Source organism: Amycolatopsis sp. lyj-346 (genome assembly GCF_046548975.1).
GTDB lineage: Bacteria > Actinomycetota > Actinomycetes > Mycobacteriales > Pseudonocardiaceae > Amycolatopsis.
Genome location: NZ_JAJPWT010000028.1, coordinates 1 through 56,016 on the forward strand (window position 1 = coordinate 1; position 56,016 = coordinate 56,016).

A 56,016-nucleotide genomic window follows, 5' to 3' on the forward strand; every position below is an offset into this window, starting at 1 on the left:
CATCGCCATCGACAACGCATCCAACGCCGTCCCGACAGCACCGAGCGCCACCGACGCCCAATCCCCGCTCTCGATCGCCGACTTCAGATCATTCGCCGACTCCAGCAGCGAAATCCCCGAATACGCCGTGGTGGAGTCCTTAGTCTCCGCGACCAGCGGATTCACCACGGATTGTTGTCCTCATCCTCGGCAGCGGCGGGCCGCCGCTGCGGCTGCGGCGTTCCGGGGGCGGGCGGGGCCGCCGCGCCACCCGAGGGGGCAGGCGGCACCGGCCCGGGCGGAGCGGGTGGCTGCTCATCCGGTTCGTCCGGGTCGGGGAACCGGCCGCGCAGGGAGTCGAGCAGTGCGCCGCGGGTGTCGGGGTCTTCGTCGCCGAGCTGCTCGGCCATCACCCCGGCGACGCGGTCGGCGATGCCGGACTGGGCCCGGCGCATCGTCGTCAGGATCTGCCGCGACAGCTCCTCCAGGGGGAACGACTTGACCTTGTTCGAGAACGTCAGGTCGGTGACGGTGCCGTCCGCACCGACGGTCACGCTGACCGCGCCGTCGGAGCTGGTCGCGGTCAGCCGCAGCCGCTCGGTCTGCTCCTGCGCCGCCTGGTAGCGCTGCGCCTTCGCCGCGAACCCGGCCGCCCAGTCGTCCATCCGGCGGATCGTCTCGTCGGGGTCCCGCATCAGGTCCCCCAGCCCGTTGGGCCCGGTCATGACCGCACCTTCGCTTCCCCCGAGCGCGACGAGGCCGCGAGCTGACGCTCGAACGGCTGCGCGTTGCCTTCTTCGCCTTCCCGGTAGGACTTCGCGGCCGACGTGACGTTGTCCGCCAGCCCGCGCACCCCTTCCGCGGACGCCGTCAGCGCGTCCTTCGCCTGCTCGTTCGTCGGCCGGATGATCGGCGGGAGGAAGGCGCACAGCAGCCCGTAGGCGTGGTCCGACATCGCCGTTTCGGCCGCGGAGCTCGCCGTGTTGAGCCGGTCCACCAGGCTCTCGACGTGACTCGCGTGCGCGACCAGGTCATCCGGTTCGACCTCGAAGCCGGGGGCCGTCATGCCGTCACTTCCAATCCTGGTTCTTCCAGTCACCGATCACCGGAGGCGCGACGGCCTCCTCGCCCGCGAAGAAGTTCGGGTCGTCGCTTTCGAGGTAGTCGGCTGCCTTGTGTTCCTTGTCGTCTTCGCCCTGGCCACCGCGGGCGCCGGCACCCATCCCGCCCATGCCCGGGGTGCCCGCCGCGCCGGCCGCACCGCGGCCCGACGTCGCGTTGCGCGCCGCCGCCGCTTCGGCTTCCGCGGCCGCGCCGAAGGCGGCACCACCGCTGAGGTTGCCCCCACCGCGCAGGCCCGCGCCGCCGGCACCGGCCGCCCCACCGGCACCGATCCCACCGGCCCCGGCCCCACCGGCACCGGAGCCGCCGATCCCGCCGAGGGAACCGCCTCCGGCTCCACCGCCGCCGCTCAGGCCACCCAGCCGGCTGGCGATGCTTTCGCCGTTGATCCCGCCGCCGCGCCCGATGGTCGGCATCTTGCCGGTGCCGGTGCCGGTGGGCAGGCCGGTGATCGGGTCGATGCCGGGCGGGGTGAACCCGGGGATCGGGTTGCCGCCGCGGACGGTCCCGCCGCCCCCGCCGGAAATGTCCGGGATGTGGGGGATCGACGGCGGGGTGTACCCGCTGCCGCCGGTGCCCCCGGTGTTCGGGATGCCGGACGGCGTAAAGCCGGACGACGTCGTCGAGTCGTCGAAGCCCGGGAGTGACGAGCCGGGGATGCCGGCGCCGCTGAAGTTGCCGCCGGGCAGCTCCGGGGTGTCGAAGTTCGGCGGCGTGAAGCCTGCGCCGCCCGCGCCGCCGGCACCGCCGCTCGCCGCCGGGATGCCCGCGCCGGAGAAGCCCGCGCCGCCGGCGCCGGCGCCGGCGCCGGCGCCCCCGCCACCGGGGATGCCGCTGCCGGAGAAGCCGGAACCGCCCGAGCCGTCCCCGGGGATGCCGGGGACGCCCGCTCCGCTGCCACCCGCTCCGGCGCCGCCCGCTCCGATCCCGCCGGCCGCGCCCGCGCCGCCCAGCGCCGCCACGTTGGCGTCGACCGGGGTGTCCGGGGTCACGCCGTCCCTCGCGGTCCGCGCCATCAGCGGCTGCACGTCACCACCCGCCCCGGCGCCGCCCCGCGCGACGTTCTGCCGGGTCGCGGTCGCCGTCGGCAGCTTCGGCGGGGCCGGGAACCGCGGGGTGGCGACCGCGCCGCCGATGGTCTCGTCGTACTGCGTCATGATCTGCGCGGCGTGCTCCCGCGCGGCCTGCTGCGCCCGGTAGGTCTGCACGGCCTCGCCCGCGGCCGCCGCGTACTGCACCGGGTCGGTCATCGACATCAGGCGCTGGTTGGTCGACTGCAGGTCGAACTGCACCGGCGGGTTGGCGGCCATCTGCCGCTGGGTCTCGTTGAGCGCCTGGGAGTGGATTTCCTGCTGCCGCCCGGCGAGCGTCGCGCCCTGTGCGGTCGCGCCGAGCCACTTGCCGACGCCGGCGAGGTGCGCGCGGACGGCGTCACCGGCGTCGCCCTCCCAGTTGGCGGCGCTGGCGTTGATCGCCCCGGCGAGGCTCTTCTGGTGCGTGCCCAGGTCGTTGCCGACGCGCACCCACTCTTCCGAAGTCTCCGCGACGGTCGCCGAGTTGGCGTCGAGCGTGATGGCTTCGTTCATCTGCTCGTGGCTGGCGTTGTTCCACAGCGTCCGCGGCGCCCCGCCGGTCTCGCGCATGGCGAGGCCTTCGTCGAGGCCGTGCTTGGCGTCGGCGAGGTGCTGCTCGTAGAGGTCCTGGATCCGCCGGTCGCGCAGCACGGGGTCGACGACCGGGCCGAGCCAGCCGCGCCGGATCTCGTCGTCGACCTGCCGGGTGGCCATCTCCCGGATCTGGTCGCCCGAGGGCGACTTGTCCGAAGTCAGCGGCCCGACGTAGTACTTCGACGACGAGTCGGCGGTGACGTCGTAGAGGGGGCTGCGCGGGTTGTAGTCCGGGGACGAGGGGTCCGACACGGATTGGGCGGTGGGTGCCACGGTCTCCCTCAGCTCTGGTCGGCGGCCGGGAGCGACGTCAGCGTCTCGCGCGTGCTCTCTTCCCGGGATTTGTAGTTCTTCTTCGCCAGCTTGATGGCCTCGACGTAGGTCGGGAACTCCTGCCGCGCGGCCTGCAGCTGGGTGAGCAGCCCGTGGTCGTCGGCGGCGGTGCTCACCATGTGCGCCGAGACCCACTGCCCGGTGGCGGTCCGGCTCATCGCGGGCGCGTCCTGCAGCCGCTGCAGCGTGGCCCACCGCGCTTCCAGCGACTCGAGCACGCCTTCGAGCGCTTCGATCAGCTGGTTGCCGGTGGTGTCGTCGACCGCGAAGCCGCCACTTTGGGCGAGCCGCTTCAGCTGGGCCCCGGCGAGGCCGACGCGCACGGCGGCCATCGCCTTCACCTCGGGGGTGGCGGCGGTCTGCATCTGCATGGTGGCCTGGAGAGCCTGGGCCGCGGCCTCGGTCTCTTCGGACATCAGGACTGTTCCTCCCCGATCAGTAGACGGCCGCGATCGCGTCGCGGATGGCGCGCGCGAGGTCGGCCCGCCCGGCGGGCACGTATTCCGCGGTGAGTTCGCCGGCCTCACCGGTCCGGGTGTGCACCAGGTACCGGCCGTCGGCGGTGTCGAGCCAGCTCAGCGGCTCACCGGCGAGCCGCCCCCGCCGTCCTTGCGCACTGACGGCAATGTGCCCACCCCCCAGCCGAGGTTCGGCAAGCACCCGTTCGAGCACGGCGACATCGGAGGGTTTCGGAGCCGCCGGCCGCCGCCCGGGCCGCACGACGGCCTTGACCTCGATCATCCCGAAGGCATCGGTCTCTTCTTCGTCGAACTCGGCGTCCGCGATCCGCTTCGCGGTCATCGCGGAAACCGCCCGCCCGGCAGCCCGGTGCACGACGTGCCGCCCGGTGGTGGCGGCGGGAGCCGGGGGAAGCACCCCGGTGACGACCTCGACGAGGTCTTCGTCGGCGAACAGCGAGAACAGCAGCTCATCGGTGTCCGGAGCCTGCGTGATCCCGAGGGCTTGGGCCCCATCGCTGACGACGAGAACGGCCACATCGGCCCCCAGCCCGTCAATCCCGCTGACGGCGACCGAAACGCGAGGTTCGGCGAGGAGTTCGAAGGCGGTCCGCACACCGGGGTGCAGCTCACCGGTGACGGAGAGCCGCCGTTCCTCGAGCGCGTCGTAGACCTGCCGCGCAACGCGCACGAACCGCACGGGATCGGTGGGCAGGTTCCCGGCCCGGAGCGGGTACCGCCGAACATCGCCCCCGGTAGCCCGCCCGACGACGAGTGCTTCGAAGACCTCGAGGACGAACTCGAACCGCTCCGCCATTTCCCCTCGCCGGATCCTTTTCGTCAAACCTTCAAGCAAGTTCCTTGATGAACATTAGCAGTGCGGCAAGGGCGGGCGTCGGCACCGCCACCCGGATGCCCGAAAGACCACGATCCCCTGGACCAGGCGGGCAAAGCCCTCCTCGACGGAGCGGCGAGGCCACCTTGCCGACGGGTCGTTCGTGGGCCGCACCGGGATCAGCCGCCCGTTGCGCCGATTGCGCCGATTGCGCCGATTGCGGATCGCCGATCCCAGCGGCGACCACGCCAGGCCATGAACGCGAGGGTGGCAGCCCGGCGAAGGCCCGCAGCAGCGGCGATCGCGGCCGCGGCAGGCCCAGTTCGCAGCGGCCACGATTGCCGCCGCGGCAGGACCGGTTACAGGTCCACGCTCGCGGCGGCGACCACGGCGGGGCAACGAACGCGACGGTGGCAGCCCGGCGAAGGCCCGCAGCAGCGATGATCGCGGCCACGGCAGGACTGGTTGTGGGGTCGGCGCTCGCGGCGGGCGTCGATCGTGACGATGGCAGCCCGGCGGAGGTCGACAGCAACGGCAGCGATCACCGTGACGGCGGGACCAGATGCGTGGTCGCCGAACGCGGCGGCGACCACGGCGAGACGATGATGGCGGCCCTGCGCAGGCCGGCAGCAGCGACCGCGGCCACGGCAGGACCAGTTGCAAGGACGGCGATCGCGGCGGTGAGGCAAACCAGGGCGTGCTCTTCGAAGCCGAGCCTGCCGGGAGCAGCGGGCTCGGCGAGGCAGCAGGCTCGGCGGGCGATGTCGTCGGCCGGTGGGAGCAAGACCGGTTCGTATCGGAGCCATTGACTTCTGCTCCGTCGCGCCAGCGAGCGGATGGCCGCTGTCTGGACGTGGGCGTGGGCCCGTAGCCGTGTGGCTGCGGGCCTTTCCCGTGTTCAGGCTGCGAAGGGCAGCGGTTCGTGGAGGTTGTTGCGTCTGGGTTTTCGACGTCGGTCGATAAACACCGGTGGAAGGAACTCGGGTAGACCATCGGCGGCGATCCGGACTTCCCAGCCCGAGCGGTGCAGCAACCGGTGGTGGTGAGCGCACATCAGCACCAGGTTGCCGAGATCGGTCGGGCCACCGTCAGCCCAGTGGCGAATGTGGTGGCCTTGGCAGTGCCGGGGTGGCCGATGACAGCCAGGGAACGCACAGCCACGGTCCCGCAAAAACAGGGCGCGGCGGAGCCCAGCGGAGATCAACCGGCGGAGCCGCCCGAGGTTGAGAGGTTCACTCTTGTCACCCAGCACGGCGGGGATGATCATGGCGTCGCAGGCGTGCACGCGGGCTTCGGCGGCCGACATCTCCCCGGTATCCCCAAGAGTTGCCGCACCCACACCCGACTTCAGGTCCTCGAGAGACACCGCAACCATGACGTGGGCTCGTTCCCCGGCCTGCATCGGCAGCTCTGGGGAGTTGAGGGCGAGGTCGATGGCGTCGGAGAAGGCGCCGCCGTAGCGCTGCGGCAGTGTACGGAGGTCGGGGCCGTCGTCGCTGGTGCGGCGTTCGGCCAAGGCATCGAGCAGGGCGCTGGCGCGGGTGCCGGTTTCGTCATCGAACCGGGCGTTCAGCTCCCAAGTGCCGGATCTCTTGCGTCGCAGGAACAGCTCCCGCGGCGGGATCACCGGGTCGGCGACGGCGGGTTCCTCGCCGTCAGGGGCCAGGTGGGCAAGGATGCGAGCCCCCAGCGCGGCGACCTGCTTGTGTCCGGCCTCGGCGGCAAAGGTGAGCAGGTCGGCCTCGGCGCTGGCGTGGTGTTCGGGCGGAACCTGGCCGAGGACATCGGTGATGACGTCGATCATGGGGTTACTCAACGCCCCGCCCGGGCAGCAACACCGGTCGCCGGAGCCAAGGCGGAAATCGGGCTCCCGTCGAGGGTGCGGCCCGGATTCACCAGACGGGCCCGCTTCACGATCCGTTCAGCAGCGGACTTCGGGATATCGGCCAGCTGCTCCAGCAACCGGGCCGCGGAGCGGTAGCCGAACAGCTCCATCACCCCACGCTGCTCAACCTCCACCAGCACAGCACCCAGCTCCGCCTCCGCAGACCGCATACACGCCACCAGCTCACCGATGCGGTCGGCCAAAGCCACCGCATCAGAAGAGGAGGAGAGTGCTGCGTTGCTGGTCATACCTCCAAACTACCGGCTATCGAACACTCGTTCATCACACGAACGGGTGCACCTGTGAAGGGAATGTCGATAGTTGTTGGCAGCCAAGGGTTTCCCGTGATGGCGTCGCGGACTGCAGCGATGAGGTGGAGGCCGTTCTTGCGGGCAGTGCGCGGGCCGCCGGAGATTTCAGCTGGGCTTTGATCACGCGTAGGTCGCGTTCGGCTTGGTTGTTGGTGAACGGGACCAGTTCACGCAGATGGCGGGCGTTGCAGCGCGCATGGTTGCGCCCGAAGTCCTGGTACGACATCAGTCCATCGTGGACGGCGACACCACGGAACCGGGCGAGGATCCCGAGCTCCCGCCACGCTAAGGGGGCAAGTAGGCGGTCAGATGCGGGTGCAGGCCACATGCAGTCACCAGCCGAATGACCCGGCGCGGTCAGTGCGGCGGCAGATCCGCGCCGCACCCCGAACGGGTGCACCTGAAAAGGTCACGCCGCTAGTTATTGACAGCCAAGGATTTCCGGTAATGACGTCACGGAGTGCGGCGATGACGTAGAGGTCGTTCCTGCGGCCGGTCCGACGACGACGCCACCCGCCGAGCCCGCTCGATATCCGGCCCACGATAAAGCCGCTCAGGAATCCGGGCCAGTGTAGAAGGGTGCACCTGCGGCCCCAGTCCGTAGAACTTCTGGAAACTCATGATCAACGGGCGCCAGGCGTCCGGATCAATACGGTCCTCCGTGCCGGCCAGGCGGATTGACTCGTGGACGAACACGCGCTGAACCCGGACCTCGAACGCGACCACTCCCCCGCCGTCGCCCACCGGGTGGACCTCCTCGACCACGACCTCCATCGCCACCGGGCACTCGCCGACCCGAGGTGGGCGGACCGTTGACGACGTCACCGGGGTCAAGCCGGCGCGGGTGAACTTGTCCGCCACGTGGAAGTAGCCGCGCTCCTGCTTGCCGGCCGGTACCGGGTCCGAGCCGGTCGTCAGTGCGAGCCGGTCGACCTCCGGGGCCATTGACTCCGAAGGCAGGTTCAGGACGCCTTCGCGGGTGCGCAACAGGTTCTGCGCGGTCTTCGAACGAGCTCCGAGCCCGAGCAGCGCGCGCCAGCCGAGCCAGAACGCCGATGACATCGGGGCCAGGTTGGCCGAACCGTCTTCGTTGGTACTGGAAACCAACACCACCGGTGTACCGAAATACAGGATGCCCGGCTCGATGGGAATGTGTTCGGCTGTCTTCACGCCACCGATCCTGCCGTCCACACCGGACTCGCCGCTGGCGGGAATCGGCCATCGCGATCAAGAGGGGCGGCACCGGTGGGACAGTGCCGCCCCCGAGGCCTACCGCGAAGCCTGCGTCAACGCCCGCCGCGTCAGGACGCGGGCCAGGTGACGGCGGTACTCCGACGTTGCATGGGGCTCGTCCGGCGGGTTCGTGCCCTCCGCCGCCAGTGCCGCCGCGTCCTCGATCGATGCCCCCGCCGCCAGTGCCTCCTCCGTGGCGACGGCTCGCAGCGGCACGCCGCCCATGTTCACCAGGCCGACGCGGCCGCCCACGACCGTCACCCCGACCATCGCCCAGTCGATCGCGCGGCGGGTGAACTTCTCGAAGCCCCAGCCCTGGCCCGTCTGGGCCGGGAGGCGGATCTCCGTCAGCAGCTCCGCGGGCTCGAGCGGCGTCGTGAACGGGCCGAGGAAGAACTCCGCCGCCGGGATGCGGCGCTCCCCCGACGGGCCGCGGGCCACCAGGACCGCGTCCGAGGCGAGGATCGCCGCCGGCAGGTCGGCCGCCGCGTCCGCGTGCACCAGGGATCCGCCGATCGTGCCGCGGTGGCGGACCTGGCGGTCACCCACCTCGCCGGACACGTGCGCCAGCAGCGGTGCGTGCGCCAGCAGCACCGGGTCACGCACCAGCGAGCTGTACCGGGACAACGCGCCGATGACGACCTCGTCACCCTCCAGGCGGACGTACCGCAGCTCGTCGAGCGGGGCGATGTCCACCAGGTACTCCGGCGCGGCCAGCCGCAGCTTCATCAGCGGCAGCAGGGAATGCCCGCCCGCGAGCACCTTGGCGTCGTCGCCGTGCGAGGCGAGCAACGCCAGTGCTTCGTCCACAGTGGACGCACGGAGGTACTGGAACGACGCGGGGATCACCGGTCCACCTCCTGCCCCGACGCGTCGATCACGGCGCTGACGATGTTGTGGTAGCCCGTGCAGCGGCAGAGGTTCCCCTCGAGCCCGGCGCGGACCTCGTCGCGGGCCGGCTTCGGGTTGTCGGCCAGCAGCGACACCGACGCCATGATCATCCCCGGCGTGCAGAACCCGCACTGCAGGCCGTGCTGCTCCTGGAACGCCTGCTGCACCGGGTGCAGCGGACCGTCCGAAGAGGACAGGCCCTCGACGGTGGTGACGGCGTGGCCGTCGGCCTGCGCGGCCAGCACGGTGCAGGACTTGACCGACTCGCCGTCGAGCAGCACCGTGCAGGCACCGCAGGACGTCGTGTCGCAGCCGACGTTCGTGGCGGTCAGGCCGGCGGTGTCGCGCAGGAAGTGCACCAGGAGCGTCCGGTCCGGCACCTCCTCCGTCAGTGACCGCCCGTTGACCTCGATCGAGACCTTCACTGCGCGTTTCCCTTCCCGGCTTCTTCGAGTGCGGCCCAGACCCGGATCGGGGTCGTGGGCATGTCCAGGTGGTACACGCCGCGGGCCGAAAGCGCGTCGACCACGGCGTTGTGCACCGCCGGCGTCGAACCGATCGTCGCCGCTTCGCCGATCCCCTTCACGCCCAGCAGGTTCCGGTCGGTCGGGGTCGCCATGTCGACGAGCTCGAAGTCCGGCAGCTCGGCGGCGGTGACGAACGAGTAGTCCGCCAGCGTCGCGGTCGTCGGGTTGCCGTCGTCGTCGTAGGTGACGACCTCCATGAGCGCCTGCGCCGCGCCCTGCCCGAGCCCGCCGTGGCGCTGGCCGCGGAAGGTGAGCGGGTTGACGATCGGGCCGGCGTCGTCGACGGCGATGATCCGGCGCAGGTCGACCTTGCCGGTCTCGGTGTCGACCTCGACGACGGCGAGGTGCGCGCCGAACGGGAACGTCGGCGCGCCGCCGCCGAACCAGACGTCGGCCGAGAGCTTGCCCTCGCTGGCGGTTTCGGCGACCTGCGCCCAGCTGAGCACGGTGCTCGACGGCGCGCCGCGGACCTGCCAGACGCCGCGCGCGGCGTCCAGTTCGAGGTCGTCCGGCGCCGCTTCCAGCAGGTCGGCCGCCAGCTCACGAGCCTGGGCGATCACCTCTTCGGCCGCCTGCCGGATCGCCGAGCCGCCCAGCTGCAGCGACCGGGAGCCGAACGTGCCGACCGCCTTCGGCACCTCGTCGGTGTCGCCGTACCGGACGGTGATCTTCTCCAGCGGAACGCCGAGCTGGTCGGCCAGCAGCATCGCCAGCGACGTGCCGAGCCCCTGCCCGTGCGGTGAACTGCCGGTCCACGCGACGACCGAGCCGTCCGGGTGGAGGTCGACGCGGCCGCTCTCGCCGCCGCCGTCACCGCCGGTGATCTCGACGTAGGCCGCGATGCCCAGGCCGAGCTCGACGGGGTCGCCCGCCTCCCGCCGGCGCCGCTGCTCGGCCCGCAGTTCCGCGTACCCGGCGGCGTCCAGCGCCTTGTCCAGCGCCGCGGCGTACTCGCCCGTGTCGTAGGACGCCCCGGTCGGCGACTGGTACGGGAACTCCTCCGGCCGGATGAAGTTGACCCGGCGGACGTCGGCCGGGTCCAGCCCGATCTCGGCGGCGAAGCGGTCCATCGCCCGTTCGACGGCGGCCGTCGCCTCCGGACGGCCGGCCCCGCGGTAGGCCCCGACCGGCGTGGTGGTGGTGACGACCGCGCGGCTGCGGGTCTCGACCTTGGGGAACCGGTAGACGCCGACGGCCATCAGCTCGGTCAGCGTCGGCAGCAGCAGCATCCGCGGGTACGCGCCGGTGTCCTGGACGACGTCGAGGCGGTACGCGAGCACCGTGCCGTCGCGGTTGCCGCCGATGGTCACGGTGTTCCGCTGGGCGCGGCCGTGCGTCATCGCCGTGAGGTTCTCGCTGCGCGACTCGACCCAGCGCACGCCCCGGCCGAGCTGCTTGGCCGCCCAGCCGAGCACGGTCGCCTCGGGGTCCGCGCCGATCTTCGCGCCGAACCCGCCGCCGACGTCCGGCGCGATCACCCGCACCGACTCTTCGCCGACGCCGAGGCTCGCGGCCAGCTGGCTCCGGGCCATCTGGGCGTTCTGCGTGGACAGCCAGGCCGTCAGCCTGCCGTCGCCCCACACGCAGGCCGCGCCGCGCACTTCGAGCGGCGCCGGCGCGACGCGCTGGTTGAGGATGGTCTGGCTGACGACGACTTCGCAGTCTTCGAAGATCGTGTCGTCGAACTCCGGTGCGCCCTTGACCTGCACGATGTTGCTGCCGTGCTCGGGGAACAGCAGCGTCTCGCCCGCCAGGGCCGCGTCGATCGTCGCGACGGCTTCCAGCGGCTCGTAGTCGATGTCGACCAGCTCGGCCGCGTCGGCCAGCTGGTAGCGCTCTTCGGTGACGACGAGGGCGACCGGTTCGCCGACGTAGCGCACCACCTCGCCGGCCAGCCACGGTTCCGGCACCGGCCCCGCCGGGCGCGGGGCGAACCCGAGGTCCGCGGCGGTGAACACGCCGAGCACGCCCGGCGCCTCCTTCGCCGCGCTCACGTCGATGCCGCCGATCCGCGCGTGCGCGATCGGACTGCGCACGAAAACCGCGTGCGCGGCACCGGTAAGCGCTTCCGCCCGCAGGTCGTCCACGTAGGTGCCGCCCGCGGTGATCAGATTCCGGTCTTCCCGCCGGACCACCCTGGTCCCGACAATGCTCATCTGGTCTCCTGCTCGCCGATACCCCGCCGATCATGCCCGCAGGCCGAGGACGACCGCCAGGGCCAGTCCGCCGATTCCGATCCCGATCCGCAACGGCGTCGCCGGCAGCCGGCGCACGAGCACGGAGCCCAGCCACGAGCCGCCGAGCGAACCGAGGCAGACAGCGAGGGCGGCCGGCCAGACCACCTTGCCGGTGACCGAGAAGACGATTGCGGCAAGCAGGTTCGCCGAGCCGGTGACCAGGTTCTTCGCCGCGTTGGTCCGCGCCAGCGGCTGGCTCCAGACGGTGACCAGCAGCGCGAGCATGAGCACGCCCGCGGCGGCACCGAAGTAGCCGCCGTAGACGCCGATCAGGAAGGCGAGCACGGCGGTCGCCGGGCTGAGGCCGTGGTGCTCGGCGCCTTCGGCCAGCCGGCGCAGCCGCGGTCCGGCCAGCAGCACCAGCGACGCCCCGCCGATCAGCCACGGCACGATGACGGTGAACGCGGCGGACGGCGTCAGCAGCAGCACGAGGCCGCCGCACGCCCCGCCGACGGTGGTGATGGCGCAGAGCGGGACGAGCCGCCGCCGCTGCCCGGCCAGCTCCGGGCGCGCCCCGGCCGCGGCGCCCACGGTGGTGCCGAGCATGGCGACGGTGTTGGTGACGTTGGCGGTCACCGGCGGCAGCCCGGCGGCGAGCAGCGCGGGGTAGGACACCAGCGACGCGAGCCCGGCGGTCGCCCCGGTCAGGCCGGCCCCGACGCCGGCCAGCACGAGCAGGACCAGCACCCACGGGTCGATGATCACGTTGTCATCTCACCACGGCCGCGGTCGCGGCTCTTGCTCCGGACCGTGGCGGAGCTCGAAGACCGGCCGGAACCGCACGACCGGCCCCGTATAGGGCGTTATACGCATTGGGTGCCTTGTCCGAAACCGGACGGGATCCGGCGCCGGGCTTGCCCGCCCCGGTGAAGGCGCCCCAGAATCCGCGCCGACAAGGTTGTCAACAAAGGGAGACCGCGGGCATGGGCGAGCTGGACCGGCGGCGAGCGCTCCGCCTCCTGGGGGCGGGCGGAACGGCGGCGGCGCTGGCCTCGGGCCTGCTCCCGGGCCTCGCCGGAGCGGCGAGCGGGGCAGGAGCGAGCGGTGCGGCAGCAAGCGGGGCTCCGGCGCCCGACCCGGTCGCCGCGACCTACCTGCGTGTGCTGCTGCGGCACACGCGCTGGGCCGAGCAGCAGTTCGACCCGGTCGCCGGCACCTACCCGGCCCGGGACTTCACCTTCGCCGTCGTGCTCGGCAACGCCGTGCTGCTCACCCGCGACGGCTACGACGCCACGATCGCCGGCGTCGGCCGGGAGACCCTCCGCGCACACACCCTGGCCACGATCCGGCGCTTCGCCGCGTCGAACCGGCTGGCCGGCGGTTCCGAGTGGGGCCGGAAGCTGTTCTTCGACACCACCTTCCAGTCGTACTTCGTGCTCGCCGCCCGTCTCTTGTGGACGGATCTGGACGACGCGACCCGGCAGCACGTCGAGGGCATCACCGCCGGGCAGGCCGCCTACACCACCGCGCTCGGCACCGGCGACGACCCGGACTCCGGCAGCTGGACGCCCAACGGCCTGCGTGGCGGCCACGTCGGCGACACCAAGCTCGAAGAGATGGGCGTCTACGCCCAGTCGCTGGCCCCCGCGCTCGCGTGGGCACCCACCGACCCGCGGGCGGGCGAGTGGCGCGCCGCCTTCGGCGCCTGGAGCCGCAACGAAGCCGGCCTGCCCGCCGCCGACCTGGCCAACCCGCGGCTCGTCGACGGCCGTCCGATCAGCGCGAACACCGCCACGAACCTCTACGACACCTTCCTCGTCGAGAACCACGGTTCGTTCGGCCCGCACTACCAGGAGGAGCTCTGGCGCACCTCCGGCCGCAACGCGATGCACTTCCTCGCCGCCGGCACGCCGCTGCCGGAGGTGCTCACCGCGCAGCCGAACGGCGAACGGCTCTGGCGCACCATGCTGCTGATGACCAGCGACGCCGGCGAGCCGCTGATGCCGATGGTCGCCGACCGCGAACACCTCTACGGCCGCGACGTCATCCCGCTGGCCTTCCGCGCCCAGGTGCTCGGCGACCGCCACGCCGCCCGCGCCGAGGCCGACCTCGCCGCCCGCCTCGAGCCCTACCAGGCCTACGCGCCCGCCGATCGGATCACGAAGTTCTCCGGCGAGCCGAAGTACGAGCCGGAGGCCCGCGCCGAACTCGCCATCAGCTACCTGCTGCACGAGTGGCGCGCCGCGCACGGCGGCCCGGTCGTCCCGGTGGACCAGCGCGAGTTCGACGCCCACGCCGCCGGGGTCGCCGACTTCGGTCCCGGCCCGGGCCTGCTCGCCCACCGCTCCCCCGCCGCCTGGGCGGGCACGGTCAGCAAGCCCGGCTTCGTCAAGTTCGCCTGGCAGCCGCACCACGACGACTGGCTCTTCGTGCTCGGCGGCGCCAACCCGATGCTGCTCCCCGCCACGAACTTCGCGGTGCGGGAGCGGCACGCCACCACCTGGACGAAGGTCCGCGACGGCTTCGACGGCACGGTCGGCGTCCTGCGCTTCGACAGCGGGTATGCCGCGCTCGCCACCCTGCCCACCGGCGCCGCCGTCTACGCCAGCAGCGGCGTCGCTGCGGGCGAAGGCGTGCTGAACGTCCACAACCTCGCGATGCCCGGCGTGCCCGGCCTCGACGGCGACCGCACCTACACCGCCGCCGAAGGGACCGTGACGGTGAAAGCGGGCACCGCACCCACCGGCGCCCGGACCGACGAACCGACCTTCGCCCCGGTCACCGCGCGGCACGTCCGCATGCTCGGCGTCGAGCCCCCCCCCCCAGTACGGCTACTCGCTGTGGGCGTTCGAGGTCCGGGACGGCACTGGACCGGACCTCGCGCGAACCGGGACCGCGTCGGCTTCGTCGGCGTCGCCCGGCAAGGAGGCGAAGTACGCCATCGACGGCGACCCGGCAACGCGGTGGGCAGTGTCCACATCGGACCGGACACGGACGGACAGCCGGCTCGCCGTGGACCTCGGCGCGCCGGCGACGTTCGACCGCGTGCGGCTGAGCTGGGAGGCGGCCGCCGGGCGGAAGTACCGGATCGAAACCTCGCCCGACGGCCTGACCTGGACGCCGGTGGCGACCTACCCGGTCCCCGCCCTGCGCAGCACCGGCGGCCGGCTGGACGTCGACGGCCGCGCCGGGATCGTCGTCTCCGGGCCGAATCCGATCACGGTCGCCGGCGACCGCGTCACGCTCTCGGACGGCCCGGCCGCGCCGCTGCTCGCCGAGCTGTACCCCGGGCCGGTCGGCGCGCGGCCGTCCGGCCGCGTCACGACCACCTCGCCCGCGGTACAGGCGAGTGTCACCGACGGCTTCCTGGTGCTGGTCAACCTCTCCGGCACCGCGGTTCGCGGCACGGCGGCCCTCCCGGGGGAAACCCGGCTGTACCGCGGCGAGCAGATCCTCACCCGGAGCGGCACGGAACTCTCCTACGCGCTGGCTCCGGCGGAAGGCCGCATCGAACCGCCCCGGTTCACCGTGCGGGGTCCGACGGGACTGAAGGCGGTCGTCCGCGACGCGAGCCGGGTCGAGCTCACCGCGCCGGCCGGGGTGCTGCCCGTGCTCGTCACCGTGACGCCGGACGGCGGTCGCGCGCGGTCGGTGCTGCTGCTGCCGGGGCGGACCGTGCCGGTCGTGTTCGCCGGACTCCGGCCCTACCCGCTGGCCGACCGCGCCCTCGGCCGGGTCACCTTCCCCGCCGACCTCCTGCCCCCGGGCATGTCCAGCCCGGCCACGGCCGTCGACGACGATCCGGCGACAGCGTGGCAGCCGGGTCCGGACGGTCGCATGGTCGTCGATCTCGGGGCGGTGACGGAGGTTTCCGCGGTCGAACTGGCCTGGACCCGCGGACACGTGCCCGGCACGACCGTCGAAACCAGCCTCGACGGCGTCACGTACGCGACGGCACGTACCGGGCCGGCCCGGTACGTGCCGGTCCGGACGCGGTGGAAGCCCGGCGACGCAAGCCTCACGCGGCTGTCCGTCCGCACTTGATCGATCTCGGACACCTCGCGGCGGGCCTCCGGGCGAGTACCTTGGCACCACGGAGCTTTCCACCGCCCGATCGGGAGGACGGATGCGCGTCACGATCGCCGAGGTCGCCCGCCGCGCGCGAGTGAGCAAGACGACCGTGTCGCGGGTGCTCAACAACAAGGCCGACGTGGACGCGGCGACCGCGATCCGGGTGCGCGAGGTGATCGCCGCGACCGGCTACATCCCCAGCGCCGGCGCCGTCGGCCTGGCCCGCGGCGTGACGCGCACGGTCGGGATGCTGGTCCCGGGCCTGACCTGGCCGTGGATGGGCGAGGTGCTGCAGGGCGTCGCCGACGTCGTGGAGTCGAAGGGGTACGGCCTGCTGCTGTCCACCGCCAACCGCGGCACCGACTCCCTCGGCGAGTTCTCACGCCAGGTGTCGGCGAAGGCGTTCGACGGCCTCCTGCTGGTGGAACCGCCGGACGCGGTGCGGCACCTGCGGGTGCTGCACGACTCCGGGCTGCCGGTGGTGGTGATCGACGACCGCGGCCGCCGTCCGGCGTTCCCGTCGGTGGGCACGGACAACCGGCAGGGCGGCGCGGCTGCGGCCCGCCACCTGCTGGACACCGGCCGCACCCGGCTCGCCACCGTCACCGGGCCGCGCGAGTTCGGCTGTACCGCCGACCGGCTCAACGGCTTCAACGAAGTGGTCCTCGACGCGGGCCTGACCCTCGACCCACGGCTGATCATCGAGGGCGACTTCACCAGCGAAAGCGGCGAGGCGGCGATCCTCCAGCTCCTCGAAACCGGCCCGGGGTTCGACGCGGTCTTCGCGCACAACGACCTCACGGCGGCGGGCGTGCTGGCCGGCCTGCGCAAGTCCGGCCGCGCGGTGCCGGGGGACGTCGCCGTGATCGGCTTCGACGACATCCCCCTGGCCGCGCACACCCAGCCGCCGCTCACCACGATCCACCAGCCGCTGCGGCAGATGGGCGAAGCGGCGGCCGGCCTGCTGCTGGACCGCCTGGCCGGCGCGCCGGCCCCGGAGGCCCCGCTGATCGTCCCGACGACACTGGTCGTCCGCGAGTCGACCCAGGTGCCGTAGCGTCCACAGTGCCGTAGAGTCCACAGTGGACTACCGGCGCCTCACTGGTACACCCGCACGTAGTCGATCACCATATCCTGCGGCAGGACGGTCCCCGCGCCCGGCGGACCGGGGAAGTCGCCGCCGATCGCGTTGTTGAGGATCAGGAAGAACGGGTGGTCGTACACCCACGGCCCGCGCGTGCTCTCCACGGTGTCCCGGTTGATCGTCTGGAACGCGGTCCCGTCGACGGAGAAGGTCATGTGGGTGGCGTCCCAGTCGAGGCCGAAGCGGTGGAAGCCCGCGGAGACGTCCTGGCCGAGGTCGTACGGCCCGCCGACGCCGCCGGCGCCGTGGTAGGCCGGGGCGTGGAGGGTCGCGTAGGCGAGGTTCGGTGCCTTGCCGACGTGCTCCATGATGTCGATCTCGCCGCAGGCCGGCCACGGCGTGCCGCTGAAGAAGTTCGCGCCCAGCAGCCAGAACGCGGGCCACAGCCCCTGCGTGCCGGACACCTTGATGTTCGCCTCGACGTGGCCGTAGGTGAAGCTGAACTTGCCCGCGGTGTTGATCCGGCCGGAGGTGTACTGGCAGGTGGTGCTGCCGCTGACCGGGTCCGGCGGGCACGCGCTGCCCGGCGTGGCTTCGCGGCGGACCTGGATGACGAGGTTGCCGCGGCCGTCCTGCTTCGCGTTGTTGTTGTTCGTGTAGTACTCGAGTTCGTTGTTGACGCCAGGACCGGTCTCGGCGGTCCACTTGCTCGCGTCGGGGTTGGCACCCGCGGCACCGTTGAACTCGTCGCTCCACACCAGCGTGCCCGGGAAGTGCGGCGCCGGCGGCGCGGGCGGCGGCGGTGCCGGGTTGCCGCCGGTGCCGTAGACGTCGAAGCCCCACAGCGAGTAGCCGTAGCCGTTGGACCGGGCGGTGCCGTACATCCGCACGTACCGGCCGGAACCGTTGACGGCCAGCGTCTCCTTGAACCCCTTGCCCGTGGTGGTCGAGTAGATCGAGGTCCAGTTCGCGTTGTCGTCCGACACCTGCAGCTGGTAGGCGACCGCGAAGGCCGGGTCCCACTGCAGGACGACCCGGTGGACCGCGGCGGGGGCGCCGAGGTCGACGGTGATCCAGCCCGGGTCGACCCAGCCGGTGGTCGCGCTGGTCGCCCAGCGGGTGGCCGGATCGCGGTCGAACGCCTTCGCCGGGAGGCAGCCCGGGCAGGCACCGTCGTTCTGGGACGAGGACGCCGTGCCGGTCTTGCCGTAGGAGAGCAGGACGTCACCGGGCTGGGCCGGGCCGCCGCCGTAGACCTGGAACTCCCACAGCGAATAGCCGTACTGCGTGGCGCGCTGGGTGCCGGTGAGCCGGACGTACCGGCCGCTGCCGGTGACGTTCAGGGTCTGCGTGCCGCCGGCCCCGGTCGTGGTGGCGTGGAGGGAGGTCCAGGTGGTGCCGTCGGTGGACGCCTGGACGGTGAACGCCCTGGCGTAGGCGGCTTCCCAGCTCAGCACGACCTGCGAGAGCTGCTGGGCCGAACCGAGGTCGACCTGCAGGGTCTGCGGGTCGCCGAAGCCGCTCGACCAGCGGGTGCCCGGGTCGCCGTCGACCGCGGCCGAGGCGGGGAAGGCGGCGGATTCGGTCGAAGACGCCGTCACCGGACGGCCTTGGGACAGCAGGGCCGGAGCGGCCCGGGCGATCGGGGCGGTGAGCTGAGCGGCGAGGCTCAGGACGAGGACGGCGAGAACCCGGGTTCCCGTCATGCGGCGTTGCATGGGCACCTCCACGGCGAACCGGCGCCGGGACGGCCTTGTCCCGGCGCTGATCGGCTCACGTGGTCCTCGGCGCGGGTGTGGGTCCCGCGCCGCGGCACGCTCTTACTTCAAGCTATAAATAAAGAGTCGTAAAATGTCAACGGCACTGCGCCGGGCGGTCGCCGGGCACGCCGGACACTGGTCCGGGCGAACGAATCCGCGCCGGATCCTTGACTCCGCCGAACCCGGCGCTGTTAACTGCGAGCTCACCGACGGAACCGGTTCCGTGACCGCCACCCGGGACGGCTCCGCCGCGACAAGCACCTTTTCGGGCTGACCGGTTCGCGCCGTCACACCCACCCCGGTACCGCTCCTCCGGCTCACGGCACCGGGCGGGTGACCGGCCGCGAACCCGCCGCACCACCCGACGCCGTCGCGAGCTGTGGGGCTCGCCCGGCCCGCCGCCGTCTTCGCCCGTCCTCCCGATCCAGCAGGCAGGCTCATGAGATCAACGACGTTCTCCCCGGTACCCCGCCTCCTCGTCCTCGCCACTGCCGTGGTCACCGCGTTGACCACCGCGGCGGTGGCCGGCTCCACGACGGCGCAGGCGGCCGCGTGCGGCAGCGCGAACCTGACGCAGGGCCGTCCCGCGACCGCCTCGTCCACCGAGAACGGCGGGACACCCGCGTCCGCCGCCGTCGACGGCAATCCCGGCACGCGCTGGTCCAGCGCGTTCGGCGACCCGCAGTGGCTGCAGGTCGACCTGGGCTCCGCGCAGCAGCTCTGCGACGTGGTGCTCAGCTGGGAAGCCGCGTACGCCCGCGCCTTCACCGTGCAGCTCTCGACCGACGCGGCCGCCTGGACCACGGCGTACTCGACGACCACCGGCACCGGGGGCACGCAGACCGTGCCGCTCAGCGGCACCGCGCGGTACCTCCGGATCACCGGCACCCAGCGGGCCACGCAGTACGGCTATTCGCTGTGGGAGGTGGCCGCGCACGGCACCGGCGACCCCACGACCGTCCCGCCGACCGACCCGCGCAACCCGGACCTCGGGCCGAACGTGTCGGTGTTCGACCCGTCGACGCCGGCCGCGACGATCCAGAACCGGCTGACCCAGCTCGCGAACCAGCAGCACACCAACCAGTTCGGCACCGAGCGCTACGCCGTGCTGTTCAAGCCGGGCAGCTACGCCGCCGACGTCAACCTCGGCTTCTACACCCAGGTCGCCGGCCTCGGCCTCTCCCCCGACGACGTCAACCTCGACGGTCACGTCCGGGTCGAAGCGGACTGGCTGCAGCAGGGTGACAACCCGGCCAACAAGGGCAACGCGACGCAGAACTTCTGGCGATCCGCCGAGAACCTGTCGGTGACGCTGCCGGCCGGCCAGGTGGAACGCTGGGCCGTCGCGCAGGCCGCGCCCTACCGCCGGATGCACCTGCGTGGCAGCCAGATCCAGCTGTGGAACGGCGGCGACGGCTGGGCCAGCGGCGGCCTCATCGCCGACAGCAAGATCGACGGCGTCGCCGTTTCCGGTTCGCAGCAGCAGTTCCTCACCCGCAACAGCGAGCTCGGCGGCTGGCAGGGCGGCGTGTGGAACATGGTCTTCGTCGGCTCCACCGGCACCCCGCCGCCGTCGTTCCCCGATCCGCCGGAGACAGTCGTCGGGCAGACGCCGGTCCTGCGGGAAAAGCCGTTCCTCTACGTCGACGGATCCGGCGCCTACCACGTGTTCGTGCCGGCCCTGCGGCAGAACTCGGCCGGCACCAGCTGGGGCCACGGCGCCCCGGCCGGGCAGTCGATCTCGCTGAGCGAGTTCTACGTCGCCAAGCCGTCCGACTCGGCTGCGACGCTCAACGCGGCGCTGGCGGCCGGGAAGAACCTCCTGGTCACCCCGGGTGTCTACCACCTCGACCGGGCGCTGGACATCACCCGGCCGGACACCGTCGTGCTCGGCCTCGGCCTGGCCACGCTGACGCCCACCAACGGCACCGCGGCCATCACGACGGCCGATGTGGACGGGGTGAAGATCGCCGGGCTGCTGGTCGACGCGGGCGCGGTGAACTCGCCGGTGCTCGTCCAGGTCGGCCGGCCGGGCTCGACCGCCGGCCACGCGGCGAACCCGACGTCGCTGCACGACGTGTTCTTCCGGATCGGCGGCGCGGCCGTCGGGAAGGCCACGCAGACGCTCGTGATCAACTCGAACAACGTCCTCGGCGACCACCTGTGGCTGTGGCGTGGCGACCACTCCCACGGCGTCGGCTGGAACGTGAACACCGCGGCCAACGGCCTGGTGGTCAACGGTGCCGACGTGACGATGTACGGCCTGTTCGTCGAGCACTACCAGCAGTACGAGGTGCTCTGGAACGGCAACGGCGGGCGGACGTACTTCTTCCAGAACGAGCTGCCGTACGACCCACCGGACCAGGCGTCCTGGTCCAGTGGCGGCGGACGGCAGGGCTGGGCGGCGTACAAGGTGGCCGATTCGGTGACCAGCCACGAAGGCTGGGGCCTCGGCAGCTACTGCTTCTTCGCCACGAATCCGTCCATTGTGGCCAGTCACTCCTTCGAGGTGCCTGCCGCCGGCGGGGTCCGGCTCCACAACCTCGTCTCGGTGTCACTCGGCGGCGTCGGCACGATCGCCCACGTCGTCAACGACACGGGTGCCGCCGCGAACACCGGGCACCAGGTGAGCCCGCTGGTCTCCTACCCGTAGCACCGCGGCGACGTACGCGTCCGGGCGGACCAGCCAGGCTTCGCCCGGGCGCGCACCCAGCGCCCCGCCCACCGGGATCGGCACCGACCGCAGCCCCGGCGTCCGCACCCCCGGGGTCGTCAGCATGAGGAACCCCGGCCGGGCCAGGTCCCGCAAGCGGCCATCCGCGACGGCCACGTCCGGGAGCAGCACGCCCGGTCCCGGTGGCGGCACCGCGCCCCGCGGCGGGCGTCCCGCGAACGGCCGTTCCGGATCGGGCGTGGTCAGCGGCGAGTCGACGTACCAGAACGGCTCGGCCAGCCGTCCCGAGTCGACCTGCGCGCACGCGGCGGGGTCGTGCGCCGCGCGGGTGAGGACGTCGAGGCGGCGCCGGCGCTGCTCTTCGTTCTGCGGCACCAGGAACTCCATCGTGGCGGTGGTGACGGCCGCGTTCTCCACCGCCGCCGCGTGCCGCTCGGTGTGGTAGCTCTCCAGCAGCTCCTCCCCCGCGTCGCCGCGCAGGACGGCGGCCAGCTTCCAGGCCGCGTTGTCCGCGTCGGCCACGCCGGAGTTGAGACCACGCGCCCCGAACGGCGCGACGAGGTGCGCGCAGTCCCCGGCGAGCAGCACGCGGCCGACGCGCATCCGGTCGGCGAGGCGCGTGTGGAAGCGGTACACCGAGCGCCAGATCACCTCGTAGGGCCGGTCGCCGATGATCGCGCGGATCCGGTGGTCGAGCGCCCCGCCCGACTCTTCGGCCGCGAGGTCGTAGTCCTCGGGGACCTGCCAGTCGATCCGGAACCGCGAGCCGGGGCACGGGTGGATCAGCACCTGTCGGCCGGGGTTCCACGGCGGGTCGAACCAGAACCGCCGTTCCGCCGCCCAGCCCGGCAGGTCGGCGCGGATGTCGCAGATCAGGAACAGGTGGCGGAACGACACGCCGTCCAGGTGCCGGCCGAGCGCCCGCCGCACGGTGTCGCCGCGGGCGCCCGCGCAGGCGATCGCGTAGTCGGCTTCGATCCGGCGCGGCCCTTCGTCCGTTTCGCAGTGGATTTCGACGCAGCCCGGCTGGGTCAGCCCGGTGACGCGGTGCCCGCGGCGGACGTCGATCAGCGGCTGCCGCGCGATCAGCTCGTCCAGTACCGCCTCGACGCGGGCCTGCGAAAGGTTGACGAACGGCGGGAACGCGGACCCCGCGTCCGGCAGCCGGTAGGAGAACAGCTCCCGGTCGCGGTGGAACGTCCGCGCGGTCGTCCAGGTCAGGCCTTCCTCGGCGACGCACCCCGCGCCGAGCCACGCCCAGACGTCCAAGGTGTCCCGCTGGTGGCAGATGGCCTTGGAGCCCACGGGGTCGCGCCGGTGGTGCTCGTCGAGGAGCACCACCGGCACGCCCCGGCGCGCGAGCAGCAGCGCGGCCGTCTGCCCGACCGGGCCGCTGCCGAGGACCGCGACGGTCATCCCTGGAGCTGGTCCCAGACCGCGCGGTCGCGTTCGGCCGTCCACACCACCGGCCGCTCGATCCCGGACAGCTCGTCCCACAGCCGCGAGACGTCGAAGGGCAGGCAGTGCTCGAAGATCGGCCAGTGCCCGTACCGGTCGCGCAACGCCGCGTGGGTGCGCTCGAAGGCTTCCTTGAGCGTGCCGCCGGCGTCGCGGACCGCGCCGACCTCGCGGAGCATCGTGTCCAGGAAGTGGCGGGTCTGCGCGATGGCGGCGTCGACCGCCTCGCGGCCGCGGCTCACCCCGCCGCGCCCGCCGATCAGGGTCTCGGCCTTGAAGGCGGCCACCCGGTCCAAAGTGGACGTGGCCCAGTCGCGGTGGAACGCGTCGCCGGTGTAGAGCGCGGCTTCGGCTTCCACGAGGTCGCCGGCGTAGAGGATCTTCGGGCGGGGCAGCCAGGCAACGATGTCGCCCTCGGTGTGGCCGCGCCCGCAGTACTGCAGCACCAGGTCGCCGCGGTCGCCGCCGAGGTCGATCGTGAGCCGGTCGGAGAAGGTCAGCGTCGGCCAGGTCAGCCCGGGCACCGATTCGGCGCCCTTCGCCAGCCGGGGCATCCGGCCGAACTCGCTCTCCCAGTCCTCCTTGCCGCGCTCGGCGACCAGGGCGCGGGTGTTCTCGTGCGCGACGATCACGTCGGCGCCGAACGCGGACGCACCCAGCACGCGCACGGCGTGGTAGTGGCTCAGCACCAGGTACCGCACCGGCTTGTCGGTGTGCTCCCGCAGTTTCGCGAGCCACTCCTCCGCCACGACGGGCGTGGCCAGCGCCTCGAAGCAGACGAGGAAGTCCTCGCCTTCGATCGCGCCGATGTTCGGGTCGCCTTCCGCGGTCAGCGCGTAGACACCGTCCGCGAGGACTTCCAGGGTCTGCGCTTTCTCCGCCAGGTCGGCCGAAGAGGCGAAGGCTTTCTTCGTCACGGCGAGCGCTCCTTGATCATCAAAGGATTGACTATCAGGCCAGGCTAGCCCGCCGGACCGCCGCGCGGCACCCTGCTTCCCCTAATCTGGGCCGCATGACCGACCGACCGGCCGACCTCGACTACCTCTCGTTCGTCGACTTCGCCATCGGGAAGACGCAGGCCGAGCTGCCCGCGACCGACCCGGTGGCGATGCGTCTCGGCCTCACGCTGCACCGGCTGGCCGGCGCGCTGGTCTACGACTGGGAGTCGACGGTCCACCGCCCCCGCGGCTGGAGCTGGGGCGGCTTCCGGGTGCTGTTCGTCCTCTGGCTGGCGGGCCCGCTGGAGTCCCGCCACGTGGCCCGGCTCGCCGGGATGAGCCGCGCGGCGGTGTCGGCGCTGGTCAAGACCCTGGAACGGGACGGCCTGGTGACGCGCACCCCGGTCCCCCGCGACCGCCGCGCGGTGCAGCTGGCCCTCACCGAAGCAGGCCACACCGCGGTGACCGACGCCTACCAGGAGCACAACAAGCGCGAACAAGCCTGGGTGGCGTCACTGACCCCGGACGAGCGCACGGTCCTCACGGGTCTCCTGGAGAAGCTGACCACGAGCCCGGCGGCCGCGGCCGCCCAGCGCCTCACCTGACCCTCGGGGCACGCAACCCGACCCTCCGGGTACGCGAACCGACCGCCCGGGTACGCGAACCGGCCGGGTCAGCTGGCCAGACCGGGCAGCGAGAGCGTGTGCCCGGTCTGCTCGGCCTTCGCCCGCAGGTACCGGACGTTGTTCTCGGTCGCGAACACGCCCGTCGGAACCCGGTCGCGCACCGCGATCCCGGCCGCACGCAGCTGCGCCGCCTTGTCCGGGTTGTTCGACAGCAGGTCCACCGCCGCCACCCCGAGCGCACCCAGCATCTGCGCGGCGACCGTGTAGTCGCGGGCGTCTTCGGGCAGCCCGAGCGCGGCGTTCGCGGCGTAGGTGTCGAGGCCGCCGTCCTGAAGGGCGTACGCGTCGAGCTTGTTGTACAGCCCGATCCCGCGGCCCTCCTGACGCAGGTAGAGCAGGTACCCACCGGTCTCGGAGATCCGCGCGACGGCCTCGGCCAGCTGCGGGCCGCAGTCGCAGCGCGCCGACCCGAAGACGTCCCCGGTGAGGCATTCCGAGTGCGGCCGCACCAGCGGCACTTCCCCGGGCGTGCCCAGGACGAAGGCGAGGTGCTCACCACCGTCGGCCAGGCCGCGGAAGGTGACGGCTTCGGCGTCGACCGCGACGCCGCCGTGGAGCCGCAGCGGGATCCGCACCCGCGTCCGCACTTCAGCCGTCATGCCGTCGCCCTTGGAATCACCCACAAGATCGACCCTACACGAGGTTCAAATTCGAACACCCACGCCGTTTGCCCCCGAAACCACTGGCGGCCGGGTCGTATCCTCGGGCCATGATCCCCGGTGCCACCGCCGCCTCGTTCCTGCTGGTCGTCGTGCTCGGGGCGATGTCGCCAGGGCCCGACTTCGTCGTCGTGACGCGCTCGGCGCTCGCCGGCGGCCGGCGGGCCGGGATGGCCGCGGGCACCGGGATCGCGCTCGGTGTGTTCGCCTGGGTGGTCGCGATCGCCCTGGGTGTCGCCGCCGTGCTCGCCGCGTCGGCGGTGGCGTTCACCGTCGTCAAGCTGGCCGGCGCGGCCTACCTCGTGGTCCTCGGCGTCAAGGCGTGGCTGGCCGTGCGCCGCGGGGCGTACCGGGACCTCGCGGAGACCGCCGGGACCCCGCAGCTCACGGCCCGGGCCGCCTTCCGGCAGGGCCTGGTGACGAACCTGCTCAACCCCAAGGTCGCCGTGTACTTCCTGGCCCTGCTCCCGCAGTTCCTGCCCGCCGACGGCTCCACCCTGCAGACGCTCGAACTGGCCGCGATCGCCACCGCCGGCACGGTCCTGTGGTTCGTCACCCTCGCCGTCGTGGTCGGGGCGCTCAAGCGGTTCTTCAGCGCCGGCCGCGTCCGCCGGGTCCTCGACGGCGTCCTGGGCACCGTGCTCGTCGCCCTCGGCCTGAAGGTCGCCGCCGAGACGGCGTGAGCCCGTCGCGGGCGCACGCCGTCCGCTCGGTCAGCCGAGCGCCTCGGACGCCAGCCGCGTGCCCTCGACCCGGGCCGCGATCTTCGCGAACGCGATGTCCCGCGAGGTCGACGTGTCGTCGGCGAACGGCGAGAACCCGCAGTCGTCGCAGGTGCCGAGCCGGTCGGCCGGCACGTACTTCGCCGCGGTGAGCACCCGGTCCCGCACCTCTTCCGCCGTCTCCACGCGCGGGTCGATCGGGTCGGTGACGCCGACGAAGACCCGCTGGCCGGCCTTGAGGTGGTCGGCGATCACCCGCAGGGCGCGTTCGGGGTCGGCTTCGCTGGCCAGCTGGACGAAGAAGCGGCCGGCCCTGAGCTCGAACAGCGACGGCAGCAGGCCCGCGTAGTCGACGTCGAGGCTGTGCACGGAGTCCTGGTCACCGCCCGGGCAGGTGTGGACGCCGATCTTCGCCCGCTCTTCGGCGGTGAACCGGTCGAGCACGGCGTTGTTGAGCTCGACGAACTGCCGCAGCAGCCCGCCGGACGGGTCGAGCTTCAGCGACAGGCGGCCTTCGGTGAAGTCGATCTGCACGCTGTCCGCGCCCGCGTCGAGGCTGCCGCGGATGTCCGCCTCGGCCTCGTTCACCAGGTCGGCGACGAACTGCTCCTGCGAGTACCCCTCGATGCCGTCGGCCGGGTAGATCAGCGAGAGCGCGGACGCGGCGATCACCGCCTGCTTGACGGGCCGGTCGGTCAGCGTCTTCGCGCGCGTGAGGTACGAGCCGGCGTGCGTCGCGTAGCGGAACGGGCCCGCGGTGAGCCGCGGCAGCTGCCGGGTGTGCCCGTCGGCGAACGGGATGACCACGCCGTCGGGCGCCAGCGCGGTCAGCCCGGCCAGCGGGTACGTCGCGAAGCTCGGCTTCCCCTGCTCCCCGTCGGTCAGCACCGGTGAGCCGGTTTCCTCGAAGCGGCGGATCGTGTCGGCCAGCGCCCGGCTCTCGAGCTCGGCGAGCGCGGCGGCGTCGATCCGGCCGGCCGCGAAGTCGCCGAGGCCTTCGACGAGGTAGGCGGGACGCGGGATGCTGCCGATCGGTTCGGTGGGCAGGGTCATCAAGTCCTCCGGCTGTTTGAAGGTTCGACCGGGCACCGGCACGACGGCAGAACGTGGCCATCCGGCCGCCCCCACCCGCCCTCCGGCCGTGACCGGCCACGTTCGAGGGGCAACTTAACGTGGCCGAAGCCGGTCACGGAGCGCGGATCACCCGTTCGGACCAGAGAAAAGCACGAAATCAGAAGGCATTCGGCGGTTCGCGAGGAGGACGATTGGGTATTCGCTACGGCGATACGGCGGGTTCGGCGCCGAAGGAGTGCCCGATGCTCAGTCACCACGATCGCACCGAACTCGAGAAGATCGAGCGCAGTCTCGAGCTCAGTGACCCGGATCTGGCTGCCGCGCTTCGCGACGGCAAGCGGCCGAAGTCGCGCGCGCTCCGCAGTGCCCTCCTGATCGTCTTCGACATCACCGCCGTGACGCTGCTGGTCCTCGGGCTGGTCCTGCCCGACCCCGGCGTCACGCTGTGCGGGATCCTCGCGCTCACCGGCACCGTCTGGACCCACGTGGCGCGGCACCGGATCTGAGAAAGACTGGGGATCTGAGGCAGACTGGGCTGGTGAAGTGGGTCCTGCACGTCGACCTCGACCAGTTCATCGCCGCGGTCGAGATCGCCCGCCACCCGGAACTGCGCGGGAAGCCCGTCGTGGTCGGCGGCAACGGCGACCCCGCCGAACGCGCCGTCGTCGCGACGGCGTCGTACGAGGCCCGCGAGTTCGGCGTGCAGTCCGGCATGCCGCTGCGGGTCGCCGCCCGGCGCTGCCCGGACGCCGTCTTCCTGCCCAGCGACCCGGACGCCTACCTCGAGGTGTCGGCGCGCGTGATGGCCGCGGTGCGGGAGCTGCCGGTGGTGGTCGAGGTGCTGGGCTGGGACGAAGCCTTCGTCGGGGCGGAGACGGACGGCCCCGAGGCGCTGGCCGTCGCGATCAAGGAGGCGGTGGCGCGCGAGACGGGCTTGTCGTGCGCGGTCGGGATCGGCGACAACAAGCTGCGGGCCAAGCTCGCCACCGGGTTCGGCAAGCCGGGCGGCATCTACCGGCTGACGCAGGAGAACTGGTGGGACGTGATGGCGGCCCGCCCGACCGACGCGCTGTGGGGTATCGGCGACAAGACGGCGAAGAAGCTCGCCGGGCTGGGCATCGCCACGGTCCTGGACCTGGCCGACGCCGACCCGGCGGAACTGGCGGCCCGGTTCGGCCCGAAGACCGGCCCGTGGCTGCGGCTGCTCGGCGGCGGCATCAGCGACGCCGAGGTGAGCGCGACGCCGTGGGTGGCCCGGTCCCGCAGCCGTGAGACGACGTTCCAGCGCGACCTGACCGACCCGGCCGAGATGGCGGCCGCGGTCTCGGCGCTGGCGAAGCGCGTCGCGCAGGACGTGCTCGACGAAGGCCGCCCGGCGGCGCGGGTGGCGGTCAAGGTGCGGTTCGTGCCGTTCCTGACCCACACGCACAGCATCACCCTGCCGGAACCGACCTCGGACGCCGTCGAGCTCGACCGCGCGGCGCAGGAGGTGCTCGGGATGTTCGAGCTGACGCGCGCGGTGCGGCTGCTGGGTGTGCGGGCCGAATTCCCGCGCGAAGACTAGAGCCCTTCCGGCAGCGGCAACGGCCGGTCCGGGTCGAGCTGCACGCCGCCGGCGCGCAGCGTGTGGTCCAGCATCGCCCAGATCGTGCCCGTGAGCTGGGCGGTCAGCTGGGGCAGGCGAAGCGTTCCCGGGTGGTCGAGCCAGCGGGTCGTCGCCGATTCGACGTAGCCGACCAGGCCGAACGCGATCGTGTCCGCCGGGGCCGGGTCGAGCCCGAACGCCGTCAGGTAGCCGGTGAACAGCCGGCTGAGGTGGCGGCCGATCGCCCCGCGGACGTCGGGGCCGTCCGGTACGCCGCGGGCCAGGTAGCGGTGCAGGTGGGCGTGCTCGGTCAGCCAGCGCAGGTGCGTCGAGATGACCGTGGAGATCATCTCGTTCGGCGAGCCCTCGGGGTGCCAGAGCGGCGCCAGGTCGGCCGTCACCAGCTCCGCCGCCCGCTGCGCGATCGCCCGGCGGAGGTCGGCCGCGCCGTCGAAGTGCCGGTACAGGCGCGTGCGGGCGACGCCGGCGCGCTCGGCGATCTGCTCGGTCGAGACGTCCGGGCCGTGTTCGGCGATGGCGGCCAGCGCGGCGTCGACGAACTCCGCGCGCCGCCGTTCCTGCTGGCCCGCCCAGCGCGTCGCCCGTCCGTCGACCTTGGTCACGGCGAAAGCCTACTCACCCACGGCCGGACGGTGTACGCTGCCGAAATAGCTAGTACACCATGTACCCCCTACTTCTCCGGGAGGTCGCCATGGGCGTCGAGGCCCAGGACCGGGACGTCACCGCGGCTCGCCTGCTCAAGAGCTCGGCGAAGAACTCCTACGACCCGTACGTCGACATCGACTGGGACGCGCCGCTCGCCGAAGACAAGGCCTACATGCCGCTCGAACGGGTCTCCCTCTACGGCACGGACCTCTGGGCGAAGCTGACGCCGGAGCAGCGGATCGAGCTGTCCAAGCACGAGATCGCCAGCATCATGAGCGTCGGGCTGTGGTTCGAGATCGTCCTGATGCAGCTGCTCGCCCGGTACGTCTTCGACCTCGACGCGCGCACCGAGCACGCGCAGTACGCCATGACCGAGATCGGCGACGAGACGCGGCATTCGGTGATGTTCGCCCGCACCGCCGAACGGCTCGGCGTCCCGCGCTACGGCGTCCCGAAGGTGGTGCACCGCGCCGCGAAGGTGTTCGGCGCGACCGCCGCCGGGCCGTCGATGTTCGCCAGCGTGCTGGTCGCGGAGGAGACCACCGACCGGCTGCAGCGGTCGATGATGGACGACGACGGCATCCAGCCGCTGATCCGCTCGGTCAACCGCATCCACGTGGTCGAGGAGGCCCGGCACGTCCGGTTCGCCAAGGAAGAGGTGCTGCGCGAGACGCCGAAGCTGGCGAAGGCGGCGCTGCAGCGGCACCGGCTGCGGACCGCACTGGTCGCGTTCGGCGTGATCGACAGCATGGTCGACCCGCGGATCTACCGCAGTGTCGGGATCGACCCGCGCGAGGGCCGGGCCGCGGCACTGGCGAACCCGCACTTCCACGAGACGCGCCGCTGGATGGCCGAGAAGATCGTGCCGTTCCTCCGCGACGCGGGTCTGATCGGCGGCCGCTCAGAGGGCATCTGGCGGCGCGCGCATCTCCTTTGAGCGTCGAGGTGCGAAATACCTTCGCGCGGGATGCCGGATTCGGCCAGGATTCCCTGGTGACCGAGGATTTCCCGCCCGTGCCGGGGCAGCAGGCCCCCGCTCCGGCACCCCGCCGCCGCTCGCTCCTCGTCCGGCCGGCCGTGACCGGCCTGCTCGGCTTCGTCGTCGGCGCGCTCCTGGTCGGCGTGCCGTGGCTGGTGCTGAGCCTGCTCGGCGGCGGCCCGAGCGGGCAGTCGCTTTCCGCGCCGCCCCGGCTGGGCGAGCTGAGCCGGGCCCAGGAGGCGATCGCGAAGCTCGGCGAAGGCAACGGTCAGGCCGTCGTCACCCGCATCGAAAAGACCGACCGGGAGACCGCGGCCCGCGTGTCGGTGGCCTACGGCGGGGCCGGGTCGGTCGCCCAGCAGTACCAGGACGACCAGCTGGAACGCGGTGTCCAGCTGATCGCCGTGCGTGCGCCCTCCCCCGAACTCGTGGCGCCCTACGAGGACATCGAGGCGTTCGGCCTCGCCGTGCCGAGCACCGAACTCGTGCGCGTCGGCGCCGTGCAATGCCTGCGGCACAACGGTTCCACGGCCGCCGGGTCGACACCGGACCCCGAGCAGTCCTTCGTCACGAGCTGCCAGCGCACCGGCCCGGACCTGACCGTCACGGTGCGGAGCCTGGGCTCCGCGGGCAACCGGGACCCGCGCGAGCTGGCCGGGCTCGTGGACCAGGCCTGGCGGGAGCTCGAGTGACGATCACCACCCGCCTCGCCCGCGCCGAAGACGAAGCCGTGCTCGCGAAGATCGACGAACGCACCTGGACCCCGGCCGTGTCCCCCGCTCCCCCACCGCCGCCCGGTACGCCGTTCTTCGACGGCAGCACCCGGCCGGAGGACGTTCTCGTCGCGGAGCACGACGGCGTGGTCGCCGGGTACGTGCGCCTCGGCGAGGGGTTCGGCATCCCCGCCCACCGGCACGTGGCGGTGATCGACGGCCTCGCCGTCGACCCCGGCCGGCAGCGGCTCGGCATCGCGCGGCAGCTCGTCGAGGCCGCCGTGGCCGAGGCTCGCCACCGCGGCGCCCGCAAGGTGACGCTGCGCGTGCTCGGGCCCAACCTCGGCGCGCGGCGGGTCTACGAGCAGTGCGGGTTCGTCGTGGAAGGGGTGCTGCGGGGCGAGTTCCGCATGGACGGGGAGGACGTCGACGACGTTCTCATGGCCCGTTCGCTCGCTTGACAGCCTCGCCGCGGCTTTGCCATCCTGGTTCCGGGCCGAGAGGCGCTGCGACGGAAATCTTCTTCCGCCACGCTCGGCCCGTGACCACGACTCCAAGGGCGCCTCCCGTGAGGGAGGTGCCTTTCTCGTTGTCCGCAAGGACTTCCGTGCTGCCTCCCGAGCGCATCCCGACGAACTCCGGAGTGCACCGAAGAATGAGTGACAAACTGCAGACCCGCAATGGCCTCGACTTCGCCGTCGCCGACCTCGCGCTGGCCGGCGCCGGCCGCACCCAGCTGCGGCTGGCCGAGCACGAGATGCCCGGCCTGATGGCGATCCGCCGCGAGTACGCCGCCGCGCAGCCGCTGAAGGGCGCCCGCATCGCCGGGTCGCTGCACATGACCGTCCAGACCGCCGTGCTCATCGAGACCCTGGTGGCGCTCGGCGCCCAGGTGCGCTGGGTGTCCTGCAACATCTTCTCCACCCAGGACGAAGCCGCCGCCGCGGTCGTCGTCGGCCCGGAGGGCTCGGTGGACGCCCCGGCGGGCACCCCGGTGTTCGCGTGGAAGGGCGAGACGCTCGAAGAGTACTGGTGGTGCACCGACCAGCTCTTCGCCTTCCCCGGCGGACAGGCCCCGAACATGATCCTCGACGACGGCGGCGACGCCACCCTGCTCGTCCACAAGGGAGTCGAGTTCGAGGCGGCCGGAGCGGTGCCGCAACCGTCCGAAGAGGACCCGGAGGAGTACCGGATCGTCCTCGAAACCCTGCGCGCGAGCCTGGCGGCCGACGGTGACCGCTTCACCCGCATGGCCAAGGAGATCCGCGGCGTCACCGAGGAGACGACCAACGGCGTCAAGCGGCTCTACAAGCTCGCCAAGGACGGCGAGCTGCTCTTCCCCGCGATGAACGTCAACGACTCGGTGACGAAGTCCAAGTTCGACAACAAGTACGGCATCCGCCACTCCCTTGTGGACGGTCTGAACCGGGCCACCGACGTCATGATCGGCGGCAAGCGCGTGGTCGTCTGCGGCTACGGCGACGTCGGCAAGGGCGCGGTGGAGGCGCTGCGCGGCCAGGGCGCCCGGGTCACGGTCACCGAGATCGACCCGATCTGCGCGCTCCAGGCGGCGATGGACGGGCTCGACGTGGTGGAGCTGGACGACGTCGTCGAGCAGACCGACATCTTCATCACCACCACCGGCAACTTCGGCATCATCTCGGCGGAGCAGATGAGCCGGATGAAGCACAACGCGATCGTCGCCAACGTCGGGCACTTCGACAACGAGATCGACATGGCCGGGCTGGCGAAGCTGCCCGGCATCACCAAGACGGAGATCAAGCCGCAGGTGCACGAGTGGACGTTCCCGGACGGCCACGCGATCATCGTGCTGTCCGAGGGGCGGCTGATGAACCTGGGCAACGCGACCGGGCACCCGTCGTTCGTGATGTCGAACTCGTTCACCAACCAGGCGATCGCGCAGATCGAGCTGTTCACCAAGCCCGGCGAGTACGCCACCGACGTGCACCGGCTGCCGAAGCACCTCGACGAAAAGGTGGCCCGCCTGCACCTGGACGCGCTCGGGGTGAAACTCACCAAGCTCACGAAGCAGCAGGCCGAGTACATCGGCGTCGACATCGAAGGGCCGTACAAGCTCGATCACTACCGGTACTGATCCCGGCACTGCTTCAAGATTGCTCCATTCGCCGTAGTTTGGTTTATCGGGAAACTGGCCATCCTCCTGTCGAGAGAAGCGCATCCGCCCGGACGGCACGGAGCCGGGCCGGGTCTCGTGCGAAGGAGTGTGTCAAGTGATCGTTCTCGGTGTGATTCTCCTGGTCATCGGGTTTATCGTCGGTATCCCGGTGCTGTACACCATCGGCATCATTCTCGCGGTGGCCGGCGTGGCACTGGCCATCCTGGGCGGCACCGGCCGCCGGATCGGTGGCCGGGCGCACTGGTACTGATCCCGAGAACTCCGCCACGGCCTGGCGCGTCAGCAGCAGAGCTGGCGCGCCAGGCCGTTCGGCCTTCTCCCGGCCGGAAGATCACGGCCGGGAGAAATGGCTTCGAACCTGATTCCGGTCCGAGGTTTCACCGGCGCTGCGGCGCCGGTGAAAAACGTACTGGCGATTTCCCCTTGCCCCGTGAATCGCCGGCGCCGACCCATCCACAACGGACACCCGTCCCGGGAACGAAAAGGGTCCTCCGGCTCCGAGGGGGAGGGAGAGCCGAAGGACCCCGTTAGTGTTAGCACATCGCCAAGCCGCTGTACACAGCTGCATACACGATCGTGTGACGTCCTTGACGGCATCCGAACGCCGGGCAGGCCTTCCCGGCGGGCGGGAAGCCCGGCCGGGAAGGCCTGCCCGATCCTGGCGGGAGGCTCAGGAAACCTGGTGCAGCAGGGATTTCCGCGGCGCGGCGACACAGCTACACCCGCCGCCGACGCCCTGGCAGTCCACGATCAACGCGTGACGCACGCGGTCACCGTCCGCACAGGCCGGATCAGTGCACTCGGCGAAGCCGACTTCCGGGTGCACCACCAGCGTGCCGTGACAGTGATCGATCCCGGCGTCACAAGAAGCACACTCCATGACCGGCCGCCTTCCCGCGCTCGTGAACGACGTGCACCCCAAGGTAGGACGGCGCAGCGCGCGGGCGCGGTACTCCGGCGGCGTGTCGGCACAACCACCCGTCCGAGGCGGGTACCGGCGAGCTCAGGCGGGCTTGGGTGCCCGCTTGCGGGTGGCCGGCTTCTTCTTCGCCGGCTTGGTGTCCTCTTCGGACGCCTCCGAAGAGGACTGACGCGACTTCTTCGCCGCGTCCACACTGGCCTGCAGCGCCGCCATCAGGTCGACGACGTCGGCCTTGGCGGTGACGGCGGCCGGCTTGGTCGTCTCGTCGCCCGCGACCTTGGCCTCGATCATCTCTTCCAGGGCTTCGCGGTAGTGGTCGTGGTACTTCTCCGGCTCGAACACCGGCTCGGCCAGCGAGTCGATCAGCGAACCGGCCATGGTGAGCTCCTGCGGCCGGATCTGCGGCGGGTCGTCGCGCAGGAACGGGAAGTCGGGCTCGCGGACCTCGTCCGGCCACAGCATCGTCGTCATCACCAGCACGTCGGCGTGCACCCGCAGCACGGCCATGCTTTCCCGCTGCCGGACCGCGACCTTCGCGATGGCCACCTGGCTCGACTTGTGCAGCGCGTCCCGCAGCACGATGTACGGCTTCACCGCGTTCTTCTGCGGCTCCAGGTAGTACGTCCGGTCGTACTGGATCGGGTCGATCGACTCCAGCGGCACGAACTCCAGCACGTCGATCGTGCGCTGGCTGGCCAGCGGCAGCTCGGCCATCTCCGCGTCGGTGATCACCACCATCTCGCCGTCCGGCAGCTCGTAGCCCTTGGCGATCTCGGCGTACGGCACTTCCTGGCCGTCGATGGTGCAGAACCGCTTGTACTGGATGCGGCCGCCGTCGGCCTCGTGCACCTGGCGCAGGGAGACGTTCTTGTTCTCGGTGGCCGCGTACATCTGGATCGGGATGCTGACCAGCCCGAAGGACACCGAGCCCTTCCACATCGCCCGCATGCCAAAGCACCTCCGAGGTCGTCTTCACGCTACGTAACAACCGTAGCCCGAATCGTCCCCCGGCGACAGTCCGCCGCGGCGACGATCTAGACCTCTGCCAGGTATTTCTCCCAACGTGCCGGATCCATGAACCAGTGCTGGAAGTCGGCCGGGTCGGTGAACCCGTTCGCGAAGCGCCGGGCGACCGCCGGGTTCTGCCCCGCCACCCCGAGGATCTGGAGCACGTGCGGAGGCGGCGGCAGGAGGAGGGCGTTGGTCCATTCGGTCACGTGCCGGGCGTACTCCCAGTAGCGCTCGAACGTCGCTTCCATCCACCCCGCGTCGAACGGCCGGTCGCCGCGCTCGACGATCGCGTCGAGGTAGGTCGCCGCGCAGTGGCTCGCGTTGTTCGAGCCCTGGCCGGTGATCGGGTCGTTCGCCACGACGACGTCGGCCATGCCCAGCACGATCGCCCCGCCCGGCAGGGTGCCGACCGGGCGCCGGACCACCGGCGTGTACCCACCCGCCAGGGTGGCCTTCGCGTCGGTCAGCTCCGCGTCGCGGCAGCGGTCGTACTCCCACGGCACGAACTGCCGCATCAGGTCCAGCAGCCGCCGGAAGTGCTCGGCCGGGCCCGGGTGGTCGTCGAAGCAGTCCAGCGGCCCGCCGGGCACGCCTTCGAAGAAGAGGATGTCGCAGTTCCCGCTCAGCGTGTACGCCGGGATCATGAACAGCTCGCCGACACCGGGCACGATGTTGAACCGCACCCCCACCTTGTCCGGGTGCTCCGGCCGGCGGCCCACCCCGTGGGCGTAGGCCAGCGACAGCGCGCGCATCGGCCGCGTGTACGGCGACCGCTCGGGCACCCGGTCGAACAGCTGGACCAGCTCGCCCTTGCCCGCCGAGATGATCACCAGGTCGTACAGCCGGGCCAGCGCGTCCAGTTCGGACGTCATCACGCCGTGGATGACGAGCTTGCCGCCGCGGTCTTCGAACAGCTCGAGCCAGCCGGCCATCTTCACCCGCTGGTCCACCGACTGCGCGGGGTGGTCGAGCTCGGCGAACCAGTCGAGCGCGCGGCCGCCGTCCGGCGCGGCCACCGAGACGCCGAGGCCTTCGACGTCGACCGTCTCGGCCTCCCACAGGTTGATCCCGAGGTCACGCTCGTGCTGCAGTGCGTCGTGGAACATGCACTGCGTCGACATCACCCGCCCGGACCGGATCTCCTCCGGCGTCCGCGCGGACATCACGGTGACGTCGTAGTCCCTCGCCTGCAGCCCGAGGGCCAGCTGCAGACCGGACTGCCCGGCGCCCACGACCAGGACCTTGCGCATGGAGCTCTTCACCTTCCGGGGCTGGGACGTACAGGGCTGGGACGTGCAGGGAGTCAGGCGTGCGGGGCGCTGCCGGCGAGCTCGCGGCCCGCCGGGCCGGAGAGCACCGCCAGCGACAGCGTGTGGCCGACCAGTTCGGTCAGCGTGGCGATGGCCGACGCGCGATCACGGGCGTCGCACGTGACCAGCGGGACGGCCGGGTCGAGCGCCAGCGCGTCGCGCACCTCCTCGAGGTCGTGCACCGGCTTGCCCTCGAACTGGTTGACCGCCACGACGAACGGCAGCTCCGAGTCGTTCTCGAAGTAGTTGATCGCCGCGAACGACTCGTCGATCCGGCTGGTGTCGACCAGCACGACCGCGCCGAGCGCACCGCGGCTCAGGTCGTCCCACAGGAACCAGAACCGCGCCTGCCCCGGCGTGCCGAACAGGTACAGCAGCAGGTCCGGGCGCAGCGTGATCCGCCCGAAGTCCATCGCCACGGTGGTGGTCGACTTGTTGCCCGGCGGCAGGTCGTCGACGCCCTCCCCGGCCTCGGTCATCCACGCTTCGTTGCTCATCGGCGGCACTTCCGACACCGCACCGACGAAGGTGGTCTTGCCGACACCGAATCCCCCGGCGACGACGATCTTCGCGGAGATCGTCAGCAGATCGCCCTCAGGCGGGGAGCCGCTTGAGCCCATCAAGGATCCTCTCGAGGACGTTGGTGTCGTGGCGGTAGGCGTGCGCGGTGGGGTGGACGAACACCGCACCCTGGGAGGCGAGGTCGCCGAGCAGCACCCGCACCACACCCAGCGGCAGGTCCAGCCCGACCGACAGCTCGGCGACCGAGCAGCGCACCCGGGCGCGTTCGTAGAGCGAGCGCGACTCGGGCATCAGGGTGTCGCTCAGCGCCGGGTCGTACTGCGGCACCGAGATCAGCGTCTCGACCAGCAGCTGGTGGCGCGTGCCGGTGCGGCCGCCGGTGAGCGCGTACGCGCGGATCCGGCGGCTCCGGCGCGGCAACGGGGTGTCCGAGGTGGACACTGCGGACACTGTGGACACGGGCATCACATCCTCGTCGGGCGATCGGGGGCTCCGCCCCGGATCCCCGAAAGACTGGTCTGGCACGGGCGTCACATCCGGGGCCGGCGCGCGGTCAGCACCTGCCGCAGCTCCGCGCGCACCTCGGGGGTGAGCGCGTGACCGGCGTTGGTGATGAACTGGGTCATCTCGTAGGCGACCACCTTCATGTCCGCCTCGCCCGAGGTCAGCACCGCGAGCCCGGCACCGGAACCGATGCCCATGAACAGGAAGTAGCCGTGGGTGAGCCGGATGATGATCTGCTCGCAGGCGCCCTTCCCGAACAGCGCCGCGCTGTTGCCCGCCAGCGAGAGCAGGCCGCTGGCGATCGCGGCGAGCTGTTCGGCTTCGGCCTCGCCGACCGAGTCCGACGCGGTGAGCGGGAAGCCGTCCACGCTCATGATGAGCGCGTGGCTGACGCCGTGGACCTTGCGCACGAAGTCGTCGAGCAGCCAGGCGAAGTTCGCCGTGGCCGGGTGGGGAGCGCTCACCGGGCGGTTCCTCCGGGCGTCTCGTCCTGCCGGGTGCGGTTCTCCGCCCGCGCCGCCTGCTCGCCGTCGGCGAACGCGCCGAGGTCGGCGAGCAGCCGCTCGTGCCCGGCGGGGTCCCCCTCCGGCGGCGACGGCGGGGGTGGCGGTGGTTCCGGGGCGGCCCCGCGGATGCTGCCGGGCACGCGGCGCGGCAGGCCGTTCGCCGTGGTCCCGCCGACGGTCCCCTCGACCACCGGGCGGGGCCGGGGGCTGGGCTTGCGCAGGGCCTCCGGCTGCGCCGTCTCCCGGGGGAAGGTGCCGGCGCGGCGGCGCGGCAACCCGCCGACGGTGGCCGGCTCACGGCCGGCCCCGGCCTTGACCGGTTCGACGGTGACGGTGCCATCCGGGGCTCCGCCCCGCGTCGGGGGCTCCGCCACCCGAACCCCCGAACCGAAGACCGTCCTCGTGCCCGACCAAGCGTGCTCGGCAAGTTCGGTGACGATGCCGGTGGGCAGCAGCACGGTGGCGACCGTGCCGTGCGGGCTGCGCCGGTCGAGCCGCACGGTGACGCCGTGCCGGGCGGCCAGGCGGGCGACCACGGCGAGCCCCATGTGCCGCGCCGCGGCGTCGTCGAGGTCGCCGCCCGCGGCCAGCCGCGCGTTGAGGTCCCCGATGCGGTCGGCGGGGATGCCGATGCCCTCGTCCTCGATCCGGACGAGGACGCTGCCCTGCTCGGTCAGGTGCGCGCTCACGTGCACCGGCGAGCTCGGCGAGGACTGGTTGGCGGCGTTGTCGAACAGCTCCGCCAGCACCCGGCCCAGGTCCTCCGCGGCGAAGCCGACCACGCCGAGGTTGACCACGCGGCCGATGGTGATCCGGGCGTAGTGGTTGATCGACGACATCGCCTCGCGCATGAGGTCGAGCACCGAGGTCGCGCGGGCCGCGTCGCCGGCGGTGTCCTGCCCGGCCAGCACGCGCAGGTTCTCGGCGTTGCGCCGCAGCCGCGTGGCGAGGTGGTCGAGCTGGTAGAGCTCGGCGAGGCGGTGGTGGTCCTCCTCCCCCGCCTCCAGGTCCTCCAGCCGCGCCAGGAGCTGGTCGACGAGGTTGAGGTCCCGCAGGGCGACGCTGGCGCAGATCTCGGCCAGCACGCCTTCGCCGTCGGGCGCCACCACCGGCTCCGGCTGCGTCAGCTCCACGAACGCCGGCCCGGCGGGGGGCGCGTGGCCGGAGTGCTTCGGAGGCGCGGTGAGGAACTGCCCGGCGGCGACCCGCGAGCGGTCCAGCAGGACGCGTGATCGATCCAGGAGTTCCCGGGCCCGGCTTGCCATGTGGTCCCACTTCTTCCTTGATCGAGTGCGGGAGACGACCGTGCGGCGCCGCTCCCCGGCGGCGATGCGGGGACATGCAAGCAGAAAAGTTCGTGGGATGTCCACAGGCGGTCCCCGTGCGATCGCGGTCCGTGACCGGAATTTCGCAGCGTCGCTGCTGGTGAGCGCAGTCGATTAGGCCAATCGGTCCATTTTTGCAAATTGCGGGTCGCAACACTGCGCACACGGCCGGCGAACCCGCAGCCGAGGGAGGCCCTGGCCGCGAACTCCCAGGTCGCGCCCCGATTTGTCGCAAACTTGCGTGCCGCGCAATTTTTTGCGTGGCACGCAAGTTTTTCGCTACACTCTGCGCATGCCGCCGGACGACCCGCCGAAGCTGACCCTGCGCGAGCGGAAGAAGCGCGAAGCCCGCCGGGCCCTCGCTCAGGCCGCGATGCGGCTGACGCTGGAGCGGGGGCTGGAGAACGTCCGGGTGGAGGACATCGCCGGCGAGGTGGGTGTCTCGCCGCGCACGTTCAACAACTACTTCTCCAGCAAGGAGCAGGCGGTCTGCGCGGTCGTCGTCGACCGGCACGAGGGGATGCGCGAGGCGCTGCTCGCCCGGCCGGCGGACGAGCCGCTGTGGGAGTCCGTCAAGCAGGCGGTGCTCGAGCAATATTCACGTGAAGGCGAACCGGATCGCGCGTATGTTGCGCGTATCCGGGAGCTGATGGGCCAGCTCATGCTGCGTGGAGAATTCCTGAACGCCCACGCGGCGGTCGAGCGGGTCCTCGCCGAGACGATCGCGAGCCGGGTGGGCGGTGTGGACCACCTGCTGTGCCGGCTGATGGCCTCCTCGGTGGAAAGCGCCGTCCGCGTCGCCTTCGTCAACTGGTTCACCGAAGGCGAACCGCTCCTGCCCACCCTGGAGCGGCTGCTGGACGAGCTGGCCGCCGGGATGCCGACCCTGACCCGCGCCACCGCACCCGAACCCGACCCGAACACCACCACCACTCCACTGGGGGAATCGTTGTGCTAGTCAAGCTCCTGCGCAGCCACCTGCGCCCGTACCGGAGCACGCTGTGGGTGATCGTGCTGCTCCAGCTCGTGCAGACGATCGCCATGCTCTACCTGCCGACGCTGAACGCCGACATCGTCGACAATGGACTGATCAAGGGCGACATGCCCTACATCCTGCGGATCGGCGCGGTGATGCTCGCCGTCACGCTGGCCCAGATCGCCGGCTCGATCGGCGCGGTGTACTTCGGCGCGCGCACGGCGATGGCGATCGGCCGGGACATCCGCGCCGGGGTCTTCCACCGGGTGCAGGACTTCTCCGCCAGGGAGGTCGGCCAGTTCGGCACGCCGTCGCTGATCACCCGCACCACCAACGACGTCCAGCAGGTCCAGATGCTGGTCCTGATGACGCTGACGCTGATGGTGTCCGCGCCGATCATGTGCGTCGGCGGCATCATCCTGGCGCTGAACCTCGACGTGCCGCTGTCGTCGCTGCTGCTCGTGATCGTCCCCGTGCTCGCGGTCTCGGTCGGCCTCGTCATCGCCAAGATGCGTCCCGCGTTCCGGCTGATGCAGGAGCGCATCGACCGGATCAACCAGATCCTGCGCGAGCAGATCATGGGCATCCGCGTCATCCGCGCGTTCGTGCGGGACACCCACGAGCGGGAGCGCTTCGACGTCGCCAACGACGAACTGCTCACCGTGTCGCTGCGGGTCGGGCGGCTGATGGCGCTGATGTTCCCGATCGTGATGCTGGTGATGAACGTGTCCAGCGTCGCGGTGCTGTGGTTCGGCGGCCAGCGCATCGACTCCGGCAGCATGCAGATCGGCGCCATGACGGCGTTCCTGTCCTACCTGCTGCAGATCCTGATGGCCGTCATGATGGCCACGTTCATGTTCATGATGGTGCCGCGCGCGGAGGTCAGCGCCGAGCGGATCAGCGAGGTGCTCGACACCGAGTCGAGCGTCCGGCCGCCGGCGTCGCCGATCCGCCCGGGTGCGGTGCGCGGGCACCTCGAGCTCTCCGGCGTGGAGTTCCGCTACCCCGGCGCGGAAAAGCCGGTGCTGTGCGACATTTCGCTGATCGGGCGGCCCGGGGAGACCACGGCCGTGATCGGGTCGACCGGCACCGGCAAGACCACGCTGCTCAACCTGATCCCCCGGCTGATGGACGCCACCGCCGGCACGGTGAAGGTCGACGGCGTCGACGTCCGCGACCTCGACCCGGCGGTGCTCGCCCGCGCGGTCGGGCTCGTGCCGCAGAAGCCGTACCTGTTCGCCGGCACGGTGGCGAGCAACCTGCGGTACGGAAACCCGGACGCCACCGACGAAGAGCTGTGGCACGCACTGGAAGTGGCCCAGGGCAAGGACTTCGTCGAAGCGATGGCCGAGGGCCTCGACGCGCCGATCGCCCAGGGCGGCACGAACGTCTCGGGTGGCCAGCGGCAGCGGCTCGCGATCGCCCGGATGCTGGTGCACAAACCGGAGATCTACCTGTTCGACGACTCGTTCTCGGCGCTCGACTACGCGACCGACGCGGCCCTGCGCCGCGCGCTCGTGTCGGAGACGAAGGACGCGACGGTGGTCATCGTCGCCCAGCGGGTCAGCACGATCCGCGGCGCCGACCGGATCATCGTCCTCGACGAGGGCCGCGTCGTCGGCACCGGCACCCACCACGAACTCATGGACGGCAACGAAACCTACCGGGAGATCGTGCTGTCCCAGCTCACCGAACAGGAGGCGGCGTGAGCACCACCGAATCGCCCGAAGCCGCCGTCACCGAGGCCGGGGAACGGCCGACCGCCGAGCGGCAGCAGAACACCGGGGCCGCGGGACCGGGGTCCCGCTGGATGGGCGGCGGCGCGCCGCCCGAGAAGGCGCTGGACTTCAAAGGCTCCCTCAAGCGGCTGCTGCGGCTGCTGCGGCCGCAGCGGGTGGCCCTGATCGGCGTCCTCGCGTTCGGCGCGGCCAGCGTCGCGCTGACCGTGATCGGGCCGAAGATCCTCGGCGAGGCCACCGACGCCATCCTCGCCGGCGTGCTCGGCAAGCAGGTGCCGCCGGGGGTCACCAAGGAACAGGTCGTCGCCGGCCTGCGAGCCCGCGGCGACACCACGCTCGCCGACATCTACAGCCGCGTCGACCTCGTGCCCGGCGTCGGGATCGACTTCGACAAGGTCGGCCAGATCCTGCTGACCGTGCTGGCGCTGTTCGTCATCTCGTCGTTCCTCGGGCTCATCCAGGCCCGGTTGACGACTACCCTGGTGCAGCAGGCGGTGTACCGGCTGCGCCGGGAGGTCGAGGACAAGTTCGCGCGGCTGCCGCTGAAGTACTTCGACCGGCAGCCGCGCGGCGAGGTGCTTTCCCGCGTCACCAACGACATCGACAACCTGGCGCAATCGCTGCAGCAGACGCTGTCGCAGATCGTCTCGTCGCTGCTGACGGTGGTCGGCGTGCTGATCATGATGTTCCTCATCTCGCCGCTGCTGGCGCTGATCGCGCTGCTCACGGTGCCGCTGTCGGCGGTCGTGGCGGCGAAGGTCGGGAAGCGGGCGCAGCCGAACTTCATCAAGCAGTGGTCGACGACCGGGAAGCTCAACGCCCACGTCGAGGAGATGTACACCGGACACTCGCTGGTCAAGGTGTTCGGCCGCCGCGACGAGTCCGCGGCCATCTTCGACAAGCAGAACGAAACGCTGTACCAGGCGAGCTTCCGGGCGCAGTTCATCTCCGGGATGATCCAGCCGGCGATGATGTTCATCGGCAACCTCAGCTACGTGCTGGTGGCGGTGATCGGCGCGCTGCGCGTCGCGTCGGGCAGCCTCACGCTGGGCGAGGTGCAGGCGTTCATCCAGTACTCGCGCCAGTTCAGCCAGCCGGTGACGCAGATCGCCAGCATGGCGAACCTGCTGCAGTCCGGGGTCGCTTCGGCCGAGCGGGTGTTCGCGCTGCTCGACGCCGAGGAGCAGGCCCCGGAGCCGGCGGACCCGGAGCGGCCGTCGGTGATCCGCGGGCGCGTGGAGTTCCAGGACGTCTCGTTCCGCTACCTGCCGGACAAGCCGCTGATCGAGGGCCTCTCGCTGACCGTCGAACCCGGGCAGACGGTGGCCATCGTCGGCCCGACCGGTGCCGGGAAGACGACGCTGGTCAACCTGCTCATGCGGTTCTACGAGCTCGACGGCGGGCGGATCACGCTCGACGGCGTCGACATCGCGAAGATGAACCGCGAACAGCTGCGCGACCAGACCGGCATGGTGCTGCAGGACGCGTGGCTGTTCGGCGGCACGATCGCGGAGAACATCGCCTACGGCGCGGACGACCCGAGCCGCGAGGAGATCGTCGAAGCGGCGAAGGCAACGCACGTGGACCGCTTCGTGCGGACCCTGCCGGACGGGTACGAAACGGTGCTCGACGACGAGGGCGGCACGGTCAGCGCGGGTGAGAAGCAGCTGATCACGGTGGCGCGGGCGTTCCTGGCCCAGCCGGTGATCCTCATCCTCGACGAGGCGACCAGCTCGGTCGACACCCGCACGGAGGTGCTCATCCAGCGGGCGATGAACTCGCTGCGCAGCGGCCGCACGAGCTTCGTCATCGCGCACCGCCTGTCGACGATCCGCGACGCGGACGTGATCCTGGTGATGGAGCACGGCCGCATCGTCGAGCAGGGCGACCACGAGACCCTGCTGCACAGCGGTGGTGCGTACGCGCGGCTGTACGCGGCGCAGTTCGCCGAAGCCATGGCGGAGACGGACTGAGAAGTCTCGGGCGTGGGTCGCCGCGGCGCCCCACGCCCGCTCAGCCCGCGTCGGCCGGGGCCGGCCGCCGGGCCGAGAGCCAGGTGTGGACGAGCAGTCCGGCGACGAGGAACAACGTCCCCTGGTAGACCGCCGCGTATCCGGCCCCGGCGATCAGCCACCCGGAGACGGCAAACGCAACCCCGGCCACGGTGACGTCCAGGGCCAGCCGCCCGCCGCGTACCTTCTCCCGGTCTCCGCGTGCCAGCCAGTGGAGCTGGGCGGCCGCGGACAACAGGTAGGGGACGGCGGCGGTGAAGCTCGTGATCAGCACGAGGACCCGGAAGACCTCCGCGGTCCCGCTGAGGTAGTTGAAGAGGATCAGCACGGAGGCCAGTACGACGCCGATCAGCGCGCCGGCCCAGGGCACGCCCCGGCGCACGCGGGTGAAGACCCGCGGGAAGAGCCCGTCGACGGCGGCGGCGTAGGGCATCTGGGCGCTCATCAGGATCCAGCCGTTGAGCGCGCCGACGATCGACAGCACCGCCGCGGCGGCCATCACCACACCACCGGCCGTTCCGCCGAACATCGCGTTCAACGCGTCGGAGAACGGGGCCGCCGAGCCGGCCAGCGCGGCGTGCGGAACGAGACCGAACACCGCGACGGTGCCCAGCACGTAGACCACCGCGGAGGCGACCGTGCCCAGGACGCCCGCCCGGATGACGTTGCGCTCGGGGTTCCGCACTTCACCGGCGCTGACGGCCGCCGACTCCACGCCGAGGTAGGAGTAGAGCAGGATGGCCGCGGCGGCCGACATCGAGGGCAGCACGCCCTGACCGGTCGCGTCGAACGGGCCGAAGTTGTCCGCGTGGACGAAGAACGGGCCGAGGACGGCGACCACCGCCAACGGGAGGAACTTCAGGACGGTCGAGACGATCTGGGCGGCGGCGACGTACTCGAGTCCCGCGAAGTTCGTGAGCGCGGGCAGCCACAACGCGGCCAGCGCGAGGGCCGCCTGCCAGCCGGCACCACCGGGCACCGGCAGCAGGATCTGCAGGTACCCGACGGCCGCGACCGCCAGTGCCGCGTTGCTGGTCCACGTCATCGTCCAGTAGGACCAAACCGACACGAAACCGGCGAAATCGCCGAAGGCCTCGCGCGGGTAGACGTAGAGCCCGCCGGTGACCGGCGTCCGGGCGGCGAGCCTGCCGAAGAGCACCGCCAGCGCCACCGCACCCACGGTGAGCACGACCAGTGCGACGATGCTCACCGTGCCGTACGGCGCGACCGTCGCGGGCAGCAGGAACACGCCCCCGCCGATGATGTTGCCGGTGACCAGGCACACCGCGGTCAGCAGGCCGAACCTGCGCTTCGCAGGCTGTGCGGCGGGACTGTCGGGGCTCCGGCCTGGCTGCGGCGCGGCGGTGTTCGGCGGCATGCTCACTCTTCCGGGTGGGGACGTCCCTTGTGGACGTTCGGCGGCTCGTGGATCCTACGAGCCGGGAAGGACTGCTCCCACGGACTGGGAGTGCTACGTTCGCCCGCGTGCCGAGTTCCCTCGAAACCGCGTTGTCCCGCGGCCCGGTCGTCGTCGACGGCGGGCTGTCCAACCAGCTGGAGGCGGCCGGACACGACCTGTCCGACGAACTGTGGACCGCGCGCCTCCTGCGCGACGACCCGTCGGCGATCGTCGACGCGCACTCGGCCTACTTCGCGGCCGGGGCGAGCGTCGTCCTCACCGCGAGCTACCAGGCCAGTTTCGCCGGATTCGCCCGCCACGGCATTTCCGCCGAGGAGACCGCGAAGCTGCTGCACCGCAGCGTTTCCCTCGCTCAGACCGCCCGGGACCGGTACGCCGGACCGGCACGTCCACTGTGGATCGCCGCCTCGGTCGGGCCGTACGGCGCCACCTTGGCCGACGGCTCGGAGTACCGGGGCCGGTACGGCCTGACCGCGACGCAGCTCCACGACTTCCACCGGCCGCGGCTGGAGGTCCTCGCCGAGGCCGGCCCGGACCTGTTCGCCGTCGAGACCATCCCGGACGTCGAGGAAGCCGAGGTGCTCGTCCGGATCGCCGCGGAGCTGGACGTCCCGATGTGGCTGTCCTACACCGTGGACGGCACCTCGACCCGGGCCGGCCAGCCGCTCCGCGAAGCCTTCGCGCTCGCCGCCGGGGTCCACCGGGTGATCGCGACGGGGATCAACTGCAGCGCACCGGATGACGTGCCGGCCGCCGTCGCGCTCGCGGCGGAGACGACCGGGAAACCGGCGGTCGTGTACCCCAACAGCGGCGAGGTGTGGGACGCCGCGGCCCGCCGGTGGACCGGCCGGGCGAGCTTCGCGCCGGAGGACGTCCGAAGCTGGGCCGACGCCGGCGCCGGGCTGCTCGGCGGCTGCTGTCGAGTAGGCCCGGCCGAGATCGCCGGACTGGCCGCAGCAGTCGCAACGCCGCCGTGACGGACCAGCGAGCCGCGGCAGAACGCCCGGCGGTGACCGGTCGGGGGTCTCCGGCCCGGGTCCCGGTACCCTGAAAGCTCTTCGAGCGGAAGGGGTACTGGGGGCGACCATGGCCGACAGACTCGAGGAATACCGCCGCAAGCGAGCCCGCGACCGCACCCCCGAACCCTGGCCGGACGGCCCGCCCGTCCCCGGGGACAACGACCTCTTCGTCATCCAGGAGCACCACGCCACCCGGCTGCACTGGGATTTCCGGCTGGAACGCGACGGCGTGCTCGTCTCCTGGGCGGTGCCGAAGGGCCTGCCGCGCTCCCCCGGTGTGCCCCGGCTCGCCGTGCACACCGAAGACCACCCCATGGACTACCTCGCCTTTTCCGGCGAGATCCCCGCGGGCGAGTACGGCGGCGGCTGGATGACCGTGTGGGACACCGGGACGTACGAAACCCTGCACTGGAACGACCACAAGGTCGAGGTGGTCTTCCACGGCGCCCGCGCGCGCGGCAAGTACGTGTTCCAGAACCGGCACGACGAGGACGGCCGCGACTGGACCCTGCGTCGCCTCGACCCGGCGGACAACGGCCACGAAGAGGCGCCCGAATTCCTCGAGCCGATGACGGCGGTGCCGGGCGAGCTGCCGTCGCCGGCCGAGGACCACGACTGGGCCTACGAGTTCGCCTGGGGCGGCGCCCGCACGATGTTGTGCGTTTCCGGCGGCCGCATCACGGCGCACGACGACACCGGCGCCGACGTCACCGGCCGGTACCCCGAGTTGCACAAGCTCGGCGAAACCCTCGGCTCGACGGAAGTACTGCTGGACGGCGAGATGGTGGTGGTCCGCGAAGGCCGCCCGGACGCGAAGGGCCTCGGCGAGCGCAGCCGTGCCGACGGGAACGACGCGAAACGGATGATGAAACACTGCCCCGCGTTCTTCTTCGCGTACGACCTGCTGCACTACGAAGGCCGTCCGACGGTGGACCTCCCCTACGTCGGGCGGCGGGACATGCTGACCGACCTCGGGTTGTCCGGCGGCAACTGGCAGGTGCCGCAGTACTTCCGGGGCAACGGCGAAGCGGTCCTGGCCGCGGCGCACGAGCACGGGCTCGGCGGCATCTACGCGAAACGCGCAGACAGCGTCTACCGCCCCGGCAAGGCCGCGGATGGGGACTGGCGCCACCTCGAGACGTGACAGCGGCCGCCCCCGGGGACGGGGACGGCCGCTGTCGACGTGCCTCAGTGCGCCGACGGGGTCCGCGGCTCCGGAACCACCTGCAGCCTCCCGCCATCCGGCTTCCGCAGCAGCGCCAGGGCCAGCACCAGACCCACCGCCGCGAAGATCACACAGGCGACGAAGCCCTGGGTGAAGCCGTCCATCACCGCGGCCGGATTGGTGGCCGCCTCGGCCATGTGGGACGCGATCACCGTCGAGACGATCCCCACGCCGATCGCGCCGCCGACCTGGAAGGCCGCCGTGTTGAGACCGGACGCGATGCCCGCGTCCTTCTTGGCGATGCCGCCGAGCGCCGCCGCGGCCAGCGCGACCGGGCCGCCGCCGAGACCGAATCCGAACAGGACCAGGCCCGGGAAGACGTGCCCCCAGTAGCTGGCTTCCGGCGTGATCCCGGTGAGCAGCAGGCAGCCGACACCGAGCAACAGGACGCCGGTGACGGCGACCGGCCGGATACCGACCCGGTTCAGCACCGCAGAAGCGAGGTAAGCACCGATCACCGCGGCGATCGGCATCGCCGACTGGCTGAGCCCGAACTCGAGCGCGGTGTAGTGCAGCACGCCCAGCGAGTACTGGGAAATCGTCACGGACATGCCGAACGCCAGCATCGCCGCGATCCCGGTGACGAGGTTGCCGCCGACGAGGGCGCGGGAACGGAACAGGCGCAGCGGCACCAGCGGCGAAGCCGAGCGCTTCTCGATCACGATCGTCAGCGCGACGAGCACGACGAACACCGCGGCGAAGCCGATGGTGTGGAAGCTGACCCAGCCCTTCGCGGGCGCCTCGACGAGGATGTAGACCAGCAGGCCGAGCGCGGCCGTGCTGACCACGGCGCCCCCGAGGTCGAACGTGCGCTGCTTGCCCGCGTCCTTGCTCTCCCGCAGCAGCACCGGGCTCAGCACCAGCATCAGCAGCGCGACCGGGACGTTCACGAAGAAGATCGACTGCCAGCCGAGCCAGTCGATGAGCGTGCCGCCGAGCAGCAAGCCGACGGTCGCGCCGATCGAGGCGATCCCGGACCACGCCGCGAACGCCTTGTTGCGCTCACGGCCTTCGGGGAACGTGTTGGTCAGGATGGACAGCGCGGTCGGCGCCATCAGGGCGGCGGAAACGCCGTGCAGCGCCCGGGCGACCAGCAGGACCTCGCCGTTCCAGGCCAGCCCGGACAGCAGGGAAACCAGCAGGAACAGGGCGGTCCCGATGATGAACACCTTCCGCCTGCCGAGCAGGTCGGCCGCGCGGCCGCCGAGCAGGAGCAGGCCGCCGAAGGTCAGCAGGTTGGCCGACAGGGCCCACTGCGCCTGGACCGGCGACAGGTGCAGGTCCGCCGAGATCGACGGCAGCCCCATGATGACGATCTGGGCGTCGAGGATCACCATGAAGTTGGCCGTGCAGAGCAGGATCAGGGCTTTCCAGCGGCGCGGGTCCAGACCCTGCGCCACCGAGGTGGGGGCGGCTTGAGCGAGGTTCACGGCTCTCTCCTTCGAGCGAAGACGGCGTTTCTCCGCGGTCCGTAGGTCTGCGTCGACCGTACGGAGGAGGAGTGCCTCCCCCTTCCTCCCGATTGCACAGGGATTTCTTCCCGCCTGCGGTTCCCGCCGAGCCCGGAACTGCCCGCGAGCACGCGGACACGCGCAGCTCAACCCGCGATACCGGCCGCCTCCCGCTACAGCTTCTTCAGCTGCTCCATCGCCTTCGCGGGGGAGGCCGCGTGCTCGGCCATGCCGGCCCACGGATCCTCCTTGCGCGCCAGGCGTTCCTTGATCCGCTTCGGCGTCCAGCCGTCCGGCTCCGCCTTGCCCAGTTCGTGCCAGTCCAGCGGCGTCGCCACCCCCGCCGACGGCCGCGCGCGCAGGGAGTAGGGCGCCACGAACGTCGAGGTGTAGCCGTTGCGCAGGACGTCGAGGTACACGCGGTCGCCGCGCTGGTTCTTCCGCACCGCCGTGGTCAGCCGGTCGGGGTCGAGCCGGGCCAGCACCTCGGCGGCCGCCTTGGCCAGGTCGCGGACCTCGTCGTAGGTCTGGCTCGGCTCCAGCGGCGCGACGACGTGGAACCCGCGCCCGCCGGTGGCCTGCAGGTACGCGGTGAGGCCGGCGGCGGTGTAGACGTCGCGAACCATGCGCGCGATGTCCCGCAGGTCGGCGACGGTGGTGCCCTCGGGGGGATCGATGTCGATCAGCACCATGTCCGGGTGCTCCAGGTCGTCCACTGTGGACGACCAGATGTGGTACTCGATCGCGGCCTGGTTGGCCAGGTACACCAGCGTCGCGGCGTCGTCGCAGAGCACGTGCCGGACGTCGCTCGTGGTCCGCTGCGGGATCGCCTCGACGCGGATCCACGACGGCAGCTTCGGGCTGGCTTCCTTCTGGTACCACGTCTGGCCGGCGATGCCGTTCGGGTAGCGGCGCAGGGTCAGCGGCCGGCCGCGCAGGTGCGGCACCATCGCCTCGGCGACGGTCCGGTAGTGCCCCACGACGTCGCCCTTGGTCAGCCCGGCTTCGGGGTAGTAGATCTTGTCGGGGTTCGACGTCGCGATCTCGTCGGGCTCCACCGGGGCCTCCCTCGCCGGGCGGCGGCGGGCCCGTCCACCCGCGCACACTCCACTGCCGAGCGTGCCCGGCCGGCGCCCGGCACGTCCACTCCGAGCGTGCGCGGAATCCCCCTTCCGGCCCGGCGGGGGACCCGCTCACCCGGATGGCCGTCGACGTTCGCCTCAGGCGTGGGCGAGCAGCTTCGCCAGCAGCTCCGGGTTCTCCGCCAAGCCCTCGCGCAGGGTGTGCTCCCGCAGCGGCTTCAGGTCTCCGTAGGGCTGGTTCGCCCAGTCCAGGCTGCCCTGCGGCGGCTCGGGGTCGTACTCGATGGCGAACTGGATGTTCGTCGCGAGCCGCCGTCCGGCCAGCCGTTCCGCCAGGTGCAGTGCCAGGTCGATGCCCGCCGAGACGCCCGCCGCGGTGATCACCGGGCCGTCCTCGACCCACCGCCGGGCGACCGGGGTCGCGCCGAGCGCGGGCAGCAGGTCGCGGAACATCCAGTGCGTCGTCGCTTCCCGGCCCTCCAGGAGCCCGGCCGCGCCGAGGACGAGCGAGCCGGTGCAGACCGACGTCACCAGCTCGGCGCCCGCGGCCGCGGTGCGCAGCCAGGCGAGGAGGCGCTCGTCGGCCATCGCGCGCAGCGTCGGGACGGTGCCGCCGGGCACCAGCACCGCGAAGGGGGACGGCACTTCGTCGAACGTGTGGCTGGGGGCGATCCGCAGCGGCGTGTCGGTGCCGACGGTCTCCTTGGTGGCGCCGACGACGACGGTCCGGTAGCGCGGGTCCAGCCGGCCGAGCGCGCTCAGCACTTGGAGCGGGCCCACGAGGTCCAGCGGCGTCAGGCCGGGGTAAACGACGAAGGCGATGGTCTTCTGGTCATCGGTCATGCGATCCACGGTGGCGTCGGCCCGGGCGGCGGGTGGCGCGGATGTCCGAATTCCTGCGAACCACGTCCGAGCGCCGGTCCGGACTGCTAGCGTTCGATCATGCCAGGCTCACCCAGACGGGTTGCGATCGTCGGTTACGCCGACGCCGAGCTGCTGGACATCGCCTGCCCCGCCGACGTGTTCGACGCCGCCAACCGGCTCGGCGCGCGGCCGCCGTACGAGCTGCAGCTGGCTTCGGTCGACGGCCACGGCATCCGCACCTGCTCCGGGCTGACGCTGCAGCCGCACCTGCGGCTCGACCAGGTCGCCGGCGACCTCGACACACTGGTCGTCGCGGGCGGCTGGGGCAGCACGGCCGCGGCGGCCGACGAGCGCGTCCTGGCCCACGTCCGGCGGCTCGCCCGCACCAGCCGCCGCGTCGCGTCGGTGTGCACGGGCGCGGAGGTGCTCGCGGCGGCGGGCCTGCTCAACGGCCGCCGCGCGACGACGCACTGGCGGTACGCCGCGCGCCTGGCCCGCGACTACCCGTCGGTGACGGTGGACCCGGTGCCGCTGTACGTCCGCCACGGCAACGTCTACACGGCGGCGGGCGTGACGAGCGGGCTCGACCTGACGCTGTCGCTGGTGGAGGCCGACCACGGCCCGTCACTGGCCCGCGAGGCGGCTCGCGCGCTGGTCACCTACCTGCAGCGGCCGGGCAACCAGGCGCAGGTCAGCCTGTTCCTCACCGGGCCGCCGCCGGAGCACCGCGAGGTCCGTGACCTCACGGCGTACATCACCGAGCACCTCGACGCCGACCTCGGCACGCCGGCGCTGGCGGCCCGCGCGGGGCTCAGCACCCGGCAGCTGACCCGCCTGTTCGACGCCCACCTGGGCACCACCCCCGGCCGCTACGTCCGCACGATCCGCACGGAACAGGCCGCCCGCCTCCTGTCGGGCACGGACCTCCCGCTGGCCACGATCGCCCGCCGCTGCGGCTTCGGCTCGACGGAGACGTTGCGCCAGGCCTTCCTCGACCACTTCGACACCCCACCGTCGGCCTACCGCCGCGTCCACGTCCGCCAGGCCTACGGCTGACGCCGTGTCGCCCCGCCCATCACGCGAGTTGCGCCTCCCATCACGCGAGTTACGTCTCCCATCACGCGAGTTACGTCTCCCATCACGCGAGTTGCGGTTCTGATCACGCGTGGTGCCCCGTGCCGGAGCGGACGACACGGCGCATCGGGACGAACCGGGCCGTCGGCGGCCCCTCGCGCGGGGTGCGGAATCCCGCTGTCAGGATGTGCGGGTGGACCGTCCTGACCTCGACGACGACGAAACCGGCCCGATCCGCCGGATCACGGACGAGGTGTCCCCTTCGCCGGGTCACGGGACGTCCGGAACGCCGGGTGCGCCCCGGAAGCCCGTCCGCCGCACTCCGGCCGAGGGCACCCGCCGCGCGCCCGACCCCGCCCGCCGCCGCACCGACACCGGACCGCAGCGGGTCCCGCCCGCGGACAGCCGCGGCGACGACGGGCCGCACCGCACGGCCCACACCGGCTCTCTCCGGGGCCCCGGAGAGAACAGCCGCGCAGCGCTACGCCGCCGAGGCGACACCGGGCCGCAGCGAGCCGCCGAAGCCGGTGCCCGGCCCCGGCGCAAAGCCGCGCCCGAAACCCCCGAAGCCGCACACGCGGGCCACGGCCACGGGCACGGGCACGGCCCCGCCGCCCCGGCGTCCAAGCGGGTGCGGCTGCTGCTGATCTGGCTGCTCGCTCCGCTCGCCGTCGCCACCGTCGTCGGCATGATCGTCCTCTACCCCTGGGGCAAGGCCGCCCCCACCAGCGTCGTCCCGCAGGGCACGCCCGTGCACGCCGACATCACGGCCACCAACACCGGCCCCTGCCTCGCGCAGGGCCAGGTGCAGGTCGGCGACCAGACGGACCCGGACGCCAAACCGTGCCTCACCGTCGAACTCACCATGACCGACGGCCCGGCGTCCGGGAAGCCGCTGCGGCTGACCGTGCCGATCGAGCCCAGCACACCCCGCTTCGCCGCCGGGGACGCCGTCGTCGTCGCCTACAACGGCGGGAACGCCGATGACCCCGCCAGTTTCCAGCTGGTCGACTTCCAGCGCGGCACCCCGCTGCTCGTGCTGGCCGCCCTCTTCGCCGTCGCCGTGCTCGTGCTCGGCCGGTGGCAGGGCATGGCCGCGCTGGTCGCGCTCGGGCTGTCCTTCGTCGTCATCGCCCTGTTCATCCTCCCGGCCATCCTCGCCGGGGAAAACCCCCTCGTCGTGGCCATCGCCGGGGCGGGCGCGATCATGTTCATCGCGCTCTACCTGACCCACGGCCTCTCCGCGAGAACCTCCGCGGCCGTGCTCGGCACGCTCGTCAGCCTCGCCCTCATCGGCGTCCTCGCCGCGATCTTCTCCGCCGCGGCCTCCCTGACCGGCCTCGACGACAGCACCTCGACGCTGATCGGCTCCCTCGGCCACGGCATCGACGCGCGCGGGCTGCTGCTCGCCGGCGTCGTGATCGGGGCCCTCGGCGTGCTCGACGACGTCACCGTCACCCAGACCAGCGCGGTCTGGGAGCTCCGCCGCGCCAACCCGGACCTGACCTGGCGCGAGCTGTACAGCTCCGGCCTGAGGATCGGCCGCGACCACGTCGGTTCCGCGGTCAACACGCTCGTGATGGCCTACGCCGGGGCCGCGCTGCCGGTGCTGCTCTACTCGTCGATCTCCGGCGTCGGGCTCGGTGCGCTGCTCGGCAGCGAGGACATCGCGCAGGAGATCATCCGCACGCTCGCCGGCAGCGTCGGCATCGTCGCGGCCGTGCCGGTGACCACCGTCCTGGCCGCCCTGATCGCCTCCCGCGAGCCGGCCGCGCACCTCAGTCCAGCGTTGCCACGAACCGGCTGACGGCTTCCATCGTGAAGCGCTGCACGTACTTGCCCGGCGGGGCCACCGACGCCAGCCGGTAGAGCGGCCGCTCCGCCACGCCGGACCCGCGCGCCTCGGCCTTGAGCTCGGCCACCAGCAGTTCGCCGAACACGAGGCCGTTCGCCTCGGTGTTGTTCATCAGGGCGTTCGCGAGCATCCGCAGCGGGACGATGCCCAGCTCGCGCCCGCCCGTCCCGGAGAACACGGCGAGGTCCACCTTCGCCACCTTGCCCCGCTGGCCCGCGTTGACCAGCAGGCTCACCGTGCGGCTGCCCCGGACGTCGCCGACGACGAGGTCGAGCCGGGTCGCCGCCGTCAGGTCGACCCGGCGCAGCCCCCACGTGCGCACGAGCAGCGTCGAGCCCTCCAGCCAGACGCGGCGCCGGATGCTGACCGCCATCACGTACAGCAGCGGCAGGGCGATCACCAGCGCGACGACCAGGCCGGTCACCGTGCCGCCGATCAGGCCGGCGATCCCGCCGAACGCGGCCGCGACGATCACCACACCGATCAGGCCCGAGATGCCGCGACGGCGACGGCCGCGCGGGTCCTCCTCGAACAACGCGATTCGTTCGGTCATCCGCACGCCCCCGTCCCGGCGAGGAACGGGTTGCCCGCGCGTTCCCGGCCGATCGTCGTCGCCGGGCCGTGGCCCGGCAGCACCACCGTCTCGTCGTCCGGGAACGCCGCCAGCAGGTCCCGCAGCGCCTCCGCCACGTCGCCGCGGCCCACCGACCCGGCGAACAGCGTGTCGCCGGTCAGGGCGAGCCGTCCGCCCTCGGGCGTCGCCAGGCCCAGCACCACCGAGCCCGGGGTGTGGCCGGGCACGTGCCGGACGTCGACGGCCAATCCCGCGAACTCGCCCGGCTCGAGGGGCACGCTGTCGCCGTCGTACAGCTCGGCGTCGGCGGGGTGCAGGTGCAGCGGGACGCCGTGGTCCGCCGACAGCGCCGCCGCCGAGGCGACGTGGTCCGGGTGCCCGTGGGTGGCCAGCAGCGCCGCCGGGACCAGCCGGTGCTCGGCGAGCGCGGCGGCCAGCGGAGCGGCCACCTCCTGGCCGGGATCCACGACCACGCACGGCCCGCCGGCGGCCGCCGCCAGCAGGTAGCAGTTGGCCTGCAGCGGGCCGCTGCCGAACCCGACGACGAGCACCGAACGCCTCCCCGGACATCCGCGCCGGATGGCGCCGATCACGATCGGGTTGAGACTAGCGGGCCCTGTACATGGTCCTCACAGGCTGTGCCCATACACTGCCGCTACCTCAGACGTGTGACACGAGCGGAAACCTGGAGGGTACGGGGTGGCGACCAACCAGCAGCGCCGCGAAGCTGCGAAGCGCAAACTCGAGCGACAGCTCGAGCGCCGATTGGAGCAGCAGAAGCGACGCCGGATGATCGGGGCTGGCGTGGTCGGCGTGGCCGTCCTCGTGGTCGCCGGTGTCGTGGTGTGGATCGTGAGCGCGAACAGCGGCGACAGCACCAATGCCGCGGCGTCGTCCTCGGCCGCCCCGCCGCCGACCGAAGTGCAGATCCCGACGCAGCGCACCGCGCTGCCGAAGCGGGCGACCCCGCTGCCGAACCCGACGACCTGCGACTTCAAGGCCGACGCGACGGGCAAGGCGCCGAAGAAGGTGAACCCGCCGGACGGCAAGAACGTCCCGTCGACCGGCACGGTGAACGTGACGCTCCAGAGCACCGCGGGAGACATCCCGCTGACGCTCGACCGCGCGCTCGCCCCCTGCGCGGTACAGAGCTTCATCAGCCTCGCCAAGCAGAACTTCTACAACGACACCATGTGCCACCGGCTCGGCACCGAGGGCCTGCAGATGCTGCAGTGCGGCGACCCCGCGGCCACCGGCGATCCGAGCGCCGACGGCCAGGGTGGCCCCGGCTACACGATGCCGGACGAGGCGTTCCCGGAGATCAAGTACGGCCGCGGCATCCTCGCCATGGCGAAGACGCAGGCCCCGAACTCGGGCGGCAGCCAGTTCTTCATGGTCTACGGCAACGCCGACGGCCTCCCGGCGGACTACTCGGTGTTCGGCAGCATCAGCGACGAGGGCCTCAAGGTGCTCGACGCGGTGGCGAAGGCCGGCATCGCGAACCCGAACCCGCAGGACGGCACCGGAGCGCCGACCAAGCAGGTGAAGTTCACCGGCGTCACCGTCCAGTAGCAGCAGCTCGGCACACCGCCCGTCCCGGACGTCACGACGACGTCCGGGACGGGCGGTTTCGCACCCGCTGGGCGCAGGACCTGAACCGCGGCCGCACCCGCCCCGTGTAGAGGGCAACACCGCCAGACCCGCCGGGGTCGCCGGGGAGAGGTGCCGACGATGGTCGAAAACCGGGTTCCCGTGGTCCGCCGCGTCCTCGGGCGGGCCGGTCAGGCCGGCTGCGCCGGTGTCCTCTTCGCCGTGCTCGCCGGCGGACCCGCGCTCGCGCAGGCCGATCCGCCGCCGCCGGTCAAGTACTTCATCGTGCCGCACGCCGACAACCCCGAGGACCTCACGCTGTTCGAGATCGCCGAACGCGCGCTCGGCGACGGGCGGCGCTTCCCGGAGATCTTCCGGCTCAACCAGGGC

The 56,016-nt window shown here is 71.9% G+C and carries 53 protein-coding genes, 1 pseudogene and 1 riboswitch (1 of these 55 only partly in view); of the genes and pseudogenes, 21 read left to right on the top strand and 33 right to left on the bottom strand.

Annotated elements, in window-relative coordinates:
- Window positions 1–161: 161 nt before the first annotated feature.
- The 14 genes and pseudogenes from ACLJQE_RS43185 to ACLJQE_RS43250 form a co-directional block, all read right to left on the bottom strand.
- Window positions 162–704: a YbaB/EbfC family nucleoid-associated protein gene (locus tag ACLJQE_RS43185; protein ID WP_410645663.1), complete on the bottom strand. Its 543-nt coding sequence runs from the start codon at window positions 702–704 to the stop codon at window positions 162–164.
- A complete protein-coding gene (locus tag ACLJQE_RS43190; RefSeq protein WP_410645664.1) occupies window positions 701–1,045 on the bottom strand; it encodes a type VII secretion target in 345 nt (114 codons plus the stop codon). The genes ACLJQE_RS43185 and ACLJQE_RS43190 overlap by 4 nt, the downstream gene beginning before the upstream one ends.
- 4 nt (window positions 1,046–1,049) lie before the next feature.
- Complete coding sequence (locus ACLJQE_RS43195) at window positions 1,050–3,041, bottom strand: hypothetical protein (protein ID WP_410645665.1); 1,992 nt, start codon at window positions 3,039–3,041, stop codon at window positions 1,050–1,052.
- A gap of 8 nt (window positions 3,042–3,049) precedes the next feature.
- Complete coding sequence (locus tag ACLJQE_RS43200) at window positions 3,050–3,517, bottom strand: hypothetical protein (protein WP_410645666.1); 468 nt, start codon at window positions 3,515–3,517, stop codon at window positions 3,050–3,052.
- A gap of 19 nt (window positions 3,518–3,536) precedes the next feature.
- Complete coding sequence (locus tag ACLJQE_RS43205) at window positions 3,537–4,376, bottom strand: ESX secretion-associated protein EspG (RefSeq protein WP_410645667.1); 840 nt, start codon at window positions 4,374–4,376, stop codon at window positions 3,537–3,539.
- A gap of 559 nt (window positions 4,377–4,935) precedes the next feature.
- A complete protein-coding gene (locus ACLJQE_RS43210; protein WP_410645668.1) occupies window positions 4,936–5,178 on the bottom strand; it encodes a hypothetical protein in 243 nt (80 codons plus the stop codon).
- A gap of 114 nt (window positions 5,179–5,292) precedes the next feature.
- A pseudogene (locus ACLJQE_RS43215) lies at window positions 5,293–6,527 on the bottom strand (DUF222 domain-containing protein).
- Window positions 6,528–6,561: 34 nt separating this feature from the next.
- Window positions 6,562–6,816: a hypothetical protein gene (locus tag ACLJQE_RS43220; RefSeq protein ID WP_410645669.1), complete on the bottom strand. Its 255-nt coding sequence runs from the start codon at window positions 6,814–6,816 to the stop codon at window positions 6,562–6,564.
- Between the two features lie 227 nt (window positions 6,817–7,043).
- Window positions 7,044–7,703, bottom strand: coding sequence for a flavin reductase family protein (locus tag ACLJQE_RS43225; RefSeq protein WP_410645727.1), 660 nt, complete (start codon window positions 7,701–7,703; stop codon window positions 7,044–7,046).
- A gap of 156 nt (window positions 7,704–7,859) precedes the next feature.
- Window positions 7,860–8,672: an FAD binding domain-containing protein gene (locus ACLJQE_RS43230; protein ID WP_410645670.1), complete on the bottom strand. Its 813-nt coding sequence runs from the start codon at window positions 8,670–8,672 to the stop codon at window positions 7,860–7,862.
- Window positions 8,669–9,139: a (2Fe-2S)-binding protein gene (locus tag ACLJQE_RS43235; RefSeq protein ID WP_410645671.1), complete on the bottom strand. Its 471-nt coding sequence runs from the start codon at window positions 9,137–9,139 to the stop codon at window positions 8,669–8,671. Before ACLJQE_RS43235 ends, ACLJQE_RS43230 begins: the two co-directional genes overlap by 4 nt.
- Window positions 9,136–11,397, bottom strand: coding sequence for a xanthine dehydrogenase family protein molybdopterin-binding subunit (locus ACLJQE_RS43240; protein ID WP_410645672.1), 2,262 nt, complete (start codon window positions 11,395–11,397; stop codon window positions 9,136–9,138). Before ACLJQE_RS43240 ends, ACLJQE_RS43235 begins: the two co-directional genes overlap by 4 nt.
- Window positions 11,398–11,427: 30 nt before the next feature.
- On the bottom strand, window positions 11,428–12,183 hold the full coding sequence (locus ACLJQE_RS43245) for a sulfite exporter TauE/SafE family protein (protein ID WP_410645673.1): 756 nt from the start codon (window positions 12,181–12,183) through the stop codon (window positions 11,428–11,430).
- Window positions 12,184–12,281: 98 nt separating this feature from the next.
- A complete protein-coding gene (locus ACLJQE_RS43250) occupies window positions 12,282–14,210 on the bottom strand; it encodes a hypothetical protein (protein ID WP_410645674.1) in 1,929 nt (642 codons plus the stop codon).
- A 148-nt stretch (window positions 14,211–14,358) separates the two neighbouring features.
- On the opposite strand from ACLJQE_RS43250, the gene ACLJQE_RS43255 reads away from it, so the two are divergent.
- On the top strand, window positions 14,359–15,462 hold the full coding sequence (locus tag ACLJQE_RS43255) for a discoidin domain-containing protein (RefSeq protein ID WP_410645728.1): 1,104 nt from the start codon (window positions 14,359–14,361) through the stop codon (window positions 15,460–15,462).
- Window positions 15,463–15,544: 82 nt separating this feature from the next.
- Complete coding sequence (locus tag ACLJQE_RS43260; protein WP_410645675.1) at window positions 15,545–16,546, top strand: LacI family DNA-binding transcriptional regulator; 1,002 nt, start codon at window positions 15,545–15,547, stop codon at window positions 16,544–16,546.
- Between the two features lie 41 nt (window positions 16,547–16,587).
- Here the strand turns inward: ACLJQE_RS43260 and ACLJQE_RS43265 are convergent, their stop codons facing one another.
- On the bottom strand, window positions 16,588–18,279 hold the full coding sequence (locus tag ACLJQE_RS43265; protein ID WP_410645676.1) for a discoidin domain-containing protein: 1,692 nt from the start codon (window positions 18,277–18,279) through the stop codon (window positions 16,588–16,590).
- 493 nt (window positions 18,280–18,772) lie between these two features.
- Here ACLJQE_RS43265 and ACLJQE_RS43270 point away from each other — a divergent pair, with 493 nt between their 5' ends.
- A complete protein-coding gene (locus tag ACLJQE_RS43270; protein WP_410645677.1) occupies window positions 18,773–20,986 on the top strand; it encodes a discoidin domain-containing protein in 2,214 nt (737 codons plus the stop codon).
- On the opposite strand, the gene ACLJQE_RS43275 is transcribed toward ACLJQE_RS43270, so the two are convergent.
- Window positions 20,888–22,423 (bottom strand): FAD-dependent monooxygenase, encoded by a 1,536-nt coding sequence (locus tag ACLJQE_RS43275; RefSeq protein WP_410645678.1) that lies wholly within the window; start codon window positions 22,421–22,423, stop codon window positions 20,888–20,890. The genes ACLJQE_RS43270 and ACLJQE_RS43275 overlap by 99 nt on opposite strands.
- Window positions 22,420–23,382, bottom strand: coding sequence for an MBL fold metallo-hydrolase (locus ACLJQE_RS43280; RefSeq protein WP_410645679.1), 963 nt, complete (start codon window positions 23,380–23,382; stop codon window positions 22,420–22,422). Before ACLJQE_RS43280 ends, ACLJQE_RS43275 begins: the two co-directional genes overlap by 4 nt.
- Before the next feature lie 95 nt (window positions 23,383–23,477).
- Between ACLJQE_RS43280 and ACLJQE_RS43285 the strand changes: the two genes are divergently transcribed.
- A complete protein-coding gene (locus tag ACLJQE_RS43285; RefSeq protein ID WP_410645680.1) occupies window positions 23,478–24,008 on the top strand; it encodes a MarR family winged helix-turn-helix transcriptional regulator in 531 nt (176 codons plus the stop codon).
- 68 nt (window positions 24,009–24,076) lie between these two features.
- On the opposite strand, the gene ACLJQE_RS43290 is transcribed toward ACLJQE_RS43285, so the two are convergent.
- The gene (locus tag ACLJQE_RS43290) at window positions 24,077–24,688 is read right to left on the bottom strand and encodes a GTP cyclohydrolase II (protein ID WP_410645681.1); all 612 of its coding nucleotides are present in this window, start codon (window positions 24,686–24,688) and stop codon (window positions 24,077–24,079) included.
- 110 nt (window positions 24,689–24,798) lie between these two features.
- Here ACLJQE_RS43290 and ACLJQE_RS43295 point away from each other — a divergent pair, with 110 nt between their 5' ends.
- Window positions 24,799–25,431, top strand: a complete 633-nt coding sequence (locus tag ACLJQE_RS43295) for a LysE family translocator (protein ID WP_410645682.1) — start codon at window positions 24,799–24,801, stop codon at window positions 25,429–25,431.
- A 30-nt stretch (window positions 25,432–25,461) separates the two neighbouring features.
- On the opposite strand, the gene ACLJQE_RS43300 is transcribed toward ACLJQE_RS43295, so the two are convergent.
- Window positions 25,462–26,523 (bottom strand): cobalamin-independent methionine synthase II family protein, encoded by a 1,062-nt coding sequence (locus ACLJQE_RS43300; RefSeq protein WP_410645683.1) that lies wholly within the window; start codon window positions 26,521–26,523, stop codon window positions 25,462–25,464.
- Between the two features lie 263 nt (window positions 26,524–26,786).
- On the opposite strand from ACLJQE_RS43300, the gene ACLJQE_RS43305 reads away from it, so the two are divergent.
- Both ACLJQE_RS43305 and ACLJQE_RS43310 read left to right on the top strand, forming a co-directional pair.
- The gene (locus tag ACLJQE_RS43305; protein ID WP_410645684.1) at window positions 26,787–27,050 is read left to right on the top strand and encodes a DUF3040 domain-containing protein; all 264 of its coding nucleotides are present in this window, start codon (window positions 26,787–26,789) and stop codon (window positions 27,048–27,050) included.
- A gap of 32 nt (window positions 27,051–27,082) precedes the next feature.
- A complete protein-coding gene (locus tag ACLJQE_RS43310) occupies window positions 27,083–28,108 on the top strand; it encodes a DNA polymerase IV (RefSeq protein WP_410645685.1) in 1,026 nt (341 codons plus the stop codon).
- Here ACLJQE_RS43310 and ACLJQE_RS43315 read toward each other — a convergent pair.
- On the bottom strand, window positions 28,105–28,752 hold the full coding sequence (locus ACLJQE_RS43315; protein ID WP_410645686.1) for a TetR/AcrR family transcriptional regulator: 648 nt from the start codon (window positions 28,750–28,752) through the stop codon (window positions 28,105–28,107). The genes ACLJQE_RS43310 and ACLJQE_RS43315 overlap by 4 nt on opposite strands.
- 89 nt (window positions 28,753–28,841) lie before the next feature.
- On the opposite strand from ACLJQE_RS43315, the gene ACLJQE_RS43320 reads away from it, so the two are divergent.
- From ACLJQE_RS43320 to ACLJQE_RS43340, 5 genes are all read left to right on the top strand, one after another.
- Window positions 28,842–29,732 carry an AurF N-oxygenase family protein gene (locus ACLJQE_RS43320; protein ID WP_410645687.1) on the top strand — a complete coding sequence of 297 codons (891 nt, stop codon included), beginning with the start codon at window positions 28,842–28,844 and terminating at the stop codon, window positions 29,730–29,732.
- A 56-nt stretch (window positions 29,733–29,788) separates the two neighbouring features.
- Complete coding sequence (locus ACLJQE_RS43325; protein ID WP_410645688.1) at window positions 29,789–30,466, top strand: hypothetical protein; 678 nt, start codon at window positions 29,789–29,791, stop codon at window positions 30,464–30,466.
- Window positions 30,463–30,948: a GNAT family N-acetyltransferase gene (locus tag ACLJQE_RS43330; protein ID WP_410645689.1), complete on the top strand. Its 486-nt coding sequence runs from the start codon at window positions 30,463–30,465 to the stop codon at window positions 30,946–30,948. The genes ACLJQE_RS43325 and ACLJQE_RS43330 overlap by 4 nt, the downstream gene beginning before the upstream one ends.
- 31 nt (window positions 30,949–30,979) lie before the next feature.
- A riboswitch (S-adenosyl-L-homocysteine riboswitch) is annotated at window positions 30,980–31,059 on the top strand.
- A gap of 83 nt (window positions 31,060–31,142) precedes the next feature.
- Window positions 31,143–32,603 carry an adenosylhomocysteinase gene (gene ahcY, locus ACLJQE_RS43335; protein WP_410645690.1) on the top strand — a complete coding sequence of 487 codons (1,461 nt, stop codon included), beginning with the start codon at window positions 31,143–31,145 and terminating at the stop codon, window positions 32,601–32,603.
- A gap of 136 nt (window positions 32,604–32,739) precedes the next feature.
- The gene (locus tag ACLJQE_RS43340) at window positions 32,740–32,895 is read left to right on the top strand and encodes a hypothetical protein (protein WP_285996763.1); all 156 of its coding nucleotides are present in this window, start codon (window positions 32,740–32,742) and stop codon (window positions 32,893–32,895) included.
- A 420-nt stretch (window positions 32,896–33,315) separates the two neighbouring features.
- Here the strand turns inward: ACLJQE_RS43340 and ACLJQE_RS43345 are convergent, their stop codons facing one another.
- The 7 genes from ACLJQE_RS43345 to ACLJQE_RS43375 all read right to left on the bottom strand — a co-directional run bounded on the left by ACLJQE_RS43345 (window position 33,316) and on the right by ACLJQE_RS43375 (window position 38,685).
- On the bottom strand, window positions 33,316–33,525 hold the full coding sequence (locus ACLJQE_RS43345) for a hypothetical protein (protein ID WP_410645691.1): 210 nt from the start codon (window positions 33,523–33,525) through the stop codon (window positions 33,316–33,318).
- Window positions 33,526–33,648: 123 nt separating this feature from the next.
- Window positions 33,649–34,515, bottom strand: coding sequence for a Ku protein (locus ACLJQE_RS43350; protein ID WP_410645692.1), 867 nt, complete (start codon window positions 34,513–34,515; stop codon window positions 33,649–33,651).
- 86 nt (window positions 34,516–34,601) lie between these two features.
- Window positions 34,602–35,828, bottom strand: a complete 1,227-nt coding sequence (locus ACLJQE_RS43355) for a styrene monooxygenase/indole monooxygenase family protein (protein ID WP_410645693.1) — start codon at window positions 35,826–35,828, stop codon at window positions 34,602–34,604.
- 53 nt (window positions 35,829–35,881) lie between these two features.
- On the bottom strand, window positions 35,882–36,508 hold the full coding sequence (locus ACLJQE_RS43360; RefSeq protein WP_410645694.1) for a GTP-binding protein: 627 nt from the start codon (window positions 36,506–36,508) through the stop codon (window positions 35,882–35,884).
- Window positions 36,483–36,875, bottom strand: a complete 393-nt coding sequence (locus ACLJQE_RS43365) for a DUF742 domain-containing protein (protein WP_410645695.1) — start codon at window positions 36,873–36,875, stop codon at window positions 36,483–36,485. Before ACLJQE_RS43365 ends, ACLJQE_RS43360 begins: the two co-directional genes overlap by 26 nt.
- A 65-nt stretch (window positions 36,876–36,940) precedes the next feature.
- Window positions 36,941–37,378 (bottom strand): roadblock/LC7 domain-containing protein, encoded by a 438-nt coding sequence (locus ACLJQE_RS43370; protein WP_013227092.1) that lies wholly within the window; start codon window positions 37,376–37,378, stop codon window positions 36,941–36,943.
- Window positions 37,375–38,685 carry a sensor histidine kinase gene (locus ACLJQE_RS43375; protein ID WP_410645696.1) on the bottom strand — a complete coding sequence of 437 codons (1,311 nt, stop codon included), beginning with the start codon at window positions 38,683–38,685 and terminating at the stop codon, window positions 37,375–37,377. The genes ACLJQE_RS43370 and ACLJQE_RS43375 overlap by 4 nt, the downstream gene beginning before the upstream one ends.
- A 352-nt stretch (window positions 38,686–39,037) precedes the next feature.
- Between ACLJQE_RS43375 and ACLJQE_RS43380 the strand changes: the two genes are divergently transcribed.
- From ACLJQE_RS43380 to ACLJQE_RS43390, 3 genes are read left to right on the top strand one after another with little or no spacing between them, the layout of a single operon-like run.
- Window positions 39,038–39,703, top strand: coding sequence for a TetR/AcrR family transcriptional regulator (locus ACLJQE_RS43380; RefSeq protein WP_410645697.1), 666 nt, complete (start codon window positions 39,038–39,040; stop codon window positions 39,701–39,703).
- Window positions 39,697–41,430: an ABC transporter ATP-binding protein gene (locus ACLJQE_RS43385; RefSeq protein ID WP_410645698.1), complete on the top strand. Its 1,734-nt coding sequence runs from the start codon at window positions 39,697–39,699 to the stop codon at window positions 41,428–41,430. The genes ACLJQE_RS43380 and ACLJQE_RS43385 overlap by 7 nt, the downstream gene beginning before the upstream one ends.
- The gene (locus ACLJQE_RS43390; RefSeq protein WP_410645699.1) at window positions 41,427–43,433 is read left to right on the top strand and encodes an ABC transporter ATP-binding protein; all 2,007 of its coding nucleotides are present in this window, start codon (window positions 41,427–41,429) and stop codon (window positions 43,431–43,433) included. Before ACLJQE_RS43385 ends, ACLJQE_RS43390 begins: the two co-directional genes overlap by 4 nt.
- Window positions 43,434–43,473: 40 nt before the next feature.
- On the opposite strand, the gene ACLJQE_RS43395 is transcribed toward ACLJQE_RS43390, so the two are convergent.
- Window positions 43,474–44,850 carry an amino acid permease gene (locus ACLJQE_RS43395; RefSeq protein ID WP_410645700.1) on the bottom strand — a complete coding sequence of 459 codons (1,377 nt, stop codon included), beginning with the start codon at window positions 44,848–44,850 and terminating at the stop codon, window positions 43,474–43,476.
- Between the two features lie 107 nt (window positions 44,851–44,957).
- Here ACLJQE_RS43395 and mmuM point away from each other — a divergent pair, with 107 nt between their 5' ends.
- Together mmuM and ACLJQE_RS43405 are read left to right on the top strand one after the other, a co-directional pair.
- Window positions 44,958–45,869, top strand: a complete 912-nt coding sequence (mmuM, locus tag ACLJQE_RS43400) for a homocysteine S-methyltransferase (RefSeq protein WP_410645701.1) — start codon at window positions 44,958–44,960, stop codon at window positions 45,867–45,869.
- Window positions 45,870–45,978: 109 nt separating this feature from the next.
- Window positions 45,979–47,055, top strand: coding sequence for a DNA polymerase ligase N-terminal domain-containing protein (locus ACLJQE_RS43405; protein WP_410645702.1), 1,077 nt, complete (start codon window positions 45,979–45,981; stop codon window positions 47,053–47,055).
- Between the two features lie 44 nt (window positions 47,056–47,099).
- Here the strand turns inward: ACLJQE_RS43405 and ACLJQE_RS43410 are convergent, their stop codons facing one another.
- From ACLJQE_RS43410 to ACLJQE_RS43420, 3 genes are all read right to left on the bottom strand, one after another.
- Window positions 47,100–48,566: an MFS transporter gene (locus ACLJQE_RS43410; protein WP_410645703.1), complete on the bottom strand. Its 1,467-nt coding sequence runs from the start codon at window positions 48,564–48,566 to the stop codon at window positions 47,100–47,102.
- A gap of 194 nt (window positions 48,567–48,760) precedes the next feature.
- A complete protein-coding gene (gene ligD / locus ACLJQE_RS43415; RefSeq protein ID WP_410645704.1) occupies window positions 48,761–49,645 on the bottom strand; it encodes a non-homologous end-joining DNA ligase in 885 nt (294 codons plus the stop codon).
- 162 nt (window positions 49,646–49,807) lie between these two features.
- Window positions 49,808–50,512: a DJ-1/PfpI family protein gene (locus tag ACLJQE_RS43420; RefSeq protein ID WP_410645705.1), complete on the bottom strand. Its 705-nt coding sequence runs from the start codon at window positions 50,510–50,512 to the stop codon at window positions 49,808–49,810.
- A gap of 99 nt (window positions 50,513–50,611) precedes the next feature.
- On the opposite strand from ACLJQE_RS43420, the gene ACLJQE_RS43425 reads away from it, so the two are divergent.
- Window positions 50,612–51,589 (top strand): GlxA family transcriptional regulator, encoded by a 978-nt coding sequence (locus tag ACLJQE_RS43425; protein ID WP_410645706.1) that lies wholly within the window; start codon window positions 50,612–50,614, stop codon window positions 51,587–51,589.
- Window positions 51,590–51,800: 211 nt separating this feature from the next.
- Window positions 51,801–53,414 (top strand): YibE/F family protein, encoded by a 1,614-nt coding sequence (locus tag ACLJQE_RS43430; protein ID WP_410645707.1) that lies wholly within the window; start codon window positions 51,801–51,803, stop codon window positions 53,412–53,414.
- On the opposite strand, the gene ACLJQE_RS43435 is transcribed toward ACLJQE_RS43430, so the two are convergent.
- Both ACLJQE_RS43435 and ACLJQE_RS43440 read right to left on the bottom strand, forming a co-directional pair.
- Window positions 53,386–54,015, bottom strand: a complete 630-nt coding sequence (locus tag ACLJQE_RS43435) for a hypothetical protein (RefSeq protein WP_410645708.1) — start codon at window positions 54,013–54,015, stop codon at window positions 53,386–53,388. The two genes, ACLJQE_RS43430 and ACLJQE_RS43435, sit on opposite strands and share 29 nt — an antisense overlap.
- Window positions 54,012–54,587 (bottom strand): MBL fold metallo-hydrolase, encoded by a 576-nt coding sequence (locus ACLJQE_RS43440; RefSeq protein ID WP_410645709.1) that lies wholly within the window; start codon window positions 54,585–54,587, stop codon window positions 54,012–54,014. Before ACLJQE_RS43440 ends, ACLJQE_RS43435 begins: the two co-directional genes overlap by 4 nt.
- Window positions 54,588–54,735: 148 nt before the next feature.
- Here ACLJQE_RS43440 and ACLJQE_RS43445 point away from each other — a divergent pair, with 148 nt between their 5' ends.
- Together ACLJQE_RS43445 and ACLJQE_RS43450 are read left to right on the top strand one after the other, a co-directional pair.
- Window positions 54,736–55,608, top strand: coding sequence for a peptidylprolyl isomerase (locus ACLJQE_RS43445; RefSeq protein WP_410645710.1), 873 nt, complete (start codon window positions 54,736–54,738; stop codon window positions 55,606–55,608).
- A gap of 159 nt (window positions 55,609–55,767) precedes the next feature.
- Window positions 55,768–56,016, top strand: partial view of a LysM peptidoglycan-binding domain-containing protein gene (locus tag ACLJQE_RS43450; protein WP_410645711.1) — the beginning only. The gene runs 573 nt beyond the window's last position; 249 of the gene's 822 nt are visible here — the first part of the coding sequence; the start codon lies at window positions 55,768–55,770; the stop codon falls past the right edge of the window.

Bases quoted from the DNA above. Each gene is read 5' to 3' on its own strand.
- ACLJQE_RS43185 (WP_410645663.1), bottom strand. From the start codon at position 704: ATGACCGGGCCCAACGGGCTGGGGGACCTGATGCGGGACCCCGACGAG.
- ACLJQE_RS43190 (WP_410645664.1), bottom strand. From the start codon at position 1,045: ATGACGGCCCCCGGCTTCGAGGTCGAACCGGATGACCTGGTCGCGCAC.
- ACLJQE_RS43200 (WP_410645666.1), bottom strand. From the start codon at position 3,517: ATGTCCGAAGAGACCGAGGCCGCGGCCCAGGCTCTCCAGGCCACCATG.
- ACLJQE_RS43205 (WP_410645667.1), bottom strand. From the start codon at position 4,376: ATGGCGGAGCGGTTCGAGTTCGTCCTCGAGGTCTTCGAAGCACTCGTC.
- ACLJQE_RS43220 (WP_410645669.1), bottom strand. From the start codon at position 6,816: ATGTCGTACCAGGACTTCGGGCGCAACCATGCGCGCTGCAACGCCCGC.
- ACLJQE_RS43240 (WP_410645672.1), bottom strand. From the start codon at position 11,397: ATGAGCATTGTCGGGACCAGGGTGGTCCGGCGGGAAGACCGGAATCTG.
- ACLJQE_RS43260 (WP_410645675.1), top strand. From the start codon at position 15,545: ATGCGCGTCACGATCGCCGAGGTCGCCCGCCGCGCGCGAGTGAGCAAG.
- ACLJQE_RS43265 (WP_410645676.1), bottom strand. From the start codon at position 18,279: ATGACGGGAACCCGGGTTCTCGCCGTCCTCGTCCTGAGCCTCGCCGCT.
- ACLJQE_RS43270 (WP_410645677.1), top strand. From the start codon at position 18,773: ATGAGATCAACGACGTTCTCCCCGGTACCCCGCCTCCTCGTCCTCGCC.
- ACLJQE_RS43275 (WP_410645678.1), bottom strand. From the start codon at position 22,423: ATGACCGTCGCGGTCCTCGGCAGCGGCCCGGTCGGGCAGACGGCCGCG.
- ACLJQE_RS43285 (WP_410645680.1), top strand. From the start codon at position 23,478: ATGACCGACCGACCGGCCGACCTCGACTACCTCTCGTTCGTCGACTTC.
- ACLJQE_RS43290 (WP_410645681.1), bottom strand. From the start codon at position 24,688: ATGACGGCTGAAGTGCGGACGCGGGTGCGGATCCCGCTGCGGCTCCAC.
- ACLJQE_RS43295 (WP_410645682.1), top strand. From the start codon at position 24,799: ATGATCCCCGGTGCCACCGCCGCCTCGTTCCTGCTGGTCGTCGTGCTC.
- ACLJQE_RS43300 (WP_410645683.1), bottom strand. From the start codon at position 26,523: ATGACCCTGCCCACCGAACCGATCGGCAGCATCCCGCGTCCCGCCTAC.
- ACLJQE_RS43305 (WP_410645684.1), top strand. From the start codon at position 26,787: ATGCTCAGTCACCACGATCGCACCGAACTCGAGAAGATCGAGCGCAGT.
- ACLJQE_RS43320 (WP_410645687.1), top strand. From the start codon at position 28,842: ATGGGCGTCGAGGCCCAGGACCGGGACGTCACCGCGGCTCGCCTGCTC.
- ahcY (WP_410645690.1), top strand. From the start codon at position 31,143: ATGAGTGACAAACTGCAGACCCGCAATGGCCTCGACTTCGCCGTCGCC.
- ACLJQE_RS43345 (WP_410645691.1), bottom strand. From the start codon at position 33,525: ATGGAGTGTGCTTCTTGTGACGCCGGGATCGATCACTGTCACGGCACG.
- ACLJQE_RS43350 (WP_410645692.1), bottom strand. From the start codon at position 34,515: ATGCGGGCGATGTGGAAGGGCTCGGTGTCCTTCGGGCTGGTCAGCATC.
- ACLJQE_RS43355 (WP_410645693.1), bottom strand. From the start codon at position 35,828: ATGCGCAAGGTCCTGGTCGTGGGCGCCGGGCAGTCCGGTCTGCAGCTG.
- ACLJQE_RS43360 (WP_410645694.1), bottom strand. From the start codon at position 36,508: ATGGGCTCAAGCGGCTCCCCGCCTGAGGGCGATCTGCTGACGATCTCC.
- ACLJQE_RS43365 (WP_410645695.1), bottom strand. From the start codon at position 36,875: ATGCCCGTGTCCACAGTGTCCGCAGTGTCCACCTCGGACACCCCGTTG.
- ACLJQE_RS43375 (WP_410645696.1), bottom strand. From the start codon at position 38,685: ATGGCAAGCCGGGCCCGGGAACTCCTGGATCGATCACGCGTCCTGCTG.
- ACLJQE_RS43380 (WP_410645697.1), top strand. From the start codon at position 39,038: ATGCCGCCGGACGACCCGCCGAAGCTGACCCTGCGCGAGCGGAAGAAG.
- ACLJQE_RS43395 (WP_410645700.1), bottom strand. From the start codon at position 44,850: ATGCCGCCGAACACCGCCGCGCCGCAGCCAGGCCGGAGCCCCGACAGT.
- ACLJQE_RS43405 (WP_410645702.1), top strand. From the start codon at position 45,979: ATGGCCGACAGACTCGAGGAATACCGCCGCAAGCGAGCCCGCGACCGC.
- ACLJQE_RS43420 (WP_410645705.1), bottom strand. From the start codon at position 50,512: ATGACCGATGACCAGAAGACCATCGCCTTCGTCGTTTACCCCGGCCTG.
- ACLJQE_RS43425 (WP_410645706.1), top strand. From the start codon at position 50,612: ATGCCAGGCTCACCCAGACGGGTTGCGATCGTCGGTTACGCCGACGCC.
- ACLJQE_RS43435 (WP_410645708.1), bottom strand. From the start codon at position 54,015: ATGACCGAACGAATCGCGTTGTTCGAGGAGGACCCGCGCGGCCGTCGC.